This window comes from Agrobacterium sp. 16-2014-1-2a, assembly GCF_053522705.1.
The window spans coordinates 1,172,908-1,229,054 of the sequence record NZ_JBNWBX010000001.1 but is presented as its reverse complement, the minus strand read 5'-3'; the positions used below and the strand labels follow the sequence as shown (position 1 = coordinate 1,229,054).

General features: G+C 59.9%; 53 protein-coding genes (2 of these 53 only partly in view). 27 read left to right on the top strand and 26 right to left on the bottom strand.

The features are described from left to right. On the bottom strand, positions 1–208 hold the 5' end (the start) of the coding sequence (locus ACQZ45_RS06210; protein WP_003515204.1) for a LysR substrate-binding domain-containing protein. The gene continues 743 nt to the left of window position 1, outside the view; the window shows 208 of its 951 coding nt (coding positions 1–208); it begins with the start codon at positions 206–208; its stop codon lies off the left edge, out of view. A 204-nt stretch (positions 209–412) separates the two neighbouring features. On the opposite strand from ACQZ45_RS06210, the gene ACQZ45_RS06205 reads away from it, so the two are divergent. Next, positions 413–706 (top strand): DUF1127 domain-containing protein, encoded by a 294-nt coding sequence (locus ACQZ45_RS06205; RefSeq protein ID WP_003515205.1) that lies wholly within the window; start codon positions 413–415, stop codon positions 704–706. A gap of 207 nt (positions 707–913) precedes the next feature. Here ACQZ45_RS06205 and ACQZ45_RS06200 read toward each other — a convergent pair whose 3' ends face one another. From ACQZ45_RS06200 to ACQZ45_RS06170, 7 genes are all read right to left on the bottom strand, one after another. After that, positions 914–2,287 carry a glutamate--cysteine ligase gene (locus ACQZ45_RS06200; RefSeq protein WP_003515206.1) on the bottom strand — a complete coding sequence of 458 codons (1,374 nt, stop codon included), beginning with the start codon at positions 2,285–2,287 and terminating at the stop codon, positions 914–916. Between the two features lie 173 nt (positions 2,288–2,460). Then, positions 2,461–3,198 (bottom strand): 16S rRNA (uracil(1498)-N(3))-methyltransferase, encoded by a 738-nt coding sequence (locus tag ACQZ45_RS06195; protein ID WP_003515207.1) that lies wholly within the window; start codon positions 3,196–3,198, stop codon positions 2,461–2,463. 20 nt (positions 3,199–3,218) lie between these two features. Continuing rightward, positions 3,219–4,724, bottom strand: coding sequence for an inorganic phosphate transporter (locus ACQZ45_RS06190; RefSeq protein WP_035252035.1), 1,506 nt, complete (start codon positions 4,722–4,724; stop codon positions 3,219–3,221). A 161-nt stretch (positions 4,725–4,885) separates the two neighbouring features. Beyond that, positions 4,886–5,326, bottom strand: a complete 441-nt coding sequence (locus ACQZ45_RS06185; RefSeq protein WP_013635535.1) for an NUDIX hydrolase — start codon at positions 5,324–5,326, stop codon at positions 4,886–4,888. A gap of 274 nt (positions 5,327–5,600) precedes the next feature. Then, positions 5,601–6,371, bottom strand: coding sequence for an HAD-IIB family hydrolase (locus tag ACQZ45_RS06180; protein ID WP_111800666.1), 771 nt, complete (start codon positions 6,369–6,371; stop codon positions 5,601–5,603). Continuing rightward, a complete protein-coding gene (locus ACQZ45_RS06175; RefSeq protein WP_004432251.1) occupies positions 6,368–7,714 on the bottom strand; it encodes a glycosyltransferase family 4 protein in 1,347 nt (448 codons plus the stop codon). The genes ACQZ45_RS06180 and ACQZ45_RS06175 overlap by 4 nt, the downstream gene beginning before the upstream one ends. Positions 7,715–7,816: 102 nt before the next feature. Further along, positions 7,817–8,590, bottom strand: a complete 774-nt coding sequence (locus tag ACQZ45_RS06170) for a FadR/GntR family transcriptional regulator (protein ID WP_004432249.1) — start codon at positions 8,588–8,590, stop codon at positions 7,817–7,819. A gap of 290 nt (positions 8,591–8,880) precedes the next feature. On the opposite strand from ACQZ45_RS06170, the gene ACQZ45_RS06165 reads away from it, so the two are divergent. Continuing rightward, positions 8,881–10,155 (top strand): DUF3422 family protein, encoded by a 1,275-nt coding sequence (locus ACQZ45_RS06165; RefSeq protein ID WP_004432246.1) that lies wholly within the window; start codon positions 8,881–8,883, stop codon positions 10,153–10,155. Positions 10,156–10,164: 9 nt separating this feature from the next. Here the strand turns inward: ACQZ45_RS06165 and ACQZ45_RS06160 are convergent, their stop codons facing one another. Next, positions 10,165–11,064: a LysR family transcriptional regulator gene (locus ACQZ45_RS06160; protein WP_004432244.1), complete on the bottom strand. Its 900-nt coding sequence runs from the start codon at positions 11,062–11,064 to the stop codon at positions 10,165–10,167. A 98-nt stretch (positions 11,065–11,162) separates the two neighbouring features. On the opposite strand from ACQZ45_RS06160, the gene ACQZ45_RS06155 reads away from it, so the two are divergent. The 3 genes from ACQZ45_RS06155 to glcF all read left to right on the top strand — a co-directional run bounded on the left by ACQZ45_RS06155 (position 11,163) and on the right by glcF (position 15,210). Continuing rightward, complete coding sequence (locus ACQZ45_RS06155) at positions 11,163–12,611, top strand: FAD-linked oxidase C-terminal domain-containing protein (RefSeq protein ID WP_448742220.1); 1,449 nt, start codon at positions 11,163–11,165, stop codon at positions 12,609–12,611. 91 nt (positions 12,612–12,702) lie between these two features. Beyond that, the gene (gene glcE / locus ACQZ45_RS06150; RefSeq protein ID WP_113291969.1) at positions 12,703–13,905 is read left to right on the top strand and encodes a glycolate oxidase subunit GlcE; all 1,203 of its coding nucleotides are present in this window, start codon (positions 12,703–12,705) and stop codon (positions 13,903–13,905) included. A 3-nt stretch (positions 13,906–13,908) separates the two neighbouring features. Beyond that, a complete protein-coding gene (gene glcF / locus ACQZ45_RS06145; protein WP_004432239.1) occupies positions 13,909–15,210 on the top strand; it encodes a glycolate oxidase subunit GlcF in 1,302 nt (433 codons plus the stop codon). A gap of 150 nt (positions 15,211–15,360) precedes the next feature. Here glcF and ACQZ45_RS06140 read toward each other — a convergent pair whose 3' ends face one another. Then, on the bottom strand, positions 15,361–16,020 hold the full coding sequence (locus ACQZ45_RS06140) for an outer membrane beta-barrel protein (RefSeq protein ID WP_013635541.1): 660 nt from the start codon (positions 16,018–16,020) through the stop codon (positions 15,361–15,363). A gap of 263 nt (positions 16,021–16,283) precedes the next feature. Beyond that, entirely contained in the window at positions 16,284–17,057 is a 774-nt protein-coding gene (locus ACQZ45_RS06135) for a L,D-transpeptidase (RefSeq protein WP_113291968.1), read from the bottom strand. A 237-nt stretch (positions 17,058–17,294) separates the two neighbouring features. Here ACQZ45_RS06135 and ACQZ45_RS06130 point away from each other — a divergent pair, with 237 nt between their 5' ends. Both ACQZ45_RS06130 and ACQZ45_RS06125 read left to right on the top strand, forming a co-directional pair. Then, the gene (locus ACQZ45_RS06130; RefSeq protein ID WP_019564246.1) at positions 17,295–17,924 is read left to right on the top strand and encodes a DNA-3-methyladenine glycosylase I; all 630 of its coding nucleotides are present in this window, start codon (positions 17,295–17,297) and stop codon (positions 17,922–17,924) included. After that, positions 17,921–18,364: a hypothetical protein gene (locus tag ACQZ45_RS06125; protein ID WP_113291967.1), complete on the top strand. Its 444-nt coding sequence runs from the start codon at positions 17,921–17,923 to the stop codon at positions 18,362–18,364. The genes ACQZ45_RS06130 and ACQZ45_RS06125 overlap by 4 nt, the downstream gene beginning before the upstream one ends. Positions 18,365–18,379: 15 nt before the next feature. Here ACQZ45_RS06125 and ACQZ45_RS06120 read toward each other — a convergent pair whose 3' ends face one another. After that, entirely contained in the window at positions 18,380–19,423 is a 1,044-nt protein-coding gene (locus tag ACQZ45_RS06120; protein ID WP_113291966.1) for a YeiH family protein, read from the bottom strand. Positions 19,424–19,505: 82 nt separating this feature from the next. On the opposite strand from ACQZ45_RS06120, the gene ACQZ45_RS06115 reads away from it, so the two are divergent. After that, on the top strand, positions 19,506–20,423 hold the full coding sequence (locus ACQZ45_RS06115; RefSeq protein WP_004432220.1) for a LysR substrate-binding domain-containing protein: 918 nt from the start codon (positions 19,506–19,508) through the stop codon (positions 20,421–20,423). 51 nt (positions 20,424–20,474) lie between these two features. On the opposite strand, the gene ACQZ45_RS06110 is transcribed toward ACQZ45_RS06115, so the two are convergent. Genes ACQZ45_RS06110 through relB form a run of 3 tightly spaced genes read right to left on the bottom strand, consistent with a single transcriptional unit; the run spans position 20,475 to position 21,732 of the window. Next, entirely contained in the window at positions 20,475–21,239 is a 765-nt protein-coding gene (locus tag ACQZ45_RS06110) for a hypothetical protein (protein WP_004432218.1), read from the bottom strand. 6 nt (positions 21,240–21,245) lie between these two features. Further along, positions 21,246–21,515 (bottom strand): type II toxin-antitoxin system RelE family toxin, encoded by a 270-nt coding sequence (locus ACQZ45_RS06105; protein WP_004432216.1) that lies wholly within the window; start codon positions 21,513–21,515, stop codon positions 21,246–21,248. Further along, positions 21,499–21,732 carry a type II toxin-antitoxin system RelB family antitoxin gene (gene relB / locus ACQZ45_RS06100; RefSeq protein ID WP_004432214.1) on the bottom strand — a complete coding sequence of 78 codons (234 nt, stop codon included), beginning with the start codon at positions 21,730–21,732 and terminating at the stop codon, positions 21,499–21,501. Before relB ends, ACQZ45_RS06105 begins: the two co-directional genes overlap by 17 nt. Positions 21,733–21,888: 156 nt before the next feature. Here relB and hisS point away from each other — a divergent pair, with 156 nt between their 5' ends. The 4 genes from hisS to hisG are packed head-to-tail and all read left to right on the top strand — an operon-like array spanning position 21,889 to position 25,618. Further along, positions 21,889–23,412, top strand: a complete 1,524-nt coding sequence (hisS, locus tag ACQZ45_RS06095) for a histidine--tRNA ligase (RefSeq protein ID WP_038489960.1) — start codon at positions 21,889–21,891, stop codon at positions 23,410–23,412. A 4-nt stretch (positions 23,413–23,416) separates the two neighbouring features. Beyond that, entirely contained in the window at positions 23,417–23,785 is a 369-nt protein-coding gene (locus ACQZ45_RS06090; RefSeq protein ID WP_113292026.1) for a VOC family protein, read from the top strand. 16 nt (positions 23,786–23,801) lie between these two features. Then, positions 23,802–24,929 (top strand): ATP phosphoribosyltransferase regulatory subunit, encoded by a 1,128-nt coding sequence (locus tag ACQZ45_RS06085; protein ID WP_113291965.1) that lies wholly within the window; start codon positions 23,802–23,804, stop codon positions 24,927–24,929. Next, entirely contained in the window at positions 24,926–25,618 is a 693-nt protein-coding gene (gene hisG / locus ACQZ45_RS06080) for an ATP phosphoribosyltransferase (protein WP_113291964.1), read from the top strand. The genes ACQZ45_RS06085 and hisG overlap by 4 nt, the downstream gene beginning before the upstream one ends. A gap of 63 nt (positions 25,619–25,681) precedes the next feature. Here hisG and ACQZ45_RS06075 read toward each other — a convergent pair whose 3' ends face one another. From ACQZ45_RS06075 to groES, 4 genes are all read right to left on the bottom strand, one after another. Beyond that, positions 25,682–26,128, bottom strand: coding sequence for a DoxX family protein (locus ACQZ45_RS06075; RefSeq protein ID WP_004432207.1), 447 nt, complete (start codon positions 26,126–26,128; stop codon positions 25,682–25,684). A 262-nt stretch (positions 26,129–26,390) separates the two neighbouring features. Next, the gene (locus tag ACQZ45_RS06070; protein ID WP_025592588.1) at positions 26,391–26,825 is read right to left on the bottom strand and encodes a hypothetical protein; all 435 of its coding nucleotides are present in this window, start codon (positions 26,823–26,825) and stop codon (positions 26,391–26,393) included. 739 nt (positions 26,826–27,564) lie between these two features. Further along, positions 27,565–29,199, bottom strand: coding sequence for a chaperonin GroEL (gene groL / locus ACQZ45_RS06065; protein ID WP_004432205.1), 1,635 nt, complete (start codon positions 29,197–29,199; stop codon positions 27,565–27,567). A gap of 74 nt (positions 29,200–29,273) precedes the next feature. Continuing rightward, positions 29,274–29,570 (bottom strand): co-chaperone GroES, encoded by a 297-nt coding sequence (gene groES, locus ACQZ45_RS06060; protein ID WP_003494080.1) that lies wholly within the window; start codon positions 29,568–29,570, stop codon positions 29,274–29,276. Positions 29,571–29,939: 369 nt separating this feature from the next. Between groES and ACQZ45_RS06055 the strand changes: the two genes are divergently transcribed. The 4 genes from ACQZ45_RS06055 to ACQZ45_RS06040 all read left to right on the top strand — a co-directional run bounded on the left by ACQZ45_RS06055 (position 29,940) and on the right by ACQZ45_RS06040 (position 35,843). Next, positions 29,940–30,788 (top strand): TIGR01459 family HAD-type hydrolase, encoded by an 849-nt coding sequence (locus ACQZ45_RS06055; protein ID WP_004432196.1) that lies wholly within the window; start codon positions 29,940–29,942, stop codon positions 30,786–30,788. 43 nt (positions 30,789–30,831) lie between these two features. Continuing rightward, on the top strand, positions 30,832–31,812 hold the full coding sequence (locus ACQZ45_RS06050; protein WP_004432194.1) for a bifunctional riboflavin kinase/FAD synthetase: 981 nt from the start codon (positions 30,832–30,834) through the stop codon (positions 31,810–31,812). A gap of 268 nt (positions 31,813–32,080) precedes the next feature. Then, positions 32,081–34,984 carry an isoleucine--tRNA ligase gene (ileS, locus tag ACQZ45_RS06045; protein ID WP_111782778.1) on the top strand — a complete coding sequence of 968 codons (2,904 nt, stop codon included), beginning with the start codon at positions 32,081–32,083 and terminating at the stop codon, positions 34,982–34,984. Positions 34,985–35,189: 205 nt separating this feature from the next. Further along, positions 35,190–35,843 carry a hypothetical protein gene (locus ACQZ45_RS06040; protein ID WP_065661324.1) on the top strand — a complete coding sequence of 218 codons (654 nt, stop codon included), beginning with the start codon at positions 35,190–35,192 and terminating at the stop codon, positions 35,841–35,843. Positions 35,844–35,895: 52 nt separating this feature from the next. Here ACQZ45_RS06040 and ACQZ45_RS06035 read toward each other — a convergent pair whose 3' ends face one another. After that, positions 35,896–36,354 carry a nucleoside deaminase gene (locus tag ACQZ45_RS06035; RefSeq protein WP_013635558.1) on the bottom strand — a complete coding sequence of 153 codons (459 nt, stop codon included), beginning with the start codon at positions 36,352–36,354 and terminating at the stop codon, positions 35,896–35,898. Positions 36,355–36,425: 71 nt separating this feature from the next. Here ACQZ45_RS06035 and ACQZ45_RS06030 point away from each other — a divergent pair, with 71 nt between their 5' ends. The 3 genes from ACQZ45_RS06030 (at position 36,426) to ACQZ45_RS06020 (ending at position 40,056) form a co-directional block, all read left to right on the top strand. After that, a complete protein-coding gene (locus ACQZ45_RS06030) occupies positions 36,426–38,402 on the top strand; it encodes a pseudouridine synthase (RefSeq protein ID WP_142851140.1) in 1,977 nt (658 codons plus the stop codon). Next, complete coding sequence (gene rsmD, locus ACQZ45_RS06025) at positions 38,383–38,940, top strand: 16S rRNA (guanine(966)-N(2))-methyltransferase RsmD (RefSeq protein WP_004432183.1); 558 nt, start codon at positions 38,383–38,385, stop codon at positions 38,938–38,940. The genes ACQZ45_RS06030 and rsmD overlap by 20 nt, the downstream gene beginning before the upstream one ends. Positions 38,941–39,129: 189 nt before the next feature. After that, positions 39,130–40,056, top strand: a complete 927-nt coding sequence (locus ACQZ45_RS06020; protein ID WP_013635561.1) for a patatin-like phospholipase family protein — start codon at positions 39,130–39,132, stop codon at positions 40,054–40,056. A 42-nt stretch (positions 40,057–40,098) separates the two neighbouring features. Here the strand turns inward: ACQZ45_RS06020 and ACQZ45_RS06015 are convergent, their stop codons facing one another. Continuing rightward, a complete protein-coding gene (locus ACQZ45_RS06015) occupies positions 40,099–41,928 on the bottom strand; it encodes a monovalent cation:proton antiporter-2 (CPA2) family protein (protein WP_004432178.1) in 1,830 nt (609 codons plus the stop codon). 116 nt (positions 41,929–42,044) lie between these two features. Between ACQZ45_RS06015 and ACQZ45_RS06010 the strand changes: the two genes are divergently transcribed. The 6 genes from ACQZ45_RS06010 to lpxK all read left to right on the top strand — a co-directional run bounded on the left by ACQZ45_RS06010 (position 42,045) and on the right by lpxK (position 48,069). Further along, entirely contained in the window at positions 42,045–43,391 is a 1,347-nt protein-coding gene (locus ACQZ45_RS06010) for a TldD/PmbA family protein (RefSeq protein WP_004432174.1), read from the top strand. 93 nt (positions 43,392–43,484) lie between these two features. Continuing rightward, on the top strand, positions 43,485–44,291 hold the full coding sequence (locus ACQZ45_RS06005) for a 3'(2'),5'-bisphosphate nucleotidase CysQ (RefSeq protein ID WP_004432172.1): 807 nt from the start codon (positions 43,485–43,487) through the stop codon (positions 44,289–44,291). A 58-nt stretch (positions 44,292–44,349) separates the two neighbouring features. After that, positions 44,350–44,589: a DUF4170 domain-containing protein gene (locus ACQZ45_RS06000; RefSeq protein WP_019564234.1), complete on the top strand. Its 240-nt coding sequence runs from the start codon at positions 44,350–44,352 to the stop codon at positions 44,587–44,589. Between the two features lie 215 nt (positions 44,590–44,804). After that, on the top strand, positions 44,805–46,127 hold the full coding sequence (gene waaA, locus ACQZ45_RS05995; RefSeq protein WP_004432170.1) for a lipid IV(A) 3-deoxy-D-manno-octulosonic acid transferase: 1,323 nt from the start codon (positions 44,805–44,807) through the stop codon (positions 46,125–46,127). Continuing rightward, on the top strand, positions 46,121–46,858 hold the full coding sequence (locus ACQZ45_RS05990) for an HAD family hydrolase (RefSeq protein ID WP_065688038.1): 738 nt from the start codon (positions 46,121–46,123) through the stop codon (positions 46,856–46,858). Before waaA ends, ACQZ45_RS05990 begins: the two co-directional genes overlap by 7 nt. Before the next feature lie 164 nt (positions 46,859–47,022). Continuing rightward, complete coding sequence (lpxK, locus tag ACQZ45_RS05985) at positions 47,023–48,069, top strand: tetraacyldisaccharide 4'-kinase (RefSeq protein WP_065688039.1); 1,047 nt, start codon at positions 47,023–47,025, stop codon at positions 48,067–48,069. A gap of 130 nt (positions 48,070–48,199) precedes the next feature. Here the strand turns inward: lpxK and ACQZ45_RS05980 are convergent, their stop codons facing one another. Then, on the bottom strand, positions 48,200–48,421 hold the full coding sequence (locus ACQZ45_RS05980) for a DUF2093 domain-containing protein (RefSeq protein WP_003519053.1): 222 nt from the start codon (positions 48,419–48,421) through the stop codon (positions 48,200–48,202). A 150-nt stretch (positions 48,422–48,571) separates the two neighbouring features. After that, complete coding sequence (gene mutL, locus ACQZ45_RS05975) at positions 48,572–50,392, bottom strand: DNA mismatch repair endonuclease MutL (protein ID WP_003519052.1); 1,821 nt, start codon at positions 50,390–50,392, stop codon at positions 48,572–48,574. A 407-nt stretch (positions 50,393–50,799) separates the two neighbouring features. Here mutL and ACQZ45_RS05970 point away from each other — a divergent pair, with 407 nt between their 5' ends. Both ACQZ45_RS05970 and ACQZ45_RS05965 read left to right on the top strand, forming a co-directional pair. Beyond that, the gene (locus ACQZ45_RS05970) at positions 50,800–52,419 is read left to right on the top strand and encodes a response regulator (RefSeq protein WP_162736258.1); all 1,620 of its coding nucleotides are present in this window, start codon (positions 50,800–50,802) and stop codon (positions 52,417–52,419) included. A 142-nt stretch (positions 52,420–52,561) separates the two neighbouring features. Further along, positions 52,562–53,914, top strand: a complete 1,353-nt coding sequence (locus ACQZ45_RS05965; RefSeq protein ID WP_003519050.1) for a putative bifunctional diguanylate cyclase/phosphodiesterase — start codon at positions 52,562–52,564, stop codon at positions 53,912–53,914. Positions 53,915–54,008: 94 nt separating this feature from the next. Here ACQZ45_RS05965 and ACQZ45_RS05960 read toward each other — a convergent pair whose 3' ends face one another. The 3 genes from ACQZ45_RS05960 to ACQZ45_RS05950 all read right to left on the bottom strand — a co-directional run. After that, the gene (locus ACQZ45_RS05960) at positions 54,009–54,896 is read right to left on the bottom strand and encodes an SMP-30/gluconolactonase/LRE family protein (RefSeq protein ID WP_003519049.1); all 888 of its coding nucleotides are present in this window, start codon (positions 54,894–54,896) and stop codon (positions 54,009–54,011) included. A gap of 4 nt (positions 54,897–54,900) precedes the next feature. Further along, positions 54,901–55,530: a 2-dehydro-3-deoxy-6-phosphogalactonate aldolase gene (locus ACQZ45_RS05955; RefSeq protein WP_035252989.1), complete on the bottom strand. Its 630-nt coding sequence runs from the start codon at positions 55,528–55,530 to the stop codon at positions 54,901–54,903. A gap of 77 nt (positions 55,531–55,607) precedes the next feature. Further along, positions 55,608–56,147, bottom strand: the 3' portion of a protein-coding gene (locus ACQZ45_RS05950) for a 2-dehydro-3-deoxygalactonokinase (protein WP_003519045.1). Its footprint extends 375 nt past the window's final position; only the last 540 of its 915 coding nucleotides appear in the window; its start codon lies beyond the right edge, outside the window; the stop codon is at positions 55,608–55,610.

Below are 56,147 nucleotides of genomic sequence, written 5' to 3'. Positions count from 1 at the left end.
TCATCAGTTTCTCGCCCTCGGCCGTCAGGCGGTTGCCGCGCCCGTCCTTTGCAAAGAGCTGTTTGCCGATCCGCTCCTCAAGCCGCCGCATCTGCATGGATACGGCGGATTGCGTCTTGAAAACGCGCTCAGCGGCCTTGGTAAAGCTGCCGGTATCGACAATGGCGATGAAGGTGTGCAGCTGGTCTATGTCGAGAGGTGCGGACATTGATACTCATCCATCAGAATGATTGATGCCTCACATTAGAAACATTCGTTGGACTGATCAATAGTCTTGCGACATTTTGACACCCAGCAAATCAATCTCAACCCCGGGGCGGGCACATCGTCAGGCCCCCAACCCAAGGCAGCTTCCCGCGCACGGTGCGTCGGGAGCGGTGCCGCATCGTGCCGTTACGGAAGGATCATTGTTATGCGCACGGCAGAACGGAAAATGGAACTGGAATTCGCAACCGGCCAGCAGAGCGACACCCTGCGTCGCATCGCTTTCGGTGTTGCTTCCACCGTGAAAACGTTTGTGCAGCGCATCTACAATCGTATCGTCGCAAATGGTCTCACGGAGCTTGACGATCGCCTGCTCGCCGATATCGGGCTGGCGCGCTCGGATGTGACCAACGCGCTCAATACCGGCTTGCTCGAAGATCCGACCGCCCATCTGACCCGCGCCGCACGCACGCGCTCAGTCACGCGGTTCAAGACGCTCTAGGCTTGTGTTCGTGCAATTCCGGCGTACCTCCAGACGCCGGGATTGCTTGCGAACCGATAAGGTTTTCCCCGCAGGGTGATTTGCCAATAACCCTGCCTTTGCCCGGTGTCAGGCCCCTCGGCCGCACCGGGTTTTTTTATGGCAACGCCTTGCCTGTCTTGCGCACTGTCCGGACGTAAAGCCGCTGCGCAGTTTCAGCGAAATGCTTTAATACTGATATTCATCGAATACTGGCAGCACCGTTCCACCCCAGCGGCCGTTATAGAGCGCAAGCAGGTCTTCGGCGAGCGTGGTCTTCTTGGCAAGAACCTCGTCCAGCGAGGACAGGAACACGGTTTCGTCCTGGCCTTCGCCGTTCAGCCGGTTGCGGTTCTTGAGGCCGGTGCGGGAAATGTCGAGCACCTCGCGGGCGAAACCGAGAAGCGGCTTGCCGGCGATCTCCGCCGCCAGCCCCTTGGCCGGCACGGTATTGCGAAGGGCGATGACCTCATCGAAACTCCAGCCGGCTGTCAGCGCATCGGCTGCGTCAAGCGCTTCCTGATTATAGAGAAGGCCGACCCAGAAAGCGGGCAGGGCACAGATGCGTCTCCATGGGCCGCCATCGGCACCGCGCATTTCCAGAAAGCGCTTCAGGCGCACATCGGGGAACAGCGTGGAGAGATGGTTCGTCCAGTCACCCATGGTCGGTTCCCATTCGGCGATTTCACCCTTTAACGCCCCGTTCATGAACTGGCGGAAGGTGACATGGGTGCAATCGTGATACTTGCCGTCGCGCACGATGAAATACATCGGCACATCCAGCGCCCATTCGACATAATCCTTGAAGCCGAAATCGTCATTGAAGGTGAAGGGCAGCACGCCGGAGCGGCGATTGTCGGTATCGCGCCAGATATCGCCGCGCCAGGAAAGCAGGCCGTTCGGCTTGCCTTCGGTAAAGGGCGAGGATGCAAACAGTGCGGTTGCCAGCGACTGGAGCTTCATGGAAACGCGCATCTTCTGGCGCATATCCGCTTCGGAAGAGAAGTCGAGGTTAACCTGAATGGTGCAGGTACGGTACATCATGTCGAGACCCTTGGTCCCGACCTTCGGCATGTAGCGCGTCATGATCGCGTAGCGCGATTTCGGCATGCGCGGTGTTTCGTCATAGCTCCACAGCGGGCTGCCGCCAATGCCGAGAAAACGGATGCCCATCGGCTCCGCCACTTCGCGCAGGGTCGCCAGATGCTGGTTGGATTCCTTGCAGGTCTGATGCAGGTTCTCGAGCGGGGCACCTGACAGTTCGAACTGGCCGCCCGGCTCGATCGATATGGCGCCCATGCCGTGCTGTTCGCCAAGTCCGATGATGTTTTCACCATCCATGATCGGCTCCCAGCCGAGCTTTTCCTGCATGCCCTTCAGCAGAGCGGAAATGCTGGCCTCGCCGAAATAGGGAACCGGCCGGTTGCCCTCGCGGAAAAAGGCGAATTTCTCGTGCTCGGTGCCAATGCGGAAGTCGGCTTCAGCTCTGCAACCGCCGGCCAGATAATCTGTAAGCTCCGTGACGGAGGAGAGGGGTGTCTGGTCGGTCGTATCGCGTGCCATGGCTTACCTTGTTATGACGTCTCTGTTGCGGCGAGGCATATGTGTGGCAGATAGAGCCGGATCGTATCCGGAGGCAAATGAATTTCTTTTAAAGATGCATGAAGCGCAATGGTTCAGCGCATGTCGCGTAAAACTGTGCAGCGGTTTTGCGATAAAGACATGTGCCAGATAGGTCAATTCCAGTCGCCGATCGATGCCTGAATGACCGCAAGGGCTGCGACCGCAGCCGTATCGGCCCTGAGGATACGCGGCCCAAGCGGGATGGGGGTGACGAAGGCAAGGCTGCGCAGCAACTCTCTTTCCTCTTCGGAAAACCCGCCTTCCGGGCCGACCAGAAGAGCGATTTTGCGTTCCTTGATGGATTGCAGGACAGGCAGCGGATTTTGCCCCGCGTCGCCCTCGTCGCAATAGATGATCCGTCGATCCTGGGGCCAGGTCTCGAGCATGTCTTTCAGTTTCACCGGCTCGGCCACGCCAGGCAACGACAGGATGCCGCATTGCTCGGCGGCCTCGATGGCATTGGCGCGCAGCTTTTCGGTATTGTGGATCTTGCCCTGCACATGCTGGGTCATCACCGGCTGCAAAAGACCGGCCCCCATCTCGACCGCCTTCTGCACCAGATAATCCATGCGTCCGACTTTCAGCGGCGCAAACAGGTAGTGCAGATCCGATGCCGGCGGCTGGGGCCGTGTCTGTTCCAGAGGGATGAGGGTAATCTTCTTGCGGCTCGGAAAGGAGAGCCTCGCCTTCCATTCGCCGTCGCGGCCGTTGAACAGCAGGATTTCCGCGCCATCGGTCATGCGCAGCACATTGGCGAGATAATTGAACTGTTCGGTCGTCGCTTCCTGCGCCGCGCCCGCAACAAGCGGGGTTTCGACGAACAGGCGTTGCATCCGGAAATTTGCGCGCATGGGACTTTTCGGTTTCAGCGTCAGAGAAAGAGGAAGGACATAAGCCAATATAACAGTGCTGCAAGCGTAGCACTTGCGGGAACGGTCACCAGCCAGGCGGCGATGATGGTCATGAAGTGGGATCGCCGGACGAGATAACGGCGGCGTATCTCGGAAGGATTGTCCAGATATCGATCGGCCCGGCGGATTTGACTGGTGCCGGCCTGGACGAGTTCCTGCCGCCGTCGAGACGCTTGCGTGTACCATTCGCGGAAGAAGCCGACGCCGAACACGGCGCCGATCGCCGTATGGGTGGTGCTGACCGGCAGGCCGAAGCGTGATGCGACGAGAACCGTCAGAGCCGTAGCCACGGAAACGCAGAAAGCGCGCATCGGGTTAAGCTTGGTGATCTGTTCACCGACAAGGCGGATGAGGCGCGGGCCATAGAGAAGAATACCGCAGGAAAGCCCGAATGCGCCCACCAGCATCACCCAGAGCGGCGCGCGGGCGGACGTCTCCACTGCCTCGTCGTGCAGTGCTCGCACGATTGCCACCACCGGGCCGATGGCGTTCGAAACGTCATTTGCCCCATGCGCGAAGGACATGAGGCCAGCCGCAAGAACGAGCGGCCACTGAAACAGCGTTCGAAGCGACTGGTTGCGGTTTTCCAATCCCACCGATTGTTTGCGGATGATCGGCACGCACAGCCGCCAGGCGACGAGGCCGGTCAAAAGCCCGATGCCGCTTGCATGGCCAAGCGAGACATGCACGATCTGCCTCAGCCCAACCCAGATGAGATAAGCGGTGAAGACCCCGGTCATGATGCCGATCAGAACAGGAACCCAACGCTTCGCGGCGTCGATCTTGTCCTCCCGGTAGATGATGAATTCCTTGATGAAGGCAAGGAGGGCGATGGCGATGGCCGCGCTTATAAAGGGCGCTAGAACCCAGGCAAAGGCGATGCTGCCAAGCGACAGCCAGTCGACTGCCCGGATGCCATAGGCCGCCATTCCAGCCCCCGCAACGCCGCCAACCACCGTGTGGGTGGTGGAAATCGGCGCTTTCGTCCAGGTCGAGATATTGACGAGAAGGCCGGCGGCGAGAAGGGCCGACAACATAGCCCAGGAAAACACGGTGCGGTCGGGAATGGTCTGGATGTTGATGATGCCGCTGGAAATGGTCTCGACGACGTTGCCGCCGGTGATCAAGGCACCCGCGATCTCGCAGATGGCGGCGATGATGAGTGCCGCTGCAAGCGGCATCGCCTTGGCGCCGACCGCCGGGCCGACATTGTTTGTCACATCGTTCGCGCCGATGTTGATTGCCATATAGGCGCCGATGGCAACGGCTGCGATGATGATGACGGCGCCCGCCGTGCCCGTGACGAAGGCGCCCGCAAATATCGCCGCCAGAACAACGAACATCACCCCCGCACCAAGGCCGGCAAGCTGCTGCGTGACGTGCAGCGTCGCCTCTTCGACACGGGTGATCTTCTCGAGATCCTTGTCGAGCGTCGGCTTCATGTTCGGTGGCGGCTTCATTGCCATTCAGACCTCGTTCGCCAGCATTCCCATTCGTCCGGCAATGTCGCGGGCTGAAGGCAATTTACAGAAAGACTGTTACATCTCGCACATCTTTCCAAAATGAAAGACAGTAAAAGCCATGTTGGAAAAACAAACTGCAGATTGCCACTATTCGGGCGTGGACGCTATTTCGAAAGCGCCATCCGCTTGTCGAAAGTGAGCATGAGCGCTTTCAGTTCCGGCTCGTTGACCCTTTTGGCGGCCTCTTCGGGAGTGACCCATTCAAGCCGTCTGGAATCCTTCTCGGGAAAGCTGTCCTGCAGCTCCGCCACTTCGAGCAGATGTACCTGAACCTTGCACAGCACATTGATGCCGCTGTTCAGCTTTTTCTCATACTCATAAAAGCCGAACGGGGCCTTATCCACCCTGCCTTTGACACCAGCTTCCTCGTAGGCTTCCTGTTCGGCAACTGCATGCGCCTTCTTGTTGGCCATGGGCCAGCCTTTGGGAATGACCCAGCGCCCCGTATCCCTGCTTGTCAGCAACAGGACTTCCGGCTCATGATGTTTTTTGGACGATCGATAGCACAGCGCTGCATATTGCTGTCGCGGCGGTCTGCGCAACATCAAGCCTACATCTGTCGCCAATCGATTCAAAATCTTCAATCCGTGTGGATCCTTCTTCGCCTGTTAGTCGTAACTGCTAATATAGATATCCTTTATGTCCCGCCAATCCCCTCTCACGCATAACCCACGATTGTCTTCATTCCGTTGAAGATCGTAGGCAGCAGGGGATGTGGCAGGGGTGCGAACGAAGACTTTGCCCGGTACGTAACCGTCAGCGACCGATCGCGGAAATACTGCATTTTTTCTGTTTTACGCTATTCAGAACGCAAAACCGCTATGAATTATTGCCGGAACTGCGTTGGCCAGTGTGCAATCCCCAATTCTGGAGACCTTCGATCACACCGTCAGCTTCGGTCGCGCGCGAGAGGAAAAAACGGCTGTCATTGTTCGCCAGCGAAAGAAGCTCCGGCAAGGCATTGCCAACGATCACACCGCGAATACCATTCAACTCGAACATCGCCCGATCATTGCCAGTATCGCCCGCAACGACTGATTCGTCGAGACCAATGTGCAGTTGTCCACATAACCACGCCAATGCCGCACCCTTGTCCGCGGCCTTGGGTAATATGTCGAGGTCGCGGTTGCTGGAATAGACGATCCGGGCATCGATATCCGCCGCAACGAGCGTGTCTTCGATATCACTGAGCGTCTTCTCATCCGCACCATGCAGGAACCAGCTGGATTTGAGTCCATGCTGATAGCGTTCCGCCTGCATGGTCACACCCGGCAGACCGGCCATGACATCGGCGATCTTTTTCCGGTCGAAACCCGTACCGAGCGAATGCGTATAGGCGCTTTCAAGCTCGCCCCGCTCTCTTGCGTGCAGCATGGTGCCGACCCCGCCGATAATGTAGTCGGGCCTCGGCAAAGGGACGTCTTCCAAAAGGGCGAGCTGGTCATCGACCAGCCTGCCGCTATTGAAGACCAGAACCGGGCGAAGATCGTCCGGCAGCGAATGCCAGAAATCGCGGAACCGGCGCGTAGCGGCGTTATCGCCGACGACGGTTCCGTCGAGATCGGTGGAAAACAGGCGAAGCGGTTTCAATCGCCGTCGTTCCATGGCTCTGCCCAATCGGATTCTTCCAGAACAGGCATCAGCGGCCTGCCTTCCACCAGCGCCAGCAATTGCTGCGCGATTCCCGTCCAAGTGAACAGGCTGCGCGCCTTGTGCGCCCCCATGCGGGAAAGCCGCCCATACAGCCGCTCGTGCTTGAACGGCTTCATCATGGTGATGCCAAGGTCTTCCTTATCGAAAGGATCGGCAAACAGCGCGTGGCGGCCGTAGCTGACGGCGCGGAACAGCCCGCCGTGGATGGTTACCACGGTTGGAGTTCCGCTCGCCATCGCCTCGATTGCGGTCATGCCGAATGGCTCGTAACGGCTCGACAGAACGAAAAGATCGGCTGCCCGGTAGATATCAGGCAAATCCTCGTCCTCGACATAGCCGGAAAACGCCACCTTGTCCTCCAGCCCGAGCGATTTGACTCGCTCTTTCAGCTGATTGAGAATGGTGGTTTCCTGCTCGTCCATATTCTCGCCGCCGACGGCCAGATGAAGGCGGGCTTCCGGTTCGCGCGCCGCAAGAACCGAGAAGCCGTCGATCAAAAGGTCGTAACCCTTGTTGGTGGCAAGGCGTCCAAGCGCCAGCACCACCTTGCCCTCGAAACCGAAACGCTGCCGGATCATTTGCCGCGTCGCATCCGAGACGGGGAAGAAGCGGTTGTCGTCATAACCCGGCGGGATCATGTGGATGTGCTTGCGCTTCAGACCGTAATCTTCGATCAGGACGTCGAGTTGCACCGGCGTCGTCGCAATCACCATGTCGCAACTGCGATAGATGATGAGTTCGTGCTGGATACGTTCCTTGAAATTGAACTCAAGTTCGAATGTATCGGCCTTTTCCGGGTAATCGGTTTCCATCTGGCGTTTTTTCCAGAGGCCGAGCGAATGCGGCGTGTGCAAATGCGGGACTTTCAGCGCCTCGGAAAGCCGCTGCCCGGCAACGCCCGCATCCCAGTAATGGCTGTTGATGAAAGAGTAGTTGAGGTTGTTTTTCTTGATGAAGCGCAACGCGTTTTCGCACCATTCCATCAGGTGGCGGTGCAGATATTCCTTGGGAATGAAATCGCGCCCGCCGCAGGGAATGCGCACCACACGGACGCGCTCGTCAACCTCGTCGAATTCCGGCTGGTCTTCGAAGCGGCGGGTATAGAGATCAACGGTGTAACCGAGCTGGCCGAGTTTGCGTGCAAGCTCAAGCACATAAACCACTTGTCCCCCGGTGTCCGCTGCGCCGAGTGGCGGGTGCGCGGCGACATAGCCATGCGTCGATATGAGAGCTATCCTTGGATAGCGTTCAGTTTCGCTCGTGGTCGTCATGGGTCCCATCTTGGTAAATTTTTCCAATTAACCCCAGAAAAAGACCAAAGAGGACAAAAGGTTCCATAAAATCTGAAGAAAAGCGATGCCGCATTTCGTCTGAAGCTGTTTTCAGGCGTTGCGCTGCTGTTGTCGCAGGCGTGAAATCCGGTCCCATTCCCTTGCCTGATGCGCCTTTGATGTGGTGTCCACGATGAAATCGATATGGGTTTCCGCCGCAGCCCTTGCCCCTGCCGCATTACCGCCCGCAATGGCCTCGTGGATGGCGATATGCTGTCTCAGCACCTCGTCATGCGCACCTGCGACACTGAATATGAGATGGCGGTTATAGAAGATGTCGTCGCTCAGGAGCCGGTAGCAGGACCGCAATGTGTGCATCAGCACGATATTATGTGCCGCCTCGCCGATGGCGTTGTGAAATTCCACATCGCTTGCAAGTTCTTCTTCGAAGCGACCAGCCTCATGCGCCTCCCGCATTTTTTCGACGATAGCCGCAAGGTTGCGCCTGTCCGGTTCAGTCGCCCGCTGTGCCGCAAGTTCGGCGGTCATACCTTCGATATATCGGCGATACTCCAGAAAATCCCGCGTTGCGCGGCTGTGGCGTGTGATCAGCGCGCTCAAGGGATCGGAAAAGACCGGACCGACAATATCCGCCACGTAAGTCCCACCGCCGTGCCGGCTGGTGAGAAGGCCGCGCGTTTCGAGTTCCTTCAGCGCTTCCCGCAGGATTGGCCGCGAGACATCGAGCTTCTGCGCCAGTTCACGCTCGCCGGGCAGCCGGTCGCCATCCCGCAATATGCCGTCGAGGATGAGCTCCTCGAAACGTAAGATCACCTCCTGCGATGTGCGGCTGTGCTCTATTCGGGCGAACAGTGTTTCGTCCATCGCAACATTCTCCGGCGAAGTCCCGCCCCGTATTCGATGGGGCAAATTATCAGCGAAGCATCGCACTGGTCAAATATTCTGTCCAGTTCTGCCGTAAGCTCTGCGCGATGCCTGCGGCAACACGGCACCTGCCTTTTTAAACTGGCTTTTGTTAAAGCACCCGCACAGGGTGGTGATGGCGGCTTTTCTCCGTCAGGTGCATCAAAACAATTACATCTGCTTCGATTGCGGTGTCGTCATCGCGATGGATGTTCTAGAAAACCGGCGAAACAGGCGGGGACGATATCGCAATGGCCAAGGGTAGATTTGCTTTCGCAAGCGCGCCGGAAAGATCGCTGGCTCTCGGCGAGGTTCATGCGCGGCCGACCGTGCTTCTCGCGCCGTCGCGCATCATCGTCCAGCTTGCCTTCATGATGGATGGCGGTTCTGCCGTGCATCACTCGGTCATTGCGGAAATGTCGCGTAGCCGGGGTGTCGCGCCGCCGGAACGCGATGCCCGCCACCATGCCATGCCCTGGGGGCAGGGCACGCTGCGCTGGGAGCGGCATACCGAATTCTCGACATGGTTCTGGGATGGCCCCGCGCCGGAAAAATTCGGCGGCGATATTGTCGGCGATCCGTTCGGCGACGGTTTTTCACCACCCGGCTCCCTGATATCAGGCATACGGCTGGAAATCCGTCTAGAGGGCGCAACGGCCCCCAATGCGGAGACCATGTTCGAGCCGACGAGCCTCTGTTACAGCGACGTGCGCGACGGGCAGGCGGCGATCCTCACCGATTTCCGTCAGGATCGCGACGGGTTGACGCAGATATTGGTGATCGACCGTGGCTTGAGCGATTACAGCCGCGGTGCGCTGGTGCAGCGGCTGCTGGATATCGAGACCTATCGCACGCTCGCCATGCTCGGACTGCCGATGGCGCAGACGCTGTCGCCTGAAATCCGTCGCATCGAAGATGGCCTGACGGGAATCACCCAGCGCATGAAAAACGGCGCGCGCGACGAGGCCGATGCGCTGCTGGCGGAGATGACCCGGCTTGCGGCGGAACTGGAAGCCAATGCCGCGCTCAGCCTCTATCGTTTTGGCGCCAGCCGCGCCTATGACGGCATCGTGCGTGAACGTATTCGCGCGCTTGCGGAAACGCCGGTTCAGGGGCACGAGACCATGGGCAGCTTTCTGGAAAGGCGTCTGGCGCCCGCCATGCGCACCTGCCAGTCGGTCGAGGAGCGGCAGGCCAACCTGTCGCGCAAGCTCTATCGCGCCACGGCACTCGTCAGAAGCTGGATCGACGTGGAACTGGAACGGCAGAACACGGTGCTCCTGAACACCATGAACAAGCGCGCCGCCATGCAGCTTCGCCTGCAGCAGACGGTGGAAGGCCTGTCCGTCGCCGCCATCTCCTATTACGTCGTCGGATTGATCGGTTATCTCACCAAGGCGATCAGCCACGACGTGCTGCCGGTTGATCCCGCCGTGGTCACCGGTCTTTCCGTTCCCTTTGCCGTGCTCGGCGTCTGGTGGGTGGTGCGCCGCATTCGCCGCTCACATGTCGAGGGCGGGCACTGAATACCGGCGTCAATCATGCTCCCAATAGGGTGAGGGGCCGTAAAGTCCGGCGAGATAGTCGATGAACAGCCGCACCTTCGCGGGCAGGAACTGGCGGCTTGGATAGACCGCCGACAGCGTGACGTTTCGCGATCCCTCATAGCTGGGTAGAACCTGCACCAGCCGGCCGGCGCGCAATTCGTGGCCGATATCCCAGGTGGAGCGCAACGCAATTCCCAGTCCCGATATCACCGCCTCGCGGATCACTTCGCTGGAATTGGTGACCAGCATGCCTTCCGGGCGGATGCTGAGCGCCCCGCCCGGTCCTTCCAGTCGCCAGATATCGTTGTTGTGGGCCGGCAGGCAGCGGTGCTTCTTAAGGTCCTCGATCGTAGCCGGCATGCCGTGGGCAGTGACATATTCCGCCGAGGCGCATAGCACGCGGCGCACCGGCGCCAGCCGGCGGGCGACGAGGCTGGAGGAATTGAGATCGGCGATGCGGATCGCCAGATCGTAACCGCCTTCGATGATATCGATGAATTCGTCGCTGAGCACCAGATTGACCGACAGGTCCGGGTGGCGCTCCATGAACGTCTTCAGATGCGGCGCAATATGCATGCGACCGAAGGAGGTGGGAGCTGAGATTTTCAGCGTGCCGTTGACGGTGTTGGCGCGCCCAGACACGAAATCCTCGGCATCCTCCAGCCCTTCCAGCACGGCAAGTACCCGTTCGTAAAAGCCCTGGCCCGCTTCGGTCAGTGAGATCTGCCTTGTCGTGCGCTGGAACAGCCGTGCGCCGAGCTTTTCTTCCAGCCGCTTGATACGCTTGGAAATAACAGCGGGCGAATAACCAAGCTCCTTGGCGGCAAGCGACATGCTGCCGGAGGCGGCAACGGTTGCGAAGACCTCCAGATCGCCCAGATTTGTCACAGTTGCCTCCCGATTATTTCCAGAACGGAAAAAATCCTTAGCATTTGATTGCGCTCCTTCAAAGTGGTAAAGAAACAATACCACTTGGCAAGACGTGCATGGAGGAGGGGGCGGTGACGCAGCCGATCAAGTTTCTGGAGCCGCGTGCGGCGGTTTTATCGAGCCGTGACCGCATCATATCCGATCTGAAGGATATCCTGGCCGAGGACTGTCTCGTGCACGAGCCGCGTGAGCTCGTGCCTTTCGAGACCGACGCTTTCGTCTCCTACCGCCGCCTGCCGCTGGCCGTCGCCTTGCCGAAGACCACCGAAGAGGTCGCAGCGGTGCTGAAATATTGTCACCGTTACGGCATTCCTGTCGTGCCGCGCGGCGCGGGCACCTCGCTTTCCGGCGGCGCCATTCCGCAGGAAGATGCGGTGGTGATCGGCCTTTCGAAGATGTCCGCGATCCTCGAACTCGATTTTTACAATCGCACGGCAAGGGTACAGGCGGGCGTCACCAATCTCTCCATTTCCGATGCGGCCGGTGCGGAAGGCTTCTTTTATGCGCCGGACCCAAGCTCCCAGCTTGCCTGCACCATCGGCGGCAATGTCGGCATGAATTCCGGCGGCGCTCACTGCCTGAAATACGGTGTCACCACCAATAATCTGCTCGGCGTAAAAATGGTGCTTGTCGATGGCACGGTGATGGAGCTGGGCGGCCAGCATCTTGACGCCGCCGGTTACGATCTTCTCGCCCTCGTTTGTGGTTCGGAAGGCCAGCTCGGCATCGTCACCGAGGCGACGGTGCGGCTGATTGCCAAGCCGGAGGGCGCGCGCCCGGTGCTGTTTGGTTTCGAAACCTCCGAAGAAGCTGGCTCCTGCGTGGCCGATATCATCGGCGCGGGCATCATTCCTGTCGCCATCGAATTCATGGACAAGCCGGCAATCGAGATTTGCGAGGCCTTCGCCAAGGCCGGATATCCGCTGGATGTCGGCGCGCTGCTGATCGTCGAGGTCGAAGGCTCGGAGGCGGAAATGGACGCCATGCTGGCCGATATTGTCGCCATTGCGAAAAAACACGGCGTGAAGACGGTCAGGGAATGCCAGTCGGCCATGGAGGCCGCGGCGATCTGGAAGGGCCGGAAATCCGCTTTCGGCGCAACGGGCCGCATCGCGGACTATATCTGCATGGATGGCACGGTGCCGCTTTCCCAGCTTTCCTATGTGCTGAAAAAAACAAGCGAAATCACCGACCGCCTCGGCCTTCGCGTCGCTAATGTCTTTCATGCGGGCGATGGCAACATGCATCCGCTGATCCTGTTCAACGCCAACGATCCGCAAGACGCCGCCCGGGCCGAAGAGGCGGGCAATGAAATCCTGAAGCTCTGCGTCGATGCGGGCGGTTGCCTCACCGGCGAACACGGTGTCGGCATCGAAAAACGCGACCTGATGCGGCACCAATATGCCGAGGCTGATCTTGCCCAGCAGATGGCGGTTCGCGCTGCTTTTGACGAGGGTTGGTTGATGAACCCTTCCAAGGTGTTCCCGCTGGAGGGGAGGGGATGATGTACTTTAGCTTTGTAGCCTTGGTGGGTGCGGCTCACCCCTCCGTGCCCGGCAGGGCAGAGGAGGGTATCTCTTGCTCGGAGCGCACCCCATGCTGACCCCTTATGCAGAAACCCAGGTCGCCGACATCATCCGCGACCACACGACCCGAAAAACCCCGCTGAAAATCATCGGCGGCAACACCCGCTCTGGTTTCGGCAATGCTGTCGAGGCAGATGAAACGCTTTCCTCCCGCGCAATGTCTGGCATCATCGCCTACAACCCTGCCGAAATGGTCATGACGGTCAAAGCAGGCACGCCGCTCGCCACCGTCGAGGCCGCCCTTGCCGAAAACCGGCAGATGATGGCCTTCGAGCCGATGGACCACCGCCCGATCATGGGAACCACAGGCGAGCCGACCATCGGCGGCGTCTTTGCTGCCAATGTTTCCGGCCCGCGCCGTTATGTGGCTGGTGCGGCGCGTGACAGCCTGCTCGGCATCCGTTTCGTCAATGGAAAGGCGGAAGTCATCAAGGCGGGTGGCCGGGTGATGAAGAATGTCACCGGGCTAGATCTTTCGAAGCTTCTGGCGGGTTCACACGGCACGCTCGGTTTTCTCACGGAAGTAACCTTCCGCGTGTTGCCGAAACCGCCCGCGGAAAAAACCGTGGTTGTCTCCGGTCTGGACGACGAGGCCGCGACGCGGATCATGGCGGCAGCGATGGCGATGAGCGTCGAGGTTTCCGGTGCGGCTCATCTGCCGGAAAGCGTTCGCTCCCATTTCATTGCAGGTGCGCTGCCGGAAGGTCCGGCGACAATCCTGCGGCTGGAAGGGCTCGGGGCTTCCGTCGAGGCGCGCGCGGCGAAACTCCTTTCCGTCATGGATCGGGTTGGCCCATGGGCGCTGCTGGAAGGCGAGGAGAGTGCTGTTTTATGGCGGCAGGTGCGGAATGTCGCGCCCTATGCCGGGCAAGATGCCAAACCGCTCTGGAAAGTCTCGGTCGCGCCGAGCGAAGGCCACAGGCTGGTTGCTGCCTTGCGCATGGAAGCGGGCATCGATGCCTTTTACGACTGGCAGGGTGGTCTCATCTGGATGCAGATGGAGGCGGACCCGGAAGCGGAATTGCTGCGCGGTGCCATCCGCGCGCTCGGCGGCGGGCACGCCACCTTGATGCGGGCGACCGACGCGGTGCGCGCCACCGTGCCGGCATTCGAACCGCGCCCGGCGGCGGAGGCCATATTGTCTGCGCGCATCAGGGAAAAGCTCGATCCGGCGGGCATCTTCAATCCTGGCAAGATGGGAAGGGCCGTCTGAACCATGCAAACATCCTTCACGCCCGAGCAGCTGGCTGATCCGCATGTGGCGGAATCCGAAAAAATCCTGCGCAAATGTGTGCATTGCGGCTTCTGCACCGCCACCTGTCCCACCTATGTCACGCTTGGCAATGAGCTGGACAGTCCGCGCGGCCGCATCTACCTCATCAAGGACATGCTGGAAAATAGCCGCCCGGCAGACCGCGAAGTCGTCACCCATATCGACCGCTGCCTGTCCTGCCTTGCCTGCACCACCACCTGTCCGTCCGGCGTCGATTACATGCATCTGGTCGATCACGCCCGCGCCCATATCGAACAAACCTATAAACGTCCCTTCATGGACCGCCTGACCCGCAATCTTCTGGCTGCGGTTCTGCCTTATCCCGGTCGCTTCCGGCTGGCCTTGCATCTGGCACGGATCACGCGACCCTTCGCCGGTGTGCTCGCGAAGTTTCCCGCGCTGAAACCGCTGCAATCCATGCTCGCTCTCGCCCCGGCTTCCGTGCCCGCCGTTTCAGCTTCTGCCCGTCCGGGTGAACGGTCAGCCGAAGGCGAAAAGCGTGGACGTGTCGCCATTCTTACCGGCTGCGCCCAGCCGGTGCTTGACCCTGGTATCAACGAGGCGACGCTGCGTCTTCTGGCGCGGCTTGGCGTGGAGGTTGTCGTGCCGAAGGGAGAAGGCTGCTGCGGATCGCTGGTGCATCATATGGGGCGCGAGGCTGAGGCGCTCGCCGCCGCCCGCCGCAATGTCGATGTATGGATGCGTGAAATGGAAAATGGCGGCCTCGATGCCGTCATCATCACCGCATCCGGCTGCGGCACGACCATCAAGGACTACGGCCATATGCTGCGGCTTGATCCGGCCTATGCGGACAAAGCCGCACGGGTATCGGCACTCGCGAAGGACATCACCGAATATCTTGCCACGCTCGACCTGCCACAGAAGGAAAGCCAGGGCCTGACGGTTGCCTATCATTCGGCCTGCTCCATGCAGCATGGCCAGAAGATCACCATGGCACCGAAGCAATTGCTGAAAGCGGCTGGTTTTACCGTCCGCGATCCGGCGGAAGGGCACCTCTGCTGCGGGTCGGCCGGAACCTACAACATCATGCAGCCGGAGATCTCAGGAAAGCTGAAGGCGCGCAAGGTGAGGAACATCGAGGCCACACGCGCGGATGTCATTGCCACCGGCAATATCGGCTGCATCACGCAGATCGCGACTGGCACGGAAATGCCGATCCTACACACGGTCGAGCTGCTGGACTGGGCTTATGGCGGACCGAAACCCGCGAGGCTTTTGGCTTAGAGCGCCGTTCGCTTGTAAGGGCCATGGGACCCAACACAAGGTTCGGGCCGGTGCGTCGTTCGCTCTGATCATCCTGTGACAAGCACAGGATTGAGGTTTGAGGGTAGCTTGGCACCCTGTCGGAAAGCGCCCTCTATTTCCATCCCAGCTTTAGAACTTGTAGGCCACGCCGAAGTTCACCGCATTGGTCATGATATCGGTTTTCAGCTTGCCGCCATTGTCGATATCCACGTCGATAAAGGAGTAGGTGCCTTTATATTCCACGAAGGTCGACCAGTTGTCGGTTATGCGGTAGCTAAGGCCGGCCTGCGCCTGCAGGGTTGCGCCACCGAACTGGTATTCGAAGGTTTTGCCGGAAGCCCGGGTAACCTCCACATGCGGCACGTTGATGCCAACGCCCGCGCCCACGTAAGGCGTCAGGCGCCAGGTCTCCAGCGGGAAACGATATAGCGCGTTCAGCGTCAAAAGGTTCAGGCCGTCGGTGAACTCGAAATGCGACCAGCCGGAACGCGCCAGCGTCTGGTCGTCGGCATAGACCTTGTCATGGGTGTAATCGAGCGAGATGCCGAGATTGTTGAGCTGGCCTTCCTCGAACCAGTAGGTGCCGCGCACCCCCCAATAGGCAGGGCTCGAAAATGACTTGCCTTCCCACCCCGCCCGAAAGTCCGTTCCGTCCGAAACCGTGACATCGCTGTGCGGGGCGCTTTGCCAGCCGCCGTAACCGGAAAATTCAAATTCCCCCGCGATTGCGGAAGAGAAGGAAACGCCGCTGAGCAGCAGGGCGCAAAGAATGGAAACGTGGCGCAGCATGGGGAGAATCCAGTTTGGTGTTGAGGACACACCAAACCGCTTTTTAGTAACATTTAAATGACAGAAACGAAAAACGGGCGGTCAGTTGACCACCCGTTTCAAGGCCGTTCCATCATCCCCCTGAGAGAGGTCCGGCGCCTGGCGTCCCCCGCCAAGTCTCCTTCAATCAATCTAGTAGCGATTGTACCGCTGCGGGGCATCAATTCAAGCGCGATCTGCCGTGGTGTGGGCTGTAAGTCCGCGTATTAGCGGCACCGTTGCCGTCATATCACAATGACTGTTGTTCCGACGTTCACACGCTCGTAAAGATCGGTGACATCCTCGTTGCGCATGCGGATGCAGCCTGAGGAATTGTTGCTGCCGATCGTCCAGGGCTGGTTGGTACCGTGGATGCGGTAAAGCGTGGAGCCGAGATACATGGCGCGCGCGCCCATCGGATTGGCAGGGCCGCCTTCCATGAAAGCCGGAAGGTAGTGTCCCTTCGTCGCTTCGCGGCTGATCATTTCTTTCGGGGGCGTCCAGCTCGGCCATTCCGCCTTGCGGGTTACCTTGTGCGTTCCGGCCCATTCGAAACCGGGCTTGCCGACGCCGACCCCGTAACGACGGGCCTTGCCATCCGCCATGACGAGATAGAGGAAGCGGTTCGGCGTATCGATGACGATGGTGCCGGGCTTCTGAGTGGTCTGGTAGCTCACGATCTGGGGCAGGAATTGCGGGGCGAGCTGCGTGCGCACCGGCGCATTCGGGCGAACGGCGGCGTTCTGTACCCGGGCCGGGCGCTGCGAGGTGACGCCGGAGCTTGGGCGCTGTGGCATGGCGGCCTGGCGCTGCTGGAAGAAAGGCTGGCGGGCTGCTGGCGCGCGCGGGTAAACCACGGGCCGCACATTGCCGCCACCAAGCTGCGTTACCCAGGGGGCGGAAAGGTCTGGACTGACAACGACAGGCGGGCGTTCCCGGTAACGCTCACCTGCTGCGGCGGCCGGGGCGGCGAAGGTGGAAACGAGGCTCAGCGCCAGAAAAACGGACTTCATCGTCATCGGGTGGACTCTCTCTGCGGTATGTCGCAACAATAGCAATTGCGGGATCATTCGCCCGCCTTGCCGGCTACGTTCGCACCTTGACGCCAGCGAATCGTAAATGGCTGTTCATTAAAAAGCGCTTGATTAGAAAAAGCTGGATTTAAGGTTAGCGACCCGTTTTGAAACGTGGTGAATGAGTGGTAAGTGCGCGCATCACGCCGGTCACGGGCGGGAGCGAAAAAGGGTGGTTGCGGTATGAACGAGGCGGGACTTGAAACGGGCGCGGATGGCCGCGTGCGGTGTTTCTGGCAGCAGGGACTTGAGGATTACAGCCGCTACCATGACGGAGAATGGGGTTATCCCGTCACCGACGATCGCCGCCTGTTCGAGAAGATATGTCTCGAGGGCTTCCAGTCCGGCCTCTCTTGGCTGACGGTGTTGCGCAAGCGCGAGGCTTTCCGTCTTGCCTTTGCCAATTTCGAATTCGAAAAAGTTGCGGAGTTCGGTGAAGCCGACATTGAGCGCTGTGTTGCGGACAAGGGCATCATCCGCCATCGAGGCAAGATCGTGTCGACCATCAACAATGCCCGTCGCGCCATAGCGCTCCGGGACGAATTCGGTTCGCTTGCCCATTATTTCTGGGGGTTCGAGCCTTCCGCCGCAGAAAGGCCGCAAAGGCTGGACTATGCGACGTTAAGGGCCAACCCCACCAGCGACGCGTCCATTCGTCTTTCCAGGGATTTGAAAAAGCGCGGCTGGACCTTCGTCGGCCCGACGACCGTCTATGCATTCATGCAGGCCATGGGTATGGTCAACGATCATATCGAAGGCTGTCATTGCCGTGAGCCGATCGAGGCCATGCGGCGGGAGTTTGTACGTCCATGAAAGCAAAGTCCCTTTTTCTGGCTTTTGTCATGGCCGTGGCGGCCGTGCCGCATCCATCCTCTGCGGAAAGCCGCAACGTCGACGGCATCTGGCTGGACGACGGCGAAAGGCTCAAGGAGGTTGCCCTGCCGCCCACCGGGCCGTTGAAACTAGATGGCTGGACACGGCGCGGCCGTGGCGATGTCTACCGCCTGAAGGTCAAGGCCGGGCAGACGATGAAGGTCGAGCTTACCTCTTCCAGCGAATTCGTCCTGATGGCGATCTTTGATTTTTCGACGCCGGATCAGGACGCGATCTTTTTCAGCGACTCCGAAGGTAAAATCGCCACGTTGACGCCGAAGGCGGATACCGAATGGCTGATCCGCCCGACGCTTATCCTGGGATCACCGCGTCGCGGGCTCGGCGCGCATTATATCCTGACGGTCAGCACTCAGAAATAACGGCCCGCCGCACCTTCAGGCCGTTTGCGTCAGCGCGATCAGGCCGAAGCTCAAGATTCCAAGCAGCACGAGCGAGAGGCTGGCGGCGAGGATGACCTTGCCCCCGGCATGGCGAAGGCTGCGAATGTCGACCGACAGACCAAGTGCCGCCATCGACATGATGGTGAGGATGTTGGAGAGCGAGGCGAGGGGGCCGAGCAGAACCTCGGGAATGAGGCCGAAGGAACGGGCCATGATCATCAGCACGAAGCAGATGATGAACCACGGAACCATCTGCTGCAACTTCAGCCGGCCCTTGCCGGACTGACCGTGGATGACGGAGAGGGCAGCAATGACCGGCCCCAGCATCAGGACGCGTATGAGCTTGACGATTGTCCCGGTCTGCACCGCAACGGCGCCGAGCGGGGCGGTGGCTGCTAGCACCTGCGGTACGGCATAGACCGTCAGGCCCGCGAAGATGCCATATTGGGTGGCATCAAGACCGAGAAGCTGCGGCAGAAACGGCATCAGCAGAACGGCGGCGACACCGAGAACGGCTGTAAAAGCAATCGAGGCGGCGACATCTTCTGGCTTGGCGCCAATGGCGGGCGCTGCCGCCGCAATGGCCGAATTGCCGCAGATGGAATTGCCGCAGGCGATAAGGGTTGCGAGTTTGGGTGGCAGCCCTAGCATCCGCCCGGCGGCATAGCTGAAGATCAGCGAAAGGGCGACGATGACAGCGATGCCGCCGATCAGCAAACCGCCGGCGCCTTTTAGAATGGCAAGGCTCAAGGATGCGCCAAGAAGCGCCACCGCAATCTCGAGCAGGGTCTTGGCACTGAACTTGATGCCGGCCGAAGCAACCGCTGGCAGCGACACGAGCGAACGCAAAAGCGTACCGATCAGAATAGCCAGCACCAGATCGCCGAGCCATGCATGTCCGGCAAGCCGCACCTGAAAGCGTTCCGCCAGAATGGCAGCGCAACTGACCGCCGCGCAAAGCAGAATGCCCGGCAGAAGCGGGGTCAGCGAACGAAAAGAAGACTGGAAGGGATGAGTGAGGGTGCGATGCTGTGCCATGGCCAGACAATGCCGGAATGGCCTGTTTTATTCTATCAAATAATATGGCATATATTATTCGGTAAAATCGAATGAAAAAGCCATGACCTTCGAACAACTCCGCATTTTCATCGCCGTCGCCGAACGCGAGCACCTGACAAGGGCCGCGCAGGCAATCGGTTTGACCGCCTCGGCTGTCAGTTCCGCTATCAAGAACCTCGAGGCATTTTACAATGTCGAGCTGTTTCATCGCGTCGGCCGCAATATCGAATTGACCGAAAGCGGCCGGGTGTTTCTGGGTGAGGCCAGGGCGACGCTGGCGCGTGTGCGCAGCGCCGAACTGATTCTCTCCGAAATGGGCGGTCTGACGCGCGGCGAAATCACTGTCTGCGCCAGCCAGACCATTGCCAGCTACTGGCTGCCGCCGATCCTCATGCAATTCAAGAAGCTTTATCCGGGTGTTACGCTGAAACTCGATATCGGCAATACGAAAACGGTAACGCAGGCCGTGCTCGATGGGCTGGCTGAGGTCGGCTTCATCGAGGGCAAGATCGACGAGCCGGCGCTGATGGTGCAGCCCGTGGTATCCGACAAGCTTCTGGTCGTCACCGGCTCCGCCCACCCCTTCGCCGACGGCCGTTATCTCACCGCCCTCGATATTCTATACGGAACGTCCTGGGTGTTGCGCGAACAGGGTTCCGGCACCCGCTCCGCCTTCGAGGCGGCGGTGCGGCAGATGGGTGTCGACCCGGCAGATCTTTCCGTGATGCTGGAACTGCCCTCCAACGAGGCCGTGGTGATGGCGGCACGCTCCGGCGGCGCGGCGACAGCGGTTTCCGCTTCCGTCGCTTCCCTGTTCTTACGCCAGGGATTGTTGGTCCGCGCCGGCATCGATCTGCCCGCCCGCAATTTTGCTCTGTTGCGCCACAAGGAACGTCACACCAGCCGTGCCGCCATGGAACTGGAACGCCTCAGCCGTGCCGCCTCGGAGGACTACAAGGCCGGTCTTGCCGGTTTGTAGGTCGAAAGGCCGCGCGGCATTATCGGGATCGCGGTGAGCGGGCAGAGCCTATCACGTCAGCTCATGCGCAACGACGTGATGAACGATTCGATAGTCCCTGCTTTCCTCTCCCAACGGAACGAGTGGCCATTCCCATGCGGCGGCCGGCGCGGACAGATCAACGCCGTGCAGCAAGTCCTCGTGCTGGTGCAGGCTGCCGTCTTTGCCGATAACGTCAAAGGATGTGTCCGTTATCAGGCACACCTTGCAGGGAAGGGCGGCCAGCGCATCCAGATGCGTCTGCATGAGCCTCGGCAAAAGGTCATCAGGCGCGCCGGCAATCTTCTCCCGCTCCAGCCGATGCCGCGCGCCGGTGCCGATCTGTGACAGGAGGTTGGCCGAGACGACGAAATCCAGATAGGGCACCCGCCGCAGGAACTCGAGCGGTTCCGGTTCTTTACCTGCAACGATATCGTCAAAACCGGAAAGATCGCGGTTGACGATGCGCACATTCTTTTTGGAATTGAAGCGCAGTTTCGCCTGCACGCTGGCAAGATGCACCAGATCGACCAGAACCACGGTATCGAACATCGCCACCAGCGCATCGTATGGCACGTCGCGCAGCAGACCCGACCCGAGAACCACCGCCGTCCGTCTCTGTTTGAGTTTTCTCACCGATTGCAGCACAAATTGCTGGCTGTTGTTTTCATGCTCCGCCCATGCTGTTGCGCAGCGATTGGCGCGCGCCCATAGATTGACGGAATAGCGGATATGCGGCCGGAATGGTTTCGGCGTGGCCGCACGCGTGGCGGCATATTGCAGGGCTTCGAGGATCATTGATGCCTAACGGTAAATTTCGCGGCGATGGCCAATTTCCACCACCAGCACGACAAGCTTGTGGTCCTGTATATCGCAGATGATACGGTAATCGCCTACCCGGTAACGCCAGAAGCTGCCGAGTTCTGAGCCTTGCAGGGCGGCACCTGTCTGGCGGGGATTGTCGTCCTGGACGACCCGGTCCGCCAGAAAAGAAACGATGCGGTTCGCGTCCTGCTTTGCCAACTTTCCAAGCTGTTTGACGGCTCGGTGCTGAAATTCAATTTTCCAGGTCAAGATCGCGCATCACTTCTTCCAGATTATAGGTGCGCTCTTTATTGGCAATGCGCTGTCGCGTCGCCTCTTCGGCTAGATAGAGATCTTCCATATCCTCAATATGTTTCTCAATCGCCTCGCGGATATAGTAAGCGGACGTACGGCCCGTGCGCTCGGAAAGCGCTTTCAGCCGTTCATAGGTCTCGTCCGGCAGGCGGATGGCAGTCTGTTTGCTCATTGCTTGCGCCCTTTTCGACTAAAATGGGATACATGCATCCCATATAGCATTGTTTGCCCCGTGCGGCCAGTAGAACCAGAGGCTTTGCGGCTTGCCGCACCGGGCTTCATCATCTAATACACCGGCATAATTTCAGGAAAATATCGGATCGGCATCATGAGCGAAAAAGCAAAAAAGCCTCAGAAACTGAAAGCCCGCCTGCCGCGCGGCTTCGTGGACCGTTCTGCTGCCGATATCCATGCCACCAATGAAATGATCGACAAGATCCGCAAGGTCTACGAGCTTTACGGCTTCGATCCGGTGGAAACACCGCTGTTTGAATATACCGATGCGCTCGGCAAATTCCTGCCTGATAGCGACCGTCCGAACGAGGGCGTATTTTCGCTGCAGGATGACGACGACCAGTGGATGAGCCTGCGTTACGATCTCACTGCACCGCTTGCCCGCCATGTCGCGGAAAATTTCAACGAAATCCAGCTGCCCTACCGTACCTATCGCGCCGGTTATGTGTTTCGCAATGAAAAGCCCGGCCCCGGCCGCTTCCGCCAGTTCATGCAGTTCGATGCCGATACGGTCGGTGCTGCCGGTGTGCAGGCCGATGCCGAAATGTGCATGATGATGGCCGATACGCTGGAAGCGCTTGGTATTGCGCGCGGTGATTATGTCATCCGCGTCAACAACCGCAAGGTGCTGGACGGCGTCATGGAGGCCATCGGCCTTGGTGGCGAGGAAAATGCCGGTCGTCGCCTGAACGTGCTGCGCGCCATCGACAAGCTCGACAAGTTCGGCCCTGATGGCGTGAAGCTGCTGCTCGGTCCCGGCCGCAAGGATGAGTCCGGCGATTTCACCAAGGGTGCGGGTCTCGGCGAAGAGCAGATCGAAAAGGTTCTGTTTTTCGTCGGCATCAAGGATTATGCGGAAAGCGCCGATGATCTCGCACAACTGGTTGCGGGCACATCCAAAGGCGCGGAAGGCGTCGATGAACTGAACATCATCGGCTCTCTGGTTTCCGGTGCCGGTTACGATGCGACGCGTATCAAGATCGATCCCTCCGTCGTGCGCGGTCTCGAATATTACACCGGCCCTGTCTATGAGGCCGAACTGACCTTCGACGTCACCAACGAAAAGGGCGAAAAGGTCGTATTCGGCTCGGTCGGCGGTGGCGGCCGTTATGATGGTCTCGTCTCTCGCTTCATGGGTCAGCCGGTTCCGGCAACAGGCTTCTCCATCGGTGTTTCCCGTCTGATGACGGCCTTGAAGAACCTCGGCAAACTCGGTCAGGTCAAGCCGCTCGCCCCGGTTCTCATCACCGTCATGGATGGCGATGTGGACAGCATGGGCCGTTACCAGCGCTTCACGCAGGCGCTGCGTGCCGAGGGCATCCGCGCCGAAATGTACCAGGGCAACTGGAAGAAATTCGGCAATCAGCTGAAATATGCCGACCGTCTCGGCTCCCCCATCGCCATCATCCAGGGCGGTGACGAGCGCGCCGAAGGCGTCGTGCAGATCAAGGACCTGATCGAAGGCAAGCGCCTCTCCGGCGAGATCGAGGACAATGCCAGCTGGCGCGAAGCGCGGGTGGCACAGATCACCGCGCCAGAAGCCGAACTGGTGGCGAAGGTTCGCGAGATTCTGGAGCATCATGCAGAGGACGTTCGCCGCGCCGCTGAAGGGCGCTGAGGCGATGGCGATCCTCGCGCTCGATCACCTTCAACTGGCGATGCCCGTCGGCCGGGAAGACGAGGCGCGCGCCTTTTATGGCGACCTGCTCGGCTTTGCGGAGCAGGCAAAACCCGCCAATCTGGCGGCGCGGGGCGCATGTTGGTTCTCATCTGGACCGATAAAACTCCACCTCGGCGTCGATCAGGATTTCAGACCTGCCAGGAAAGCCCATCCTGCCTTTCTGGTAGACGATCTCAGTATCTTGCGAAAAACACTTGAAACTGCAGGCTACCATGTGGTTGAGGATGAGCCGCTCGAAGGATATCACCGGTTTTATGTCCTTGATCCCTTCGGAAACCGCATCGAAATGATGCAGCCGCTCGAACCGTGACGAAAAGTACCGTTCCATGCCCCTGATCGACATGCCGGAATTTTCCGGAGAGCTACTGGAAGAATTCGCCGCGCGCCGCACAAGTCGTGTGAACACGCCTGTGATCCAGCCTGCCGAACCGTTTCTGGATATGGCGGGCGAGGATTTGCGTCGGCGTATTTTCATGACGGAGAGCGAGACAGGCGAAAGCCTGTGCCTGCGCCCCGAATTCACTATTCCCGTCTGCCTGCGCCATATCGAGACAGCGACGGGTACGCCGAAGCGTTACTCCTATCTGGGTGAGGTCTTCCGCCAGCGCCGGGAGGGTGGGAACGAGTTTTATCAGGCCGGCATCGAGGATCTTGGCGATACCGATATCGCCGCCGCCGATGCCCGCGCCGTGATTGATGCAACCGCCATTCTGAAACGCCTTTTGCCTGGCCGTTCGCTCGCCGTCACGCTGGGCGACCAGCAGGTGTTCGAGGCGGTCGTTGCAGCGCTCGGCCTGCCGCTCGGTTGGCAGAAACGGCTGGTGCAGGCTTTCGGCGATATGGCGCAGCTCGACGCGCTGCTGGAAAGCCTCGTGCACCCCAAGCCCATGACCGGCCTTGACGCGCGGGTCGCTGGACTTCTGGCAACGGGCGAAGAGGCGGTGCTGGTCGATTATCTCGACACGGTAATGCAGGAAACCGGCTATTCCACCAATGCCAGCCGCTCGCCGCAGGAAATCGCTCGCCGTCTGCGGGAAAAGCTGGCGCTTGCCGCCACGCGTCTGCCGGATGAGAGTTTCGAACTGCTCAAGCAGTTTCTGGCCCTGCAGGCGCCCTTGCCGCAGGCCTCGCAAGTTCTGGCCGATTTCGCCGCGAAGGCGAAGCTGAAACTGGACGGTGCGCTTTCCGCTTTCGATAAGCGTGTCGCGGCCCTTGCGAATGCCGGGGTCGATCTCGAAACAGTCAGCTACGGCGCGGCCTTCGGCCGTCCGCTCGATTATTATACTGGCCTCGTTTTCGAGGTGATGGAAGAAGGTAGCGATAGCGTTTTGGCCGGTGGTGGCCGTTTTGACCGGCTGCTGACGCTGCTAGGCGCGCAGGAAAAAATACCGGCCGTGGGCTTTTCCCTCTGGCTGGATCGCATCGAAACGGTGCGCGGGAGCGATAAGCCATGATCACCATTGCCTTGCCCTCCAAGGGCCGGATGAAGGAAGACGCCTCCGCCGTTCTGGAACGCGCCGGGCTGAAGGTCGCAGCTGTCGGTAACGACCGGTCCTATCGCGGCCGCATCGTAGGGCGCGACGATATCGAGATTGCCTATCTCTCAGCCTCCGAGATCGCCCGCGAAATTGGTGCTGGCAGCGTGGATTTCGGCGTGACGGGTGAAGACCTGGTGCGAGAGGGGCTGACCAACGCCGATGCGCAGGTGGAATTCTGCGCCCGCCTCGGTTTCGGCCATGCCGATGTCGTTGTCGCCGTGCCGGAAATCTGGCTGGATGTGGACAGCATGGCCGATCTCGGCGATGTGGCCTCGGAATTCCGTGCCCGTCATGGTCGCCGTTTGGCAATCGCAACCAAATACTGGCGGCTGACGCAGCAGTTCTTTTCGCGCCAGCATGGCATTCAGCTTTACCGTATTGTCGAAAGCCTTGGCGCCACCGAAGGTGCGCCGGCGGCAGGGCAGGCGGATATCATCGTTGATATCACCTCCACCGGCTCGACGCTGAAAGCTAACCACCTGAAAATCCTCTCCGACGGCATCATCGTCCGCTCGGAAGCCTGTTTCGTGCGCGCCCGCAAGCCGGAGCACGAAGGTGATCCGGCGGTTCAGGAGATCGCGGCGCGAATAAAAGCGGCTGTCTGAAAGCACAAAAGAAAAAAGCCGCCGGATCGCTCCGGCGGCTTTTTTCTTGGTCAGCCTATGGGTTCAGGCGCGGGCGGCAACGAAGCCGCGCTTTGCGTCGACGGAGTAGGCGCCTGCACCGAAGGTTGCGAGCAGGATATAGGCGCCGGCAAGGGTGATGTTCTTCATCAGCATGATGCCGTTCAGCGTGTTGATCCAGCCGAGAGCAGGCTCAGGCCAGCCGGGAACGGCAACGGTGCCGCTGTGGAATACGAGGCCGGTGAACACGCAGAACGCTGCAAGCGCCCATGCGGCGATCTTCGTCTGGAAACCGGCGAGAATGGCAAGACCGGCAACGAGTTCGAACAGGCCGGCAAGATAGGCAAGCGCGGTTGCGGCAGGCATGCCGGCGCCCGAGATCATGCCGGCAGTGCCAGCCGGATCAGTGAGTTTGCCGAAGCCGGAATAGATGAAGATGAAGGAAAGCAGAATGCGGGCGATGAGAACGAGAGCGTTCTGGCTGCTGGACATGGAGTATCTCCGGTAAGTGATCGGCGTGTCGCCGGTTAAACTGCAAGGTGATGTCTGGAGATATCAATGACCGAAAACCATGCATCTATAAAGATGAACAATAGAAGACAAATTGTCTTCATTTTGTGAACGACCAATAATGTCGTCTAATAACATTGAGCGCGCATCCCCGTTTGAACGGGACCATTCGACTCGATCTATCTATTTGTTTTAAAAAATTTTCCTGACATAAAGCCGCTGCGCAGTTTCTACTGGAAACACGCTAGGCGGCGAAGCGCATATCCTCGAAACGCGGAAACAGGAAGAGCCCCGAAATGCGCCCTTGCTGGCCGATCTCGAAACCCGAGGATTCGCCCATGCAAATAAGCGGCTGCCGCATTGCCGGCAGGGTGAACAGGCCGGTGGAAAAGCAGAAGCGTGAGGGTGCGGCGGAAGCCTGTTCGAAAATTTCGAGCACGCGGTCGTGGTGACCCCGATCATAACACCGGATCAGGCTGAGCAGGCCGCACTCACCCTGCGGCAGCCCATGCATGAAAGATGCATGTTCGCCAAGCTTGATGACGCCGCTCGAAAGATCGCCGCTCCATTCCTCCGAAATAAAGAAATGCGACAGGGTCTGAGTATCCGGCATGGTTGTCGCGGCCGCAGGCAGAGCATCGTTGCGTCTTGATATTTCGAACAAATCGCGCCCCCGCATGAACATCGTACCAGCGCTGCAATCTCAAGCGTCGCTGCCAAGTTGATTTTTCATCGCCATCCGCATTCGAGCGTGCTTGCCAAGCATCGAACCCCTCCAATGCTTGCATCCCGCCGCGGCACCCTCACGGGCGCTGACTTATAGTTTATTTTCTTCTACCCACAACAACCTGTCAGAGAGAAAATCAAAAATAATATGTATTCCTTCATCGTAATCGCGAAATATATGAAAAAAAGACAACTAAATGTCGTGCTTATAAACTGGAGAGGGCGAAAATCCGCCCCATCGGCAATTGTGATTCGCCTCTATCGGCACCCGATTATTGCACGCGCTGCCAAAAACAAGCCGACTAAAGTTATCGCTGTTTCAAAAAGAGACAATATTTTTTAAGCCCGATCCCGGCAAGTGAAGATATCGCGCCAGCTGTCCCAAGGGGCATGGGCGGCAACGAAAAAAGGGTGATCCGAAGACCGCCCTTTCGTATTCAAATGGCAGGACTGATTGGAAGTCCATGCCGCCCGTCTGGCGCGCTTGCGACGCCAGATCACCAAAAGGCATGGGCGGCAGCGAAAAAAGGGCGATCCGAAGACCGCCTTTTCGTATTCAAATGGCAGGACTGATTGGAAGTCCATGCCGCCCGTCTGGCGCGCTTGCGACGCCAGATCACCAAAAGGCATGGGCGCCAACGAAAAAAGGGCGATCCGAAGACCGCCCTTTCGTATTCCAGTGACAGGACTGATTAGAAGTCCATGCCGCCCATGCCGCCGCCAGGCATCTGGGGCATTGCCGATTCCTTCTTAGGAAGTTCGGCGATCATGGCTTCGGTGGTGATCAGCAGCGAAGCAACCGAAGCTGCGTTCTGCAGGGCCGTGCGAACAACCTTGACCGGGTCGACGATGCCGAGCTGGATCAGGTCGCCATATTCGCCGGTCTGGGCGTTGTAGCCGTAGTTGTCTTCGTTCCGGTCGAGGATCTTGCCAACAACGATGGAAGCTTCGTCACCTGCGTTTTCTGCAATCTGGCGAACCAGAGACTGCAGAGCCTTGCGGACGATGTTGATGCCGGCTTCCTGGTCGTCGTTCTCACCCTTGACGGTGATCTTCGTGGAAGAACGCAGCAGGGCAACGCCGCCGCCCGGTACGATGCCTTCCTGAACAGCAGCGCGCGTCGCGTTGAGAGCGTCGTCGATGCGGTCCTTCTTTTCCTTCACTTCAACTTCCGTCGAACCGCCAACGCGGATCACGGCAACGCCGCCAGCGAGCTTGGCAAGACGTTCCTGCAGCTTTTCGCGGTCGTAGTCGGAAGTGGTTTCTTCGATCTGCGCCTTGATCTGGGCAACACGGCCTTCGATGTCGGACTTCTGGCCAGCACCGTCAACGATCGTGGTGTTTTCCTTGGAGATCGAAACCTTCTTCGACTTGCCGAGCATGTCGAGGGTAACGCTTTCGAGCTTGATGCCGAGATCTTCGGAAATGACGGTACCACCGGTCAGGATGGCGATGTCTTCCAGCATGGCCTTGCGGCGGTCGCCGAAGCCAGGAGCCTTGACGGCAGCGATCTTGAGGCCGCCACGCAGCTTGTTGACGACGAGCGTTGCAAGGGCTTCGCCTTCTACGTCTTCAGCGATGATGACGAGCGGCTTGCCGGTCTGAACGACAGCTTCGAGAACAGGCAGCATGGCCTGGAGGTTCGAGAGCTTCTTTTCGTGCAGAAGGATGTATGCGTCTTCGAGGTCCGCAACCATCTTTTCCGGGTTGGTCACGAAGTAAGGCGACAGGTAGCCGCGGTCGAACTGCATGCCTTCGACGACTTCGAGTTCGGTTTCAGCGGTCTTGGCTTCTTCAACGGTGATGACGCCTTCGTTGCCGACGCGCTGCATTGCTTCAGCAATGTCGAGACCGATCTGACGCTCGCCGTTTGCAGAGATCGTGCCGACCTGTGCAACTTCTTCCGAAGTGTTGATCTTCTTGGCCTTAGCCTGAAGGTCCTTGACGACTTCTGCAACGGCCAGATCGATACCGCGCTTGAGGTCCATCGGGTTCATGCCGGCAGCAACTGCCTTTGCACCTTCGCGAACGATGGCCTGGGCCAGAACCGTTGCGGTGGTGGTGCCGTCACCGGCGATGTCGTTGGTCTTGGAGGCAACTTCGCGAACGAGCTGTGCGCCCATGTTCTCGAACTTGTCTTCGAGTTCGATTTCCTTGGCGACAGAAACGCCGTCCTTGGTGATGCGCGGTGCGCCGAAGGACTTGTCGATAACGACGTTACGACCCTTCGGGCCGAGGGTGACCTTCACTGCATCAGCGAGAATGTCGACGCCCTTGAGCATCTTTTCGCGCGCTGTGCGGCCGAATTTGACTTCTTTGGCTGCCATTTTCAAAACTCCTGGTTTCGAATGGCCGGACGGGGTCCGGCTTGAAATTTAAGGAAACGATGGGTGCGGCGAAATCAGCCGATGATACCCATGATGTCGGCTTCCTTCATGATCAGAAGGTCTTCGCCGTCGAGCTTGACTTCGGTGCCCGACCACTTGCCGAACAGGACGCGATCGCCAACCTTGACGTCGAGAGCGACGACCTTGCCGGCCTCATCGCGAGCGCCGGAACCGACGGCGACGATTTCGCCTTCCTGCGGCTTTTCCTTGGCGGTATCGGGAATGATGATGCCGCCCTTGGTCTTTGCTTCGGACTCAACGCGACGAACGACGACGCGATCATGAAGCGGGCGGAAATTGGTGCTTGTCATTGCCTAATCCCTCGATCAAATGACTTCAGGAACCTTTTGAAGGTTCACGTGATGGGTGTTAGCACTCCTCTTGTTGGAGTGCCAGCAAAGCCGAGATAAGGAGGCGTCCCCCCGGAGTCAAGAACGCACTGCCGGAAAAATTTCACGGCCTATGGTTACCAGCGTTCCATGACAGAAAATTTCCACGCTATGACGGGCGAGGACAAATCGCTCTTTTTCAGGCAGCCTTCGTTTTCGGCGTAGAGGGGTTTTATGTTCGGATGGTGGCCGGTGGTCCGGAGGCAGGCCTGGCGCCGCTTTTTTCCTTGCCATCGGCGTCCTGCTTTGCCATGTGACGCACACCCTTTTTTCGCACCCGGAAAGCATATCATGGCCCATCGCATTCTCACCCTCGGCGAAATCACTGATGGGTTCGACGTTGTTCTTTCGGATGTCTGGGGCGTGCTGCATAATGGCGTTAGCGCTTTCCCGGATGCGGCGGTTGCGCTGCACGACGCGCGCAAGGCCGGCAAGACCGTGGTGCTCATCACCAATTCGCCGCGTCCGGCCCCCGGTGTCATCGCCCAGCTTCGCGTTCTCGGCGTGCCGGATGAGGCCTATGACCGCATCATCACATCGGGCGACGTAACCCGCGGCCTGATCGCGGAAGGCCCGAGAAAAGTCTTTCTGCTCGGCCCCGAGCGGGACATGCCGCTGCTGGAAGGTCTCGATGTCGAACGGGTCGGCGAGGCGGAAGCGGAATCCGTCGTCTGCACCGGTTTCTTCGATGACGAGACGGAAACGCCGGAAGATTATACCGAAATGCTGAAAGGCTTCATCGCCCGCAAGGCGCCGATGATCTGTGCCAACCCCGATCTGGTGGTAGAGCGCGGCGAGCGCATCATTCCCTGCGCCGGCGCCATGGCCGCATATTACGAACAGCTTGGCGGCGAAGTCCGTATTGCCGGCAAACCGCACGCGCCGATCTATGAAGCCTGCCTTGCGGCGGCGAAAGAAGTGCGCGGCGATTTCCCGAAGGATCGCGTGCTCGCCATCGGCGATGGCATGCCGACGGATGTGAAGGGCGCAATTGCGAGCGGCCTCAACCTTCTTTATATCAGCGGCGGCATTCACGCCGCCGAATATACGCTGAATGGCCAGACGGACGAGGCGCTTCTGAACGCCTATCTGAAGGGGCAGGGCGCGGCTCCCGGCTGGTGGATGCCCCGCCTTGCCTAGGAAACGTCTGGCGTAAGCCGGCGTAAACAATGGATCGACTGCAATGACCGTCTTTCATCGCAATGAAAAAAAGGAGCCGCTGCCTGAAGGCTTGCGCGGCGGCGTCATCGCGATCGGCAATTTCGATGGTGTGCATCGCGGCCACCGTGCCGTTCTGGACCGTGCGCTGGAACTGGCCGAGGCGCGTGGCGTACCGGCACTGGTGCTGACCTTCGAACCGCATCCCCGTTCCGTCTTCCGCCCCGAAACGCCGGTCTTCCGCCTGACGCCTGCGCCGTTGAAGGCACGTATTCTCGAGGCCATCGGTTTCCGCTCGGTCATCGAATACCCCTTCGACCGCGAGTTTTCGCAGCGCTCGGCGGAAGAGTTCGTCAATTCCATTCTGGTCGACTGGCTGGGCGCCAGCGCCGTCGTCACCGGCTTTGATTTCCATTTCGGCAAGGGCCGCGAAGGTGGCCCGGCATTTCTGATGGCGGCCGGCAAGCGCAACGGCTTCGACGTGACGCTCGTGGATGCCTTTCGCGACGAGGGCGCGGATGTCGTCTCCTCGAGCCGTATCCGCTCGCTTCTGTGCGAAGGAGATGTGGCAGGTGCCGCCGGACAACTCGGGTATCGTTTCACGGTGGAAAGTGAAGTCATCGGCGGCCAGAAGCTGGGGCGAACGCTGGGTTACCCAACGGCCAACATGGCGCTTTCACCCGAAACGGAGCTGAAAGCCGGCATCTATGCCGTGCGGTTCCGCCGCCCCGACGGGGCGATTTACGATGGCGTTGCAAGCTTCGGTTACCGCCCGACGGTCACCGATAACGGTGCGGCCCTTCTGGAAACCTACGTCTTCGATTTTTCCGGTGATCTCTATGGTGAGGTCTGTTCGGTATCCTTCTTCGGGCACCTGCGTGACGAGCTGAAATTTGACGGCTTGGACCCGCTGGTCGCGCAGATCAGGCGGGATGAGGAAGAGGCGCGGGCGATGCTGTCAGGCGTGCGGCCGCTCAGTGAATTGGATGCGAAGATAGCATTTTGAGCGGGCAGATAATCCTGTCCCGGATTGTCGTCGCTTTTCACTTCCTTTTTGCCGGAAAACCGCATAAACAACCGGCCATGTCCCAATACCGGTTGCTGTTTAAAGTTCAGATAGGCCGAATTATTGGCCCGGCCTTCCGCCCGCTCTGAAGAGCCGGAAGGTCCGGGATTTTGGCGCTCGTCATGGCATTTGACATGGCGCTTTCCGTATTTGCCCTCTTTGAAATTGAGACGGCGCGACCGACACGGCGCGCAACAACGGTACAATTATGAGCGACACCGCAGAAAAATTCGACTATTCCTCGACCCTCTATTTGCCGCAGACGGATTTCCCGATGCGTGCCGGCCTGCCGCAGAAAGAACCGGAAACGGTGAAGCGCTGGCAGGAAATGGGCCTGTATAAAAAGCTCCGCGCCTCCGCCGCCGGTCGCGAGAAATTCGTGCTGCATGATGGCCCGCCCTATGCCAACGGCAACATCCACATCGGCCATGCGCTGAACAAGATCCTGAAAGACGTCATCACCCGCTCGTTCCAGATGCGCGGTTTCGACGCCAATTACGTGCCCGGCTGGGATTGCCACGGCCTGCCGATCGAATGGAAGATCGAGGAAGCCTACCGCGCCAAGGGCAAGAACAAGGACGAGGTTCCGGTCAACGAATTCCGCAAGGAGTGCCGCGAGTTCGCTGCTGGCTGGATCAAGGTTCAGTCGGAAGAGTTCAAGCGCCTCGGCATCGAGGGTGACTTCGAAAACCCCTACACAACCATGAACTTCCACGCGGAAGCCCGCATCGCCGGCGAACTGCTGAAGATCGCCAAGAGCGGCCAGCTCTATCGCGGTTCCAAGCCGATCATGTGGTCGGTCGTCGAGCGCACGGCGCTGGCGGAAGCCGAGGTCGAGTATCACGACGTTGAAAGCGACATGATCTGGGTAAAGTTCCCGGTGAAGGACGCTGCGCCAGCTCTTTCCGGCGTCTCTGTCGTCATCTGGACAACCACGCCGTGGACCATCCCCGGCAACCGCGCCATCGCCTTCTCCTCGCGGGTCGAATATGGCCTGTTCGAAGTCGAAAGCGCGCAGAACGATTTCGGTCCGCAGCCGGGTGAAAAGCTGATCTTCGCCAGAAAGCTTGCCGATGAGGCTGCTGCCAAGGCGAAGGTGACCTTCAAGTTCGTGCGCGATGTGAAAGCTGAAGAACTGGCCGCTATCACCTGCGCCCATCCTTTGGCGTCGCTTGGCTACGATTTCCCGGTTCCGCTTCTCGATGGCGACCATGTCACCGACGATGCAGGCACGGGCTTCGTGCACACCGCCCCGAGCCATGGCCGCGAGGACTTTGACGTCTGGACCGCGCATCAGCGTGAGCTGGAAGCGCGCGGCGTTTCGCCGGCCATCCCGTTCCCCGTTGGCGATGACGGTTTCTACACCGAGGACGCACCCGGTTTCGGCCCGTCTGCCGAAGGCGGTGCGGCCCGCGTCATGGATGATAACGGCAAGAAGGGCGATGCCAACGAGCGCGTCATCAAGGCGCTGATCGCGGCCAACAACCTGTTCGCGCGCGGCCGTCTGAAGCACAGCTATCCGCATAGCTGGCGCTCCAAGAAGCCGGTGATCTTCCGCAACACGCCGCAGTGGTTTGTCTATATGGACAAGGAACTGGGCGACGGCACGACGCTGCGCTCGCGTTCGCTTGATGCCATCGACCAGACCCGTTTCGTTCCGGCATCCGGCCAGAACCGCCTGCGCGCCATGATCGAAGGTCGGCCCGACTGGGTTCTGTCGCGCCAGCGCAGCTGGGGCGTGCCGATCGCGGTCTTCGCCGACGAGCAGGGTGAGGTTCTGGTCGACGAGGCTGTCAACGCCCGCATCCTCGAGGCCTTCGAGGCTGAAGGTGCGGATGCCTGGTTCGCCGAAGGCGCCAAGGAACGTTTCCTCGGCAATGACCATGACCACGCCAAATGGCAGCAGGTCATGGACATCCTCGATGTGTGGTTCGATAGCGGCTGCACCCATACCTTCACGCTGGAAGACCGCCCGGACATGAAGTGGCCGGCGGATGTCTATCTCGAAGGCTCGGACCAGCATCGCGGCTGGTTCCATTCGTCGCTGCTGGAAAGCTGCGCGACGCGTGGCCGCGCGCCCTATAACGCCGTCGTCACCCATGGCTTCACCATGGACGAGCAGGGCCGCAAGCAGTCCAAGTCTCTCGGCAACGTTGTTGCACCACAGGACGTGATGAAAGAGTCCGGCGCGGATATCCTGCGCCTGTGGGTCATGACGACCGATTACTGGGAAGACCAGCGTCTGGGCAAGGCCATCATCCAGACCAATATCGACGCGTATCGCAAGCTGCGCAACACCGTGCGCTGGATGCTCGGCACGCTTGCCCACGACAAGGGCGAGGAGATCGCCTATGCCGATCTGCCGGAACTGGAAAAGCTGGTACTGCACCGCCTGTCCGAGCTGGATAAGGTCGTGCGCGACGGGTATGACGCCTTCGACTTCAAGAAGATCGCCCGCGCCCTGATCGATTTCGCAAATGTGGAGCTGTCGGCTTTCTACTTCGACATCCGAAAGGACACGCTTTATTGTGACGCGCCGTCGTCGCTGAAGCGCCGTGCATCGCTGTCGGTCATCGCCAAGCTGTTCGATTGCCTCGTCACATGGCTTGCGCCCATGCTGCCCTTCACTACTGAAGAAGCATGGCTTTCGCGCTATCCGGATGCGGAATCGGTGCATCTCGCCCAGTTCCCGGAAATCCCGGCGGAGTGGAACAACGACGCGCTGGAAGCGAAGTGGGAGAAAATCCGCAAGGTCCGCACGGTCGTCACCGGTGCGCTCGAAGTGGAACGCCGTGAAAAGCGTATCGGCTCCTCGCTTGAGGCCGCGCCCGTCGTGCACATTGCCGACGCCGATCTTCTGGCGGCTCTCTCCGGGCAGGATTTTGCCGAAATCTGCATCACCTCGGCCATTTCGGTGGTCGGCGATGAAGGCCCTGCCGATGGCTTCCGCTTGCCGGAGGTCGCAAAGGTCGTGGTCGAGCAGAAGCTGGCGGAAGGCGCAAAATGCGCACGCTCCTGGCGCATCACCACCGATGTCGGTTCCGATCCGGACTATCCGGAGGTTTCGGCCCGTGATGCGGCGGCACTGCGCGAGCTTGCCGCGCTGGGATGATTTAAAGCTGCTGCGCATCGTTCCTGTCGAAAAATCGATTTCGAGTTTCGGGCCGATGCGCGAGGAAAATGGCCGGATGAATTGCGCTTTAGCTCTTCATCCGGTACACCTGCCTGAAAATGGCCGGATTTGCACGGCAATGCGGGCTACCGCCTGCCGAAAGACGATGTCTGGCGCAATGGGACGGACGGCTGGAAGGGTTTTTATGAAGACGATGAAGGCTTTTGGGCAGGATAACGCGCAGGGTTTGAGCATGTTCCGCACGGTTGCAGGTATCACGGCGATAGGCGTGCTGCTCAGCGCCTGCACGAGCCCGACCTATGGTACGGGCAAGACTGCGGCAGAACAGCTTGTAGACGACCTCGGCAACGCGACTTCGATCACCGGCAACGATCAGGAAAAACGTAACCTGAAATACAGCCCGCGTCCCGGTCTCGTTGTCCCCGCCCAGTCCCGCGCCGAGCAATTGACGACGCCGCAGCAGAACATGGCGAGCCGCGAAAACAACCCGCAATGGGTCGAATCGCCGGAAGAGACCCGTGAACGCCTGCGTGAAGAGGCGGATGCCAATAAGAACAATCCGCATTACCGCTCACCGCTGCTTGCCGGCAACGGCACGGCCGGCCAGATGACCGAAAGCCAGAAATGGGAAGCCTTCCGCAAGGCCAAGGCAGATGCCCAGGGTGGCTCTGTCGTCAACGCCCAGCGCAAGTTCCTGACCGATCCGCCGCAGGAATATCGTAGCGTTCCGCAGGATCAGCTGACTGACCTCGGTGAGCCGGAGCAGAAGAAGGAAAAGCGCCGTAAGAAAGAAGCGGCGATGGCAAACACCGGCAAACCCTGGTGGAACCCCTTCTGATAAAATGAAGGGCTTATGGCCTGCGGGAAAGATTGCATCTCCCGCCGGCTGCTTATTCGTCGAGACGTTTCTCGCGAAAGAATTTCCGCAGAATTTCAGCACTTTCGCTTTCCGCCAGCCCCGAATACACATCAGGCGCGTGGTGGCATGTCGGCTGGCTGAAGAAGCGCACGCCACTATGCACCGCGCCGCCCTTCGGGTCTTCCGCACCGTAATAGAGACGACGGATGCGGGCAAACGAGATCGCCGCCGCGCACATGGTGCAGGGTTCCAGCGTTACATAGAGATCGGCACCGGGCAGGCGTTCCTGTTCCAGCGCCTCGCAGGCCATGCGGATCACGGCGATTTCGGCATGCGCCGTCACATCGTTCAATTCACGGGTGCGATTGCCGGAACGGGCGATGACGCGACCGTCCATAACTAGGACTGCGCCGATCGGAACCTCCTGCCGCTCACCGGCGGCACGGGCTTCCGCCAGCGCCAGTTCCATGAAATGCGTCCTTTCGGCCATTGCGTTTCAATTTCCTCTTAACCCTTGTGCTTGGACCTGATAGGACAGCCCAAACAACAGGCAAACAGCAAATGACTTTTAAAGACAAGCCGAAGCGTGACGGTGGCAAGACTTTTAGCCGCGACAAGAAGCCGAAAGGCCCCGGCAAGCCCGCCGCAGAGCGTGAAAAGAAACCGGTAGAAGCCAAGGCGGCTCCGGTGCAGGAAGCCGTTATGGGCACCAAGCCAGAGCGCATTTCCAAGATCATGGCGCGCGCCGGCGTTGCCTCGCGCCGCGATATCGAGCGCATGATCATGGAAGGCCGCGTGTCGCTGAACGGCGTCAAGCTGGACACTCCGGTGATGAACGCGACTCTTTCCGACAAGATCGAAGTGGATGGCATGCCCATCCGCGGGGCTGAGCGCACGCGCCTGTGGCTTTACCACAAGCCCGCTGGCCTGGTGACGACCAATTCCGACCCGGAAGGCCGCCCGACCGTTTTCGACAATCTGCCGGGTGAATTGCCGCGTGTGCTCTCCATCGGCCGCCTCGACATCAATACCGAAGGCCTGCTGCTGTTGACCAATGATGGCGGTCTCTCGCGCGTGCTGGAACTGCCGACGACCGGCTGGCTGCGCCGCTACCGCGTGCGCGCCCATGGCGAGGTCGATCAGGCAGCGCTCGACAAGCTGAAGGAAGGCATTGCCGTCGACGGCGTGCTTTACGGCGCTATCGACGCGACGCTCGACCGCACCCAGGGCCACAACGTCTGGATCACCATGGGTCTGCGCGAAGGCAAGAACCGCGAGATCAAGAACGTGCTCGGCGCGCTCGGCCTTGAGGTCAACCGCCTGATCCGTATCTCCTACGGCCCGTTCCAGCTTGGCGATCTGCCTGAAGGCAAGGTGCTTGAAGTGCGTGGCCGCATGCTGCGTGACCAGCTTGGTCCGCGCCTCATCGAACAATCCGGCGCCAATTTCGACGCGCCGATCTACGATGCGCCTGTCGCCGACGATGAAGAAGAAAATACGCCCAAGCGCGCGCCCCGGTCCGAATGGGCAAAGAGCGACGCGCCGGAAGGCAAGCCGCGGTTCGACAGGGCTGCCGGCAAACCGGAAGATCGCCGCGAAAAGGCGCTCGGCCGTCTCGACACCAAGCGCGGTGACAAGCCAGCCGGCAAGTTCGGTGGCAAACCTGCCGGGAAATTCGGCGCGAAAACCCGTGGCGAAGAGGATGGCGAAGAACGCCGCCCCGCCCGCCCGCCCGCGGGCACCAGCCGCACGGCCAATGTCTGGATGGCGCCCGGCGCAAAGCCCACCCGTGATGGCAAGGAGCGGAAGTTTTCTGCCCGCGCGGAAGCGGAAAGCCTGTTCAAGAAGCCATCCGCCCAGGCGGAAGCGCGCCGCAACGTCGTCAGGCATGCCGATTCCGAGGGCGAGTGGATCCGTTCGGATTCCCCGCGCGAAGAGGAAGGCGGTCGTGGACGTGGCGACGGCCCGCGCGGTGGAAAGAGCTTTGGAGATCGCGGCGGGAAATCCTTCGGTGACCGCCCGTTCCGTGACAAACCACGTGAAGCGGGAGATCGCCCGCGTGGCGACGGTCCTCGCGGCGAGAAGAGCTTCGGAGATCGCACCGCACGCGGTGGAAAACCGTTTGGCGACCGTCCGTTCCGTGACAAGCCACGTGAGGAGGGTGATCGCCCGCGCAGCGACCGCCCACGCGGCGAGAAGAGCTTCGGAGATCGCACAGCACGTGGTGAGAAACCTTTCGGTGAGCGTCCGTTCCGCGACAAGCCCCGCGAAGACGGTGATCGCCCACGCGGCGACCGGCCTTTCGGTGACAAGCCAAGAGGCGCAAAACCGGGCGGCAAACCCGGTGGCAGGCCCGCATCGGGCAAGCCTTCTTTTGGAAAACCGGGTGAACGTGGCGAACGTTCGGGTTTTTCAGGCAAGGGCAAAGGCCCCGGTGGCGGTAGCGGCCCCGGCGGCGGCAAACCGGGCGGCAAAGGCCCGGGTGGCAAACCTTCTGGTGGCAGGGGAATGACACGTAATGCGGATCGTAGGCGGTGAGTTCCGCGGCCGAAATCTGGCCGCGCCGAAAACAAATTCCATTCGTCCGACAATCGACAGGACACGGGAAAGCCTCTTCAATATTCTAAGCCACGCCTATCCGGAAAGTCTTGACGGTACGCGCGTTCTGGACGTTTTTGCCGGAACGGGCGCGGTCGGGCTGGAGGCGCTTTCGCGTGGCTGTCGTGTGGCGCTCTTCGTCGAAAACGGCGTTGAGGGCAGGGGGCTGTTGTGGGAAAATATCGATGCGCTGGGGTTGCATGGGCGTGCCCGCATCCTGCGGCGTGACGCGACCAAGCTTGGCGGCGTCAACAATATCGAGCCCTTCGATCTCCTTTTCGCCGATCCGCCCTATGGCCAGGGCCACGGGGAGAAGGCATTTGCTGCTGCCCATGCCGGCGGCTGGCTGGCCCCCGGTGCGCTCGCCATTCTGGAAGAGCGCGGCGATGTTGTGGTCAATGTCGAGCCGGTGTTCAAACCGCTCGAAAGCCGCATCTTCGGTGACTCGAAAATGCACTTCTACCGCTACGAGCCCTAGAGCATTTCCAGCAAAAACGGCCCCCGGTTTCCGTGCGGAAATGCCGCAAAACAAAGAGTTAGAGTGTTTTCGCGATTTGAAGAAAAGCGAAAACGCTCTGACGGCAGCACTTTCCCGTCACGTCACGGTCTTGTCTTGTTTGCCGAATAGGCAGAGGCTTTGCCGTGGAAAGGGTCTTGGGTATTTGGCATGGAGCAGGGTGTAAACGACAGCGTCACAATGGTTCACGCCGGGCAAGAGGCAATCGATGCCAGCCGCGAGAGCGGTCATGAGCCGACATTCGGCCTGGCGCTCGGCGGTGGTGGCGCACGCGGCATCTGCCACATCAACGTTATCGAGGCATTCGACGAACTAGGCATTCGCCCGGTCGCGCTTTCCGGCTCCTCCATCGGCTCCATCATCGCAGCAGGCATGGCGGCCGGCATGAGCGGCAAGGAAATCCGCGAATATACGCTTGAACTCATGGGGCGGAAGGGTTCGGTCGCCAACCGTCTCTGGAGCCTTGGCCCCGCATCCATGCGCCATGCGGTCGATGGCTTTCGTCTTGGCCAGTTCAATCTCGAACTCATTCTGCACGCCTTGATGCCGCAGGCCCTGCCGAAGGATTTTTCCGAACTTGCCATTCCCCTGAAAGTGGTGACCACGGATTATTATGCGCAGACCGAAGTGGTGGTGGAAACCGGCGAGATCATTCAGGCGCTGGCGGCTTCTGCGGCTATTCCGGCTCTATTCATGCCGGTGCGCGTCAACGGCCGCATCATGATCGATGGCGGCATCTTCAATCCTGTGCCCTATGAGCATCTGATGGATCAGGCCGATATCATCGTCGGCATCGATGTGGTTGGAGGCCCTGAAGGTGATGGCACCACCATGCCGAACCGGCTGGACAGCCTGTTCGGCGCCAGTCAGCTGATGATGCAGGCGGCCATTGCCCTGAAACTCAGATTGCGCCCGCCGCATATTTTCCTGCGCCCACCGGTGCACCGTTTCGGCGTGCTGGATTTCCTCAAATCGGAAGAAGTTCTGAACGCTTCCGCCGGGATCAAGGATGATCTGAAACGGCAGATCGAAATGCAGGTGGAACTGTTCCATCGCGGGCAGGGCGTGGAGGCTTGAGCGGTACTCCTTGAGTATTCGCTATGGGCGAGCGCGTGCCGCTTAGTGGGTGACTGCTATTTCACCCTCGTCTTCGTCCTCTTCTTCCTCGCGCTTTTCCACCTTGTTCTTCGGCTTCATCAGTGGCTCGGGCTTCACTTCGCGCACCGGCTTGTTGTGCAGCATCTGCCTGCCGGCGGCGAGCCCTTCCACGGCCTGTAGCTGCAATCTCTCCTCGTCGCGCTCGCGTATGTCGTCGGAAATGGCAAGCGCCCTTTCGCCGTCCATGTCCAGCCCTTCCAGAATGCGGCGGCCAAACAGCAGGCCGGATTCCAGCGTCTCGCGGATTTCGTATTCCACGCCCTTTTTCCTGAGATCGAGGGAATGAATGCGGTCATAGGAGCGGGCATAGATGCGCACGCTTGGAAATTCCGACTGGATCATGTCGATGATGCGGTCGGTGACTTCCTTTTTATGGGTGCAGACCGCCACGAGATCGGCGCGCTCTATGCCAGCCGCGATCAACACGTCCTTGCGTGTACCATCGCCAAAAAAGATGCGGAAACCGAAGCGGGAAGCCTGACGTACACGATCGGCCGAACTGTCGATGACAGTCACGTCGCGCCCACCGGCAAGCAGGATTTGCGAGGCGATCTGGCCGAAGCGCGAAAAGCCGATCATCAGCACATCGGCGCCAGCCCCGTCAAAATCCTCGTCCAGCGTGTCCTCATCGGCATCCTCCGCCGTCAGCCGGCGAGAAACCACTGCCAGTAGCGGCGTCAGCGCCATGGAAAGCGTCACGATGGCGACAAGGATGGAAGCCGTCGCCTGCGGAAACAGGCGGGAGGCGGCAGCAGTGGAAAACAGCACGAAACCGAATTCGCCGCCCTGCGCCAGCAGCAGCGCGATACGGCTCGATGCATAACGGGACGAACCGGCGATGCGGCACAGCCCATAGATTACGGCCGCCTTCACAGCCATCATCGCCGGCACGGCGATCAGGATGAGAAGAATGTGCTCGTAGACGATGTTGATGTGCAGCGACATGCCGACAGCCATGAAGAACAGCGCCAGAAACAGCCCGCGAAACGGCTCGATATCGGCTTCCAGCTCGTGCCGATAAGAAGATTCCGACAGCATCAGCCCGGCCAGCAGCGCACCCATGCCCATCGAAAGCCCAACCGCCTCCATGATGGCGGCCGCACCGATGACGACGAAGAGGGCGGCGGCGATCATCACCTCCCGCGCACCCGTGCGGGCGATGATCTGGAACATCGGCGTCAGCAGATAACGCCCGGCCAACACCATGCCAGCCACCGCGACAACGGAGGCGACGAGATCGTAGGCCATCGAATCCGTCGGCACGTCCGGGCGGTTGGAAAGAATGGTGACAAGGGCAAGAAGCGGTACGATGGCGAGATCCTGAAACAGCAGGATCGAGAAGGAGCGGTTGCCATGCCGCGTATTCATGTCGCCATCGTCTTCAAGAATCTGTAACGCAAAGGCGGTGGAGGAGAGTGCAAGGCCGAAACCCGCAACGAGGCTGCCGCGCGCGTCGATCAGTCCGGCCCACCAGGCAATCAATGCCAGCACGCTGCCCGTCACCAGCACCTGCGCCAGCCCCAGCCCTAAAATATCGCGCCGCATCTGCCATATGCGCGACGGCTTGAGTTCGAGGCCGATGATGAAGAGCAGGAAAACCACGCCCAGTTCCGAGACGTTGAAGATGTCTTTCGCGTCTGTCACCAGATGCAGGAACGGCCCGATGACGATGCCCGCCACCAGATAACCGAGCACGGTGCCAAGGCCGAGTTTGCGGAAAATCGACGCCGCGATGACAGCGCCGGCCAGAAGCAGCAAGGGTTCGGAAAAGAGAGCGTCGTGCTCGGTCATGCTGGCTGACTTTCGAATATGGTGGCGACAAAGCCTTGTCGATGGAGAAAGCGGCGTTTCGCCCTTGATGCGGGGTTGATGGCACAATAAATGGAACAGGAATGAAAGGCCAACTCATGTCCTCAGAAATAGATTCTTCCAAACTTCTCGATCGCGCCAGCGAGCTTGTCGATCTTGCCCGTGCTGCAGGCGCGGATGAGGCGGATGCCGTCGTCGTCCGCTCTCGCTCGCAATCGGTCGGCGTCCGGCTTGGCAAGGTGGAAAGTACCGAATCCTCCGAAAGCGATGATTTTTCGCTTCGCGTTTTCGTCGGGCGGCGGGTGGCGAGCGTTTCGGCCAATCCCGGCTTCGACCTGAAGACCCTGGCGGAACGGGCGGTGGCCATGGCGAAGGTTTCGCCGGAAGACCCCTTCGCCTGCCTGGCAGACAAGGAACGGCTCGCAACCTCCTACGACGATCTCGAGCTTTTCGATGCGACCGAGGTCTCTACAGATCAATTGCGTGAGGCAGCGCTCGCCTCGGAAGAGGCGGCGCTTGCCGTCAAGGGCGTCAGCAATTCCTCCGGTGCTGGCGCATCGAGCGGCATGGGCGGCCTCGTCCTTGCCACCTCGCACGGTTTTTCCGGCAGCTACATGGGCAGCCGTTTCAGCCGTTCCGTCAGTGTCATCGCCGGCGAGGGCACGAAGATGGAGCGCGACTACGATTTCGACAGCCGCCTCTATTACGCCGATCTGGATGCAGCCGAAGAGATCGGCCGCCGCGCCGGCGAAAAAGTCGTGCGGCGGGTCGGCCCGCGTCAGGTCGATACCGGCAGCAATATTACCGTGGTTTTTGATCCCCGCATCGCGCGCGGTTTCGTCGGCGCCATTGCCGGCGCGATCAATGGCGCTTCCGTTGCCCGCAAGACCAGCTTCCTGCGCGACAGGATGGGGCAGCAGGTTCTGAAAAAGGGCCTTTATCTGACGGACGATCCGCAGATCGTTCGTGGCCCCTCGTCGCGTCCTTTCGATGGCGAGGGTGTCCGGGGCGAGAAGATGACGATGATCGAGGACGGGGTGCTGAAGCATTGGTTCCTCTCTACCTCGGCAGCCCGTGAACTCGGCCTTGAAACCAACGGTCGCGGCGTGCGCGGTGGCACTTCGGTATCGCCGTCCTCAACCAATCTTGCGCTGGAGCCAGGCGATATTTCGCCGGAAGATCTGCTGAGGGACGTCGGAACCGGCTTTTACGTCACCGAACTGATTGGCCATGGCGCCAATATGCTCACCGGTGAATATAGCTGCGGTGCGAGCGGCTTCTGGATCGAGAATGGTGAAAAATCCTTCGCGGTTTCCGAGGTCACCATCGCTTCGAACCTGAAGGACATGTTCATGCGTGTCACGCCGGCTAACGATATCGACCGCAAATATGGTGTCGCAGCACCGACGCTTGCTATCGAAGGCATGACGATCGCGGGCAAGTGAGGCGACCTGCGGGTTGTTTTCGCCAGCACTTTGTGTGCAAGTGCGAAGGGAAAAACAGGCGCGCCGTATGAGGCGCGCGGAAAAGACGGCAAAATGAACGATATGGCTGAGGCCCGCTGGGCTTCCGATCTGAGGCTGGTCCTCGAAGCCGCACGCAAGGCGGGCGAGACGGCCCTCGGTTTCTTCCGCAAGGACCCCGAGGTCTGGTGGAAGAATGGCGGGCTTTCACCGGTCAGCGCGGCCGATTACGCGGCAAACGAAATTCTCGAGACCATCCTGCGTACCGCCCGGCCGGAATATGGCTGGCTGTCGGAAGAGACGGATGACGATACGACAAGGCTTGCCCGCTCCACCGTCTTCGTCATCGATCCCATCGACGGAACGCGCGCCTTCATCGGTGGGCGGGATACCTGGTGCGTCAGCGTCGCCGTGGTGCATGAGGGCCGACCCGTCGTTGCCGCCCTTGTTGCGCCTGCACTCGCAGAGGAATTCACCGCACTTGAAGGCGGAGAAGCGCTGAAGAATGGCAAGCCGATTTCAGCCGCCCGTGAAAACACCGGCGTCTTCCATCTGGCCGCACCTGAAGACGTGATTACGCATCTGCCGGAAGAGGTGCGCAGCACCGTCAAGCGCATTCCGCATGTGCCCTCGCTCGCCTACCGGCTGGCGATGGTGGCGGATGGCCGCATCGATGGAACGCTGGTCAAGGCGAACTCGCACGAGTGGGATCTGGCCGCCGCAGACCTGATCCTCGAAAGGGCAGGCGGCAGTCTGGTCGGACTTGACGGAAAACCCCTGATGTATAATCGCCGCGAGGTAAACCACCCCGCATTGTGCGCTGCAGCAGAATATGCGCTTCCCGCGCTTTTGAAAGCGTTTTCACATCTGTCCGATGGTTGACGTTTGCCCGGAAATCCCGCAGATGAGGGGCTCTCAGAGCTTAAGAAAGAGACAAGACATGACGGAATCTGGCAAACAGAAACAGCTGCTGCACCTTGTGTTCGGCGGCGAACTGGAAAATCTTCAGGATGTTCAGTTCCGGGATTTGAATGCGCTCGATATCGTCGGCATCTATCCTGACTACGCTTCCGCGCTGACCGCGTGGAGATCCAAGGCGCAGATGACTGTTGATAACGCCCATATGCGTTATTTTATCGTGCATATGCACCGTCTTCTCAATCCCGACGATAAAAATTGAGTCCTTTTGCCCTTGCGTTGTAATACTATTGGGTGAAGGCGAGTTTTCCCGTGATTCCTGCCCGGAATGGCAGGCAGGAAATTCGGTTGCGAGAAAACGTGATCGCGCTTTTGTTTCCGATGATAAAAAATGACGCAATTTGAGAAGAAGTAGGCGGCGATAACAACAAAGAACAGGGGCAGGGCATTGCGCGGAATGATCAAGGGCAGAATGTCATGAGCAGCCGTATCGCACGTTTCGCTCTTTCCGGTTACAGGATTGCCGGTATCGCCGCTTATCCGTTTGCACGGCCTTATCTTTCCTATCGGGCCGCAAAGGGCAAGGAAGACAAGCGCCGCCGTCTAGAACGTTTCGGTTACGCCAGCGCGGAGCGCCCCCGTGGCCCGCTCGTCTGGTTCCATGCCGCAAGTGTCGGCGAAACGCTCGCCCTCATTCCGCTGATCCGCGAAATACGCAAGCGCGATATCTTCGTGCTTCTGACCACCGGCACCGTCACCTCGGCCGAGCTGACCCGTACCCGGCTTGGCGATGATGTGATCCACCAATATGTGCCGCTCGACATCAAGATCGCGGTCAACCGTTTCCTCGCCTACTGGGCACCGGATGCCGCCATCACCGCTGAATCGGAAATCTGGCCGGTGACGATGATGGAGCTGGAGCGCCGGCACATTCCGCAGATCCGGGTCAATGCGCGGCTCTCAGACCGTTCCTTCGACCGCTGGAACAACCGGCACGACATTGCGGAATCGCTGTTTTCCAAGCTGGCGCTGGTGGTTGCGCAATCCGATGTCGATGCCGAACGCTTCCGTGATCTCGGCTCCTGGCCGGTGGTGATATCCGGCAACCTCAAGGGCGATACGGATCCGCCGCCTTGCGACGAAGCTCTGCTCGAGCACTATCGCAGGCAGATCGGCACCCGCAAGACATGGGCGGCGATCTCCACCTTCGACGGTGAAGAGAAGGCAGCAGCCACCGTGCATGCGGCGATCAAGTCGCGCAACGGTCAATTGACCATCATCGTGCCGCGCCACCCCGAGCGCGGCGACGACGTGGAAGCCATGCTGAAGGGCATGGGGTTGACCGTGGCGCGCAGAAGTCGCAACGACGTGATCACGCCGGAAACCGATATCTTCCTCGGGGATTCCATTGGCGAAATGGGGCTTTACCTCAGGCTCACCGAACTTGCCTTCGTCGGCCGTTCGCTGACGGCCGAGGGTGGGCAGAACCCGCTGGAGCCGGCAATGCTGGGCTGCGCCGTACTGTCAGGCGCGCATGTACAGAATTTCCGCGAGGCCTATCAGAAGCTGATCCGCGCCGGCGGCGGGCGCATCGTCCGCGATGTCGAGATGCTGGCCAAGGCGGTGCATTACCTCCTGGTCAACGACAATGAACGCTACAAGATGATCGATGCCGGCAACCGGGTCATTCAGGACATGCGCGGCGCGCTTTCCGCCACCGTCAAGGCGCTGGAGCCCTACATCAACCCGCTCACAGTCACCGCCAAGCTGCAACCGCGGAGTGCCATCGGTTCATGGTAGCGGATATGGAGATTGATGCGACCAAATCGATTGCCGCAGTCCTTTTCGACAAGGACGGTACGCTGTTGGGTTATGACGCAAGCTGGGGGCCGGTGAACCGCGAACTTGCGGCGATTGCGGCCAAGGGCGATCCCGTTCTTGCGGACCAGCTTCTCGCCGCCTGCGGCATGGATCCGGTTACCGGGCATGTGGTGCCCGACAGTCTTTTGGCTGCCGGCAATACGGCGGAGATAGCTGCCGGTCTCGTCGCCGCCGGTTCGCCTTGCGATGTCGTGGAGTTGACTGCGCGGCTCGACCGGCTATTCACTGAAGCAGCGGATAAATCCGTGCCGGTGACCGATCTCAAGGCATTTTTCGCAAGGCTCAAGGCACGCGGCTACAAGCTTGGCATCGCCTCCAGCGACAACGAAAAATCCATCCGCCAGACGGCGATCCGTTTCGGTTTCGAAAGCGATGTCGATTTCGTCGCGGGTTATGACAGCGGTTACGGCACGAAGCCGCAACCCGGCATGGTTCTCGGTTTCTGCGACGCGATTGGTCTTGCGCCTGCGCGCGTGGCAGTGGTCGGCGACAATAATCATGATCTGCACATGGCGAGAAATGCCGGCGCAGGATTGCGCATTGCCGTTCTCACCGGAACCGGCTCGCGCGAAAGCCTTGGCGCCGACGCCCATTATTGTTTCGATGATATTACCGCGCTGGAAACCCTGCTTCCGGAACGCGTTGTTTAGGTCATGTCCCCGCAGTGCGCGCCACTTGTCGCACAAGATGGGAAGAGACAAGCTGCGCATGTATAGCCGGGTTTTGCAATTCAGGGTTTTTTCTGGCAAATACCCATGTGACTTATCGAATTTAAGCGCAATGCCGTGGGTGATGCGGCCGGGAGCAGGCATATATGGTTTCTGAAGCGCCGCCTTTCTGGTGGCAGAAAGCAGGCTGGCAAGCCTGGCTGTTATCACCGTTTTCCCTTCTCTACGGCAATATTGCCGGCCGGCGGATGCGCACGGCAAAACGGGCGAGCGTTCCCGTTCCGGTCATCTGCATCGGCAACTTCACCGTTGGTGGTGCCGGAAAGACGCCGACCGCAATGGCAATCGCCCGAGCCGCCAACGCAAAGGGCCTGAAACCCGGCTTCCTGAGCCGTGGTTATGGCGGCACACTTGATGTCACCACCCTCGTCGATCCCGCGCAGCACCGCTCCGCTGATGTCGGCGATGAACCCCTGCTGCTTGCCCGCGAGGCGGTGACGGTCATCTCCCGCAAGCGGGTGGAAGGTGCACATCGGCTGGTGAAGGAGGGCGTGGATCTCATCATCATGGATGATGGCTTCCAGAGCGCACGCCTGACGCTGGATTATGCGTTGGTCGTTATCGATACGGTGCGTGGCATCGGCAACGGCCATCTTGTGCCGGGCGGCCCGGTCCGGGCGCCGCTTGCCGAACAGATGCGGCATATGACCGGACTCTTGAAGGTCGGTAACGGCCATGCGGCCGATCCGCTGGTCAGAACCGCGGCAAAGGCCGCCAAACCGGTTTTCGTCGCGGCGATAAAGCCGCAGGAACCGCAGGATTTCAGGGGAAGGCGCGTGCTGGCCTATGCTGGCATCGCCGATCCCGCCAAGTTTTTCCGAACTGTCGAGGGGCTTGGTGGCGAAATCGTGCTGCAGCGCTCCTTTCCTGACCATCACCATTTCAGCGATGACGAGATCGCCGATCTTCTGCAGGACGCGGATAAGGAAAACTTGCAGCTGGTGACAACGGCCAAGGACGCCGTGCGTCTTAACGGGCACCATGGCCGTGCGGAAGAATTGCTGTGGAACAGCCTGGTGATCGAGGTCGACATGGTGTTCGACGATCCCAATGCGGCCACAACGATTATCGAGACGGCGGTGCGGAATTGCCGCGCCCGTTTGCTGCGGGAAAATGCGCGGACGTCAATTTAGAGCATCTCGGAACGCAAGCCGCCGGGCACTCACCCCCTCATTCCTGTGCTTGTCACAGGAATTGATCAGCCCTCAGCGCGAAAAGAAGAATTCGCACACGCGGCCATTTCGGGCGTGCTTCCGCGCCTGATCAGGCGGGCAAATTACCAGCCTTGCGCTCTGCCTCCAGTGAGGCGCTGGCATCCACATAGGCTTCCTGCCGGGCGACGCTCCAGTAGCGCAGCTCGTCGACCGGAATGGTCTTGCCGGTGATGGCGCATATGACATGCGAGCCAGTCTGCACGATCCGGAAGTCACCGTCGAGATATTCGATGACGGCGATGCGGTTTCCGCCTCCCTCAAATCTGTTCATCCGTTTTCGTCTCCTGCTATGTCCTGTCAGTGCATCCAGCCCGAAACGGCGTAGCGTTCTCCTGAACAATCCGGATGCTCCAGTCCCTTGAATTTATATCGCTGAGCTACGCCCAAGGCCAGCCCTGCCTGCTGCCCGCGGGGTTAAGGCTCAGCTTCGGCCGAAGAGACGTTCTATATCGGAAAGTTTTAGCTCAATATAGGTCGGACGACCGTGATTGCACTGTCCTGAACCCGGCGTGTTTTCCATCTGCCTTAAAAGCGCGTTCATCTCCTCCGGCCGCATGCGCCGCCCTGAACGCACCGAGCCGTGGCAAGCCATGGTGGCGGCGACATATTCCAGCTTGTTGGCAAGCGTCGAGGCAGCGTCCCATTCAGCGATCTCGTCGGCAAGCTGCCGCACCAGCCCCTGCACGTTGACCTCGCCAAGCATCGCCGGCGTTTCGCGAACCGCGACCGCCCCCGGCCCAAAACGCTCGATGACCAGTCCCAGCGCATCGAAACCAGCCGCATGGTCCATCAGCCTGTCGCAATCCTCTTCGGGAAGGTCGATGATCTCAGGAATGAGCAGCACCTGTGAAGGCGGGCGTCTGGAATGCAGCGCATTGCGCATTTCCTCAAACACCAGCCGTTCATGCGCCGCATGCTGGTCGACGATGACGAGGCCGTCTTCCGTCTGCGCGACGATGTAATTCTGGTGCAACTGCGCCCGCGCGGCGCCGAGCGGATATTGTGACGGTTCCAGCGACGGGCTTGCAGAGGCCTCGTAAACCTCGCTGGGTTCTGCCCGCGCGGTCGGCATGGTGATGTCGGAAAAGCGCGATTGCACTGCCTCGGCAAATTGCATGTTCCCGGAAATGGCAAGCGGTCGGGAAGGCGAGGCCGCGGCGGACCATGTCGCAGCGGCAGACGGTCGGAGATTGGACGGGCTGTAGCCGGGGCGAAAGGCGTTCATCATCTGGCTGGCACCAGTCGTCGCCGCCCTGTCACCGTCGCGGGTCAGCGCCTGGCGGATCGCACCGACGATCAGCCCGCGAACCAGGCCGGGATCGCGAAAGCGCACATCTGATTTCGCCGGATGCACGTTTACGTCGACAAAGGCGGGATCGAGCGTCAGGGACAGCACTGCGACCGGATATCGCCCGTGCGGCACGGTTTCGGCATAGGCACCGCGAATGGCGGACAACAGCAATTTGTCCTGAACCGGGCGACCGTTGACGAAGACATATTGATGCGCCGAGTTGCCGCGGTTGAAGGTCGGCACGCCGGCAAAACCGGAGAGCGTTACATCCTCGCGCCCGGCATCGATTTCGATGGCGTTGTCCTTGAACTCGGCACCGAGAATCTGCGCCATGCGGGCAAGATGATCGTCGCCGGTGGAGGGGATTTCAAGCGTGGAGCGGTCGGTGCCTGACAGCACGAAGCGGATATGCGGAAAGGCAATTGCCATCCGCTTGACGACTTCGGTAATGGCGGCTGCCTCCGCTCGCTCCGTCTTCAGAAATTTCAGCCGTGCGGGCGTCGCGAAAAACAGGTCGCGCACCTCGACGATGGTGCCGGCATTGGCAGCGGCGGGCCGGACCTCGGAGACTTTGCCGCCGGTGACGGAGATCACCGAACCCTGTTCTGCGCCGTGTTGCCGGCTGGTGATGGAAAGCTTGGCAACCGAGCCGATGGAGGGCAGGGCCTCGCCGCGAAAGCCAAGCGTGCGGATATCGTCAAGCGTGGTGGATATTTTCGAGGTGCAATGGCGCCGGACCGCAAGCTCCAGATCGGCAGGCGACATGCCGGAGCCGTTATCGGTGATGCGGACCAGTCCCTTGCCACCGCCCGCCGTGGCGATCTCGATGCGCGTTGCGCCCGCGTCGATGGCGTTTTCCACCAGCTCCTTCGTGGCGCTGGAGGGTCTTTCGATGACCTCGCCGGCGGCGATCTGGTTGATGAGGGTTTCTGAAAGCTGCTTGATGGCCATGATCGTCATTTTCGCGGATTCGTCACGGCTTCGAAAGCAAAAAACTCAAGTCGCGAAAGTTTGCACATGTTTTGCGGCCTGCCCGGCGTTTGATCATTTCCGTTCAACGTCAGGATAAGCGTTAATCCGCCTTTAATCGGCCTTGCATATGGTGAGGCGGCTTGAAATGACTGCAGGAACGAGGCCCCCCTTCGCCGGGTGGTGTGACGTCGTATATGGGTGAACGTCATCTTCCCCTCAAGACTGCTTCAAGTAGCGAACCCTGATGTCTCTTTTTCGGAATTTACCGTTTCATCCCGGCATTTGCCTCGGACGATTCCAATAGAAACATAAGCCTGACCCTGAAAACAGGTGGGAGTTTGCAGTTGAGTGATTTGGCGTCCTCCGGCGCGGGCGTTCATACGGTGATGCTTGATGCCCTTTGCGACGCGCTTGGCGCGGCGATCGTCGTTTACGACCGGAACGATCACATCGTTTTCGCAAGCCGGAAGCTTTTGAGTTTTTTTCCACTGCAAGAGGCCGTTATCGGGCCGGGCGCGCGGCTGCGCGACTATCTGAGCGCGCTTTACGATTGTTATCTTCTGGAAGCGGAAAGCCTGTCCGCCAATGCCCGGCAGCTGGGACGCGAGGAATGGATTGGCGAGCGGCTGGCGCTGCACTGGAAGGAAAGGTCTGAAAAAACCGAGCGGCTGAAGGGGGAGCGCTTCCTGCGCTTCGTTATGAACCGCCTGCCTTCCGGGCTGGGCATCAGCGTCGTTGCCGATATTTCCGAACAGAAGAAAAGAGAAGAACAGTGGCGCATCGACCTCGAACGCGTTCAGCTGATCGAAGACATTCTCGACAATCTGCCGTTTCCGGTCCTCGTCAAGGACCGGAACCTCGCCTATGTCGCCGTAAATAAAGCCGCCTGCACCATGGTCGAGACCAGTGCAGAGAGCATTCTCGGCCGCACGGTTTTCGATCTGCATTCGCGCCAGGTCGCAGGCCGGATCGACGCTGCCGATCGCATGGTGCTGGACAGCGGCACGCCGAGCATCCTTCCCGAAAGGGTGAGGCGCGCGAATGGTGAAGAGGTGCTGACGATTACCCGCAAGCAGCGGGTGGGTCGGCCTGGCCGGCATTTTCTGGTCACGACGATGGAGGACGTGACCGCGCTCGCCACCATCGACGCGAACGGCATGCCCGTCATCCCCTCGCTCGAACATGTCGATTTCGTCGCCTCCACCTATGGCAAGGATGAAGATCGCGATTCCGCAGGCGGTCTGCTGAAAAGCAAGGCGGTGCTGGTGGTTTCCGGAAACGGGCGCTTTGCCGAAGCCGCCTGCCACCGGCTGGCCGCGAGCGGCATGGATCATGCCGTGGTGAGGAGCGAGGAAGAACAGAGTAGTTTCATCGATATCGCCGCTTCCGCAGGCGTCGGCATCGATGTCGTCGTCGTCGACGCCCAGATGAGCGTCACATGCCTCGATATCGCGGCTGCCCATGACCTGCCGGTTGTCACCATCGAGGAAGAGGAGATCGATGCTTCGCTGCTGCATTATCTCGCTGTCGGCCTCAAATCGTCTCCGAAGGAAAAATCCTCCGACGAGGACTGGGAGATCATGACCGAAGACCTGCCCAAAATCCTCAAGACCGGCGGCGTCTGCGAGATACTTCTCGTCGAGGACAACAGGGTCAACCAGATCGTCTTCTCACAAATCCTTAAGGGATTGGGGCTGTCCTGGCGGCTTGCCACGTCGGGTGAGGAGGCGTTGCGTCTTTTTGCGGAACAGGCGCCGTCCGTCGTCCTGCTCGACACCACGCTTGGCGATATCGACGGTTTTGAGGTCGCCCGCCGTATGCGTGCACTGGCCGGCGACGAGCGCATTCCCATCGTCGGCGTCATCACCCACGCTTTCGAGGGCGATCTCGACAAATGCCTGGCGGCGGGCATGGAAGACATGCTGCTGAAACCCGTCAGTCCCGATATGGTCGATGCCGTTTTTCTGCGCCTTTTCGGCAAGGATGCCCTGCGGCTGCAAGCCTGAAGCTCCTCCATTTCAGCTTTTTGTGTTCGAGCCGCTGGCATTGCGGAGACGCCGCCGCATTTTCGGTGCGCGGTTCTATGGCTTTTTTAATACTTGCCCTGCATTGTGATCGCGGTCGACACGGGATTCACGAGATGCAGGAATGAAACGGGCAGAGCCGCAGGCGTTGCACGTCAGCCAGAACGAGCTGCAGGCGATGGCTTACAGCGATCCGCTGACGGGGCTTGGCAATCGTTACCGTTTGCGGGACAAGATCCGCATGCTCGCCAGCGAGCGTTCCAGCGATCCCGCGCCCTTCACCGTCGGCATTGCGAATATTGACGGCTTCAAACCCATCAACGATCTTTTCGGCGTGCAGGCGGGCGACGAGATTTTGTGCCAGGTCGCGCATCGGCTGAAGGCTTGCATTCCCGATGGCGCCGCCGTGACGCGCCATGATGGCGACGAGTTCGCCTTCGTGCTGCCGCTAGTATTCGAACGCACCGGCGCAGAGCGCATCGGCAACATGATCAAGGACGTGCTTTCTGCGCCTTACGATCTCGGCGACCGCAACGTCCGGCTTTCCTCCTCCTTCGGTTTTGCCATCTATCCCTTCGCCGGCGATGATTTCGAGGATTTGCTGAAAAGCGCCGAGACTGCGCTTTACCGCTCCAAGCGCCGTGGCCGTGGCCAGATAACGGTCTATTCGCGCGAGATTGCGCAGGAAATGAAGCGCGCCACCCAGCTGGAACAGGCGTTGCGTAACGCCATCATCACCGATGCGATCGACGTGCATTTCCAGCCCATCGTCAGGCTGGAAGAAGCGAAGGTCATCGGTTTCGAGGCGCTCGCCCGCTGGAACGACCCCGATCTCGGTTTCGTGTCGCCCGCCGTTTTCGTGCCGCTGGCCGAAGAACGCGGTTTCATCGACGCGCTGTCGGAAGCGCTGCTGAGGAAGGCGGCGGAAGCGGCGCTGTTCTGGCCGCGAGAGCTTTTCCTGTCCTTCAACCTGTCTTCCGCGCAATTGATGGACCCCGGCACAGCGGATAATATTCTGTCCATCCTGTCGCGTGTCGGCCTTGATCCGCACCGGCTGGAGCTTGAAATCACCGAAACGGCTGTCATGACATCCGCCGATACCGCGCAGCGCATCATCAGCGAATTGCAGGGTGCGGGTGTTCGTATCTCTCTTGACGATTTCGGCACCGGCCAGTCGAGCCTTGGCCGTCTGCGCGACTTCACCTTCGACAAGGTCAAGATCGACCGCGCCTTTGTCTCCCGCATCAGCAGCGACCGTCCTTCGGAACATATCATCAAGGCCATCGTCGCCATGTGCGAAGGGCTTGATCTCGAGGTCGTCGCGGAGGGTATCGAGGAGCAGGCGGAAGAGGAAAAACTGCGCGCGCTCGGCTGCGCTATGGGGCAGGGCTATTTTTACGGCCGCCCCGCCGATGCCGCCGCCACGCAGCGTTACCTTCACGAAAACTATCGCGAGATCCTGTCGGATATTCCCTGAGAAATGGAGTGGCCTTGCACATAAGGCTGTAGGGACCTCCCCAACCTCATCCATGTGACGAGCACAGGAATGAGAAGGCGGCACGCGCCGCGCTTCACAACCGGTAGAGCGGCTCGAACCTGCCCTTCACCTCAATCCCGAGCTCGAATGTCTTTCCGTGCTGCGGATTGGCAGCAATGGCGTCGTCGTCAAGATTTTCGCGGGCGGATGTGACGAGAAGGCGCGACGCATCGGGGCCGATGAAGGCCGGGCAGGTCGTCTGTCCCGCTGGCACCAGATAGCGTTCGATGTGGTTGCCGTCGGCATCGTAACGATCGACCGCACCCATCCCCCAGCGGGCGTTCCAGATATGCCCTTCCGCATCGCAGACCGATCCGTCTACGCCACCGTCGATGCCGGCGGTGTCAATGAACACCTCTGCCTTGCCGGTGGGAAGTCCCGTCTCGGCATCGAGCGGCACCTTCATCAGCTCGTTGACCTTGGTGTCGACGTAATATCCGGTCGCGCCATCGGGCGAAAAGCAGATCGAATTTGGAATGCTGACATCGGCAAACAGCTTGGTCACGGTTCCCCTGGCAACGTGGTAGATGCTACCCGCGCCGATTTGCGCCTTGCGGCCCATGGTGCCGATCCACAGCGCGCCCGAGGGATGCATACGCCCGTCATTCGAGCGGTTGTCGGGCATGTCCTTTTCAAGCTCCGCATGCAGCGTCAACACGCCGGTTGCCGTATCGCGAAGGAAAAGGCCGTCATCGGAGGCGATCAATTGCTTGTGGTCGCTGATTTTCGCCAGTGCGCTGCCCATGAAGGGCAGGGCGTGCACCGTTTTGCGGCCGGAAGCGAGATGCAATTCATGCAGTTCGCGCCCGATGATATTGAACCACCAGGCCGTGCCGGTCGCCGGGTCGAAAGTCGGGCCTTCGCCAAGCGTCATCGGCGTTTCGTCAAGAACACGTCCGGCAAAGGGAAAAACGGTCGCCATGCTTTTATCCTCCAATTGCTGCATCATAGGCCGAAAGCGTGACGATGGCGCGCTCGCGCACCTCCGCAGCCGTCATGCCGGGCTTGTAGAGACTGGTGCCAAGCCCGAAAGCGAGGATGCCGGCGTTGGTATAGTCGGCGAAATTCTTGTCCGAGACGCCACCAACGGCGGCAATGACCAGATCCTTCGGCAGGATCGTCCGGATCGCATTGATGCCGGCCGGGCCGATGATGCTGGCGGGAAAGAACTTCAGCCCGGTTGCTCCGGCTTTTGCGGCAACCAAAGCCTCGGTCGGAGTCAGAACGCCCGGCATCGTCACCATGCCCTTGACGCGCGCGGCGGAGATGACGTCGGCATCGGCATTGGGGCTGACCATCAGCTTGCCACCGGCGGCGTCCAGCGCATCCACGTCTTCCGTGCTGAGCACGGTGCCGGCGCCGATCAGGCAATCGGCGGGCGCCATCTTCGCGGCGATCTCGATCGAGCGGAACGGATCGGGCGAATTGAGCGGGATTTCGATGGCGCGGAAGCCGGTCTCGATCAGCGCGCCGACGACGCCTTCGGTTTCCTCGGGTTTAAGGCCGCGCAGGATGGCGATCAGCGGATATTTCATGGCGGGGAAGGGGATACGCATGGTGGGTCTTTCGTCCTTGAGCGGGATGGCGAAAAGCGTGAGCGGTTTTCGCCTGGAATTCCGCTCCACTGAATAATCTATGACCAGATGGCATTTGCGGCGGCTAACAACCCGCGCCGAACGGCCTCGTCTGCGTCGATGACAGTATATTGAATCTCAAGGGCTGCGAATGCACCCTCGTAAAGCGCACCGAGCGCGCCGGAGCCGATCAGCACCACCGGCGTGTCCCGCCGTACGGAGGAATGCGCACCGGCGATTTCCAGTCCGATCATGATGCCGGAAAGCTTGGCCTTGGCGTCTGTCGCGGTGAGGCCGTGCAGCAATTGTCCGGAGCGCAGGGTGAACAGACGGTTGGTGGCGAGCTGCGGATTGGCGTAGATATCGCGCACCGCCGCCCTGAATACCTGGTGCTCGCCGGTAAAGGCTTCGGCTTCTGCCACCGCATGGGAAAGGATGGTCTGTTTCGAGATGACCTCGAACAGCTCACCGGTCATGAAGGTGGCAAAGCCCGTCACGTCGCTGCCATCCACCGTTACCCATTTGGAATGGGTGCCGGGCATGCAGACCAGCTTCCTGCCGCCACCGGCGGAGCTGAGTGCACCGAGCAATTGCGTTTC

Excerpts from the sequence above, each read along its gene's own strand:
- ACQZ45_RS06205 (WP_003515205.1), top strand. The coding sequence starts at position 413 with ATGCGCACGGCAGAACGGAAAATGGAACTGGAATTCGCAACCGGCCAG.
- ACQZ45_RS06200 (WP_003515206.1), bottom strand. The coding sequence starts at position 2,287 with ATGGCACGCGATACGACCGACCAGACACCCCTCTCCTCCGTCACGGAG.
- ACQZ45_RS06195 (WP_003515207.1), bottom strand. The coding sequence starts at position 3,198 with ATGCGCGCAAATTTCCGGATGCAACGCCTGTTCGTCGAAACCCCGCTT.
- ACQZ45_RS06190 (WP_035252035.1), bottom strand. The coding sequence starts at position 4,724 with ATGGCAATGAAGCCGCCACCGAACATGAAGCCGACGCTCGACAAGGAT.
- ACQZ45_RS06185 (WP_013635535.1), bottom strand. The coding sequence starts at position 5,326 with ATGTTGCGCAGACCGCCGCGACAGCAATATGCAGCGCTGTGCTATCGA.
- ACQZ45_RS06175 (WP_004432251.1), bottom strand. The coding sequence starts at position 7,714 with ATGGGACCCATGACGACCACGAGCGAAACTGAACGCTATCCAAGGATA.
- ACQZ45_RS06170 (WP_004432249.1), bottom strand. The coding sequence starts at position 8,590 with ATGGACGAAACACTGTTCGCCCGAATAGAGCACAGCCGCACATCGCAG.
- ACQZ45_RS06165 (WP_004432246.1), top strand. The coding sequence starts at position 8,881 with ATGGCCAAGGGTAGATTTGCTTTCGCAAGCGCGCCGGAAAGATCGCTG.
- ACQZ45_RS06155 (WP_448742220.1), top strand. The coding sequence starts at position 11,163 with ATGGAGGAGGGGGCGGTGACGCAGCCGATCAAGTTTCTGGAGCCGCGT.
- glcE (WP_113291969.1), top strand. The coding sequence starts at position 12,703 with ATGCTGACCCCTTATGCAGAAACCCAGGTCGCCGACATCATCCGCGAC.
- glcF (WP_004432239.1), top strand. The coding sequence starts at position 13,909 with ATGCAAACATCCTTCACGCCCGAGCAGCTGGCTGATCCGCATGTGGCG.
- ACQZ45_RS06140 (WP_013635541.1), bottom strand. The coding sequence starts at position 16,020 with ATGCTGCGCCACGTTTCCATTCTTTGCGCCCTGCTGCTCAGCGGCGTT.
- ACQZ45_RS06135 (WP_113291968.1), bottom strand. The coding sequence starts at position 17,057 with ATGACGATGAAGTCCGTTTTTCTGGCGCTGAGCCTCGTTTCCACCTTC.
- ACQZ45_RS06130 (WP_019564246.1), top strand. The coding sequence starts at position 17,295 with ATGAACGAGGCGGGACTTGAAACGGGCGCGGATGGCCGCGTGCGGTGT.
- ACQZ45_RS06125 (WP_113291967.1), top strand. The coding sequence starts at position 17,921 with ATGAAAGCAAAGTCCCTTTTTCTGGCTTTTGTCATGGCCGTGGCGGCC.
- ACQZ45_RS06120 (WP_113291966.1), bottom strand. The coding sequence starts at position 19,423 with ATGGCACAGCATCGCACCCTCACTCATCCCTTCCAGTCTTCTTTTCGT.
- ACQZ45_RS06115 (WP_004432220.1), top strand. The coding sequence starts at position 19,506 with ATGACCTTCGAACAACTCCGCATTTTCATCGCCGTCGCCGAACGCGAG.
- ACQZ45_RS06110 (WP_004432218.1), bottom strand. The coding sequence starts at position 21,239 with ATGATCCTCGAAGCCCTGCAATATGCCGCCACGCGTGCGGCCACGCCG.
- relB (WP_004432214.1), bottom strand. The coding sequence starts at position 21,732 with ATGAGCAAACAGACTGCCATCCGCCTGCCGGACGAGACCTATGAACGG.
- hisS (WP_038489960.1), top strand. The coding sequence starts at position 21,889 with ATGAGCGAAAAAGCAAAAAAGCCTCAGAAACTGAAAGCCCGCCTGCCG.
- ACQZ45_RS06090 (WP_113292026.1), top strand. The coding sequence starts at position 23,417 with ATGGCGATCCTCGCGCTCGATCACCTTCAACTGGCGATGCCCGTCGGC.
- ACQZ45_RS06085 (WP_113291965.1), top strand. The coding sequence starts at position 23,802 with ATGCCCCTGATCGACATGCCGGAATTTTCCGGAGAGCTACTGGAAGAA.
- hisG (WP_113291964.1), top strand. The coding sequence starts at position 24,926 with ATGATCACCATTGCCTTGCCCTCCAAGGGCCGGATGAAGGAAGACGCC.
- ACQZ45_RS06075 (WP_004432207.1), bottom strand. The coding sequence starts at position 26,128 with ATGTCCAGCAGCCAGAACGCTCTCGTTCTCATCGCCCGCATTCTGCTT.
- ACQZ45_RS06070 (WP_025592588.1), bottom strand. The coding sequence starts at position 26,825 with ATGCGGGGGCGCGATTTGTTCGAAATATCAAGACGCAACGATGCTCTG.
- groL (WP_004432205.1), bottom strand. The coding sequence starts at position 29,199 with ATGGCAGCCAAAGAAGTCAAATTCGGCCGCACAGCGCGCGAAAAGATG.
- groES (WP_003494080.1), bottom strand. The coding sequence starts at position 29,570 with ATGACAAGCACCAATTTCCGCCCGCTTCATGATCGCGTCGTCGTTCGT.
- ACQZ45_RS06055 (WP_004432196.1), top strand. The coding sequence starts at position 29,940 with ATGGCCCATCGCATTCTCACCCTCGGCGAAATCACTGATGGGTTCGAC.
- ACQZ45_RS06050 (WP_004432194.1), top strand. The coding sequence starts at position 30,832 with ATGACCGTCTTTCATCGCAATGAAAAAAAGGAGCCGCTGCCTGAAGGC.
- ileS (WP_111782778.1), top strand. The coding sequence starts at position 32,081 with ATGAGCGACACCGCAGAAAAATTCGACTATTCCTCGACCCTCTATTTG.
- ACQZ45_RS06040 (WP_065661324.1), top strand. The coding sequence starts at position 35,190 with ATGAAGACGATGAAGGCTTTTGGGCAGGATAACGCGCAGGGTTTGAGC.
- ACQZ45_RS06035 (WP_013635558.1), bottom strand. The coding sequence starts at position 36,354 with ATGGCCGAAAGGACGCATTTCATGGAACTGGCGCTGGCGGAAGCCCGT.
- ACQZ45_RS06030 (WP_142851140.1), top strand. The coding sequence starts at position 36,426 with ATGACTTTTAAAGACAAGCCGAAGCGTGACGGTGGCAAGACTTTTAGC.
- rsmD (WP_004432183.1), top strand. The coding sequence starts at position 38,383 with ATGCGGATCGTAGGCGGTGAGTTCCGCGGCCGAAATCTGGCCGCGCCG.
- ACQZ45_RS06020 (WP_013635561.1), top strand. The coding sequence starts at position 39,130 with ATGGAGCAGGGTGTAAACGACAGCGTCACAATGGTTCACGCCGGGCAA.
- ACQZ45_RS06015 (WP_004432178.1), bottom strand. The coding sequence starts at position 41,928 with ATGACCGAGCACGACGCTCTCTTTTCCGAACCCTTGCTGCTTCTGGCC.
- ACQZ45_RS06010 (WP_004432174.1), top strand. The coding sequence starts at position 42,045 with ATGTCCTCAGAAATAGATTCTTCCAAACTTCTCGATCGCGCCAGCGAG.
- ACQZ45_RS06005 (WP_004432172.1), top strand. The coding sequence starts at position 43,485 with ATGAACGATATGGCTGAGGCCCGCTGGGCTTCCGATCTGAGGCTGGTC.
- ACQZ45_RS06000 (WP_019564234.1), top strand. The coding sequence starts at position 44,350 with ATGACGGAATCTGGCAAACAGAAACAGCTGCTGCACCTTGTGTTCGGC.
- waaA (WP_004432170.1), top strand. The coding sequence starts at position 44,805 with ATGAGCAGCCGTATCGCACGTTTCGCTCTTTCCGGTTACAGGATTGCC.
- ACQZ45_RS05990 (WP_065688038.1), top strand. The coding sequence starts at position 46,121 with ATGGTAGCGGATATGGAGATTGATGCGACCAAATCGATTGCCGCAGTC.
- lpxK (WP_065688039.1), top strand. The coding sequence starts at position 47,023 with ATGGTTTCTGAAGCGCCGCCTTTCTGGTGGCAGAAAGCAGGCTGGCAA.
- ACQZ45_RS05980 (WP_003519053.1), bottom strand. The coding sequence starts at position 48,421 with ATGAACAGATTTGAGGGAGGCGGAAACCGCATCGCCGTCATCGAATAT.
- mutL (WP_003519052.1), bottom strand. The coding sequence starts at position 50,392 with ATGGCCATCAAGCAGCTTTCAGAAACCCTCATCAACCAGATCGCCGCC.
- ACQZ45_RS05970 (WP_162736258.1), top strand. The coding sequence starts at position 50,800 with ATGCTTGATGCCCTTTGCGACGCGCTTGGCGCGGCGATCGTCGTTTAC.
- ACQZ45_RS05965 (WP_003519050.1), top strand. The coding sequence starts at position 52,562 with ATGAAACGGGCAGAGCCGCAGGCGTTGCACGTCAGCCAGAACGAGCTG.
- ACQZ45_RS05960 (WP_003519049.1), bottom strand. The coding sequence starts at position 54,896 with ATGGCGACCGTTTTTCCCTTTGCCGGACGTGTTCTTGACGAAACGCCG.
- ACQZ45_RS05955 (WP_035252989.1), bottom strand. The coding sequence starts at position 55,530 with ATGCGTATCCCCTTCCCCGCCATGAAATATCCGCTGATCGCCATCCTG.